The sequence below is a fragment of the Flavobacterium sp. GNP008 genome (assembly GCF_056428965.1).
On record NZ_JBWJVL010000002.1, the window covers coordinates 461,374 to 519,044 of the forward strand.

Sequence of the window (57,671 nt, forward strand, 5' to 3'; positions counted from 1 at the left end):
TAAAAAAAACAATGCTGTTTAATTTTTTTAAAACATTTATTTTTTCTTGTTTTCATAGATTACAGATACTGTTTAATGAATTTTTGAAAGTGATTCCCTTAATAATTTGAAAAATATGGAATTATTCAATAATTTAACATAAAAAAAATTAACCTGTTTTTTTTTTCTTTATTATTGTAAGGTTATAATAAATTAAGGATAATCAATAATTTTAATAATTAACAGATGAATAGAAGAGAAGCACTAAAAAGCGTTGCGTTTTTGATGGGAAGCGCAATCTCAGCAACGACTATGGGCGTTTTATTTGAAAGTTTTACTTTACCAGAAAAGGAAAAAAATCGAGTATCTTTTTCGGCTACTGACGAAGAAATTTTAGCTGAATTTGCGGATATCATTATACCAACAACTGCATCTTCTCCAGGAGCAAAAGCAGCAGGACTTGGTGCTTTTATTCCAATGATGATTAAAGATTGTTATCCTGCAAAAATGCAAGAAATTTTTGCTTCTGGACTGAAAGCAATGCAATATAAATGTTCGAAAGATTTCAACAAAGACTTTTTGTCTATGTCAGTTATAGAACGTCAGCAATTAATGACTTCTTTGAGGGATGAGACAATTGCTGCAGATAAGGCACCTTCTTTCTTTTTGATTGCTAGAGATTTGACAATTCTAGGTTATTTTTCTTCAGAAATAGGATGTACTCAAGCCCGTGAATACCTTCCCGTTCCGGGTAGATTTGATGGAAGCGCACCATATACTCCCGGTCAAAAAGCTTGGGCAACATAACTTATTTGAACTTCTGGAATTAAAATTATCTTTAAAAAATAAAAATACAACACGTGAATATAAATACCAATTTAAAAGAGGAAAACACATATGATGCTATTGTAATAGGATCAGGAATCAGTGGTGGTTGGGCAGCAAAAGAACTTACGGAGAAAGGTTTGAAAGTTTTGATGCTGGAACGAGGTATGAACATTGAACATATTACAGATTACGAATCAGCAATGAAGGCTCCTTGGGAGTTTGAACATGCAGGTAAACTCACAGAAGAACAAAAAAGAACACATCCGGTTCAAACACGGGATTATCCATACAATGAAGCTACTGAAAAATGGTGGGTAGATGATTTAGAATGCCCCTATACTGAAGACAAACGTTTTGACTGGTACAGAGGATTTCATGTTGGAGGAAAGTCTTTGATGTGGGGTCGTCAAAGTTACCGATTTAGTGATCACAATTTTGAAGATAACGCTAAAGATGGTTATGGTAATGACTGGCCTATCCGTTATAAAGACCTTACCAAATGGTATGATTATGTAGAAAAATTTGCTGGAATTAGTGGTCAAGCTGAAAACTGGCCTCTTTTACCAGACGGAAAATTCTTGCCTCCAATGGATTTGAACTGTGTCGAAAAATCGGTCAAAGAAAGAATGGAGAAACATTACAACAGAACCCGTATTCTTACTATTGGTCGTACAGCAAACCTAACAGTGCCTCACAAAGGACGTGGCAGCTGTCAATATAGAAATTTATGCAGTCGTGGTTGTCCGTTTGGTGCTTATTTCAGTACGCAATCTTCGACTTTACCAGCTGCAATGGCAACCAATAGACTAACGGTAAGACCCTACTCTATTGTGAATCATATCATTTATGACAAAGACACCAAAAAAGCAAAAGGGGTTATGGTGATAGATGCAGAAACAAATGAAACTATGGAGTTTTATGCTAAAATTGTTTTTGTAAATGGTTCTACTTTAGGTTCTACATTTATTTTATTGAATTCAACGTCAGAAGCGCATCCAGAAGGAATGGGTAATGCCAGTGGACAATTAGGACATAATTTAATGGACCATCACTTTCGTTGTGGTGCTGAAGGAACTGCAGAAGGTTTTGAAGATAAATATACTTACGGAAGAAGAGCTAATGGTATTTATATTCCTAGATACCAAAATGTAGGTGCTGATAAAAGAGATTATTTGAGAGGTTTTGGATATCAAGGAGGCGCTAGCAGAGGATTATGGCATAAGGAAGTTGCTGAATTAGCTTTCGGTGGCGATTTTAAAGACAGCATGTCACTTCCTGCAGATTCATGGAGTATGGGATTAGGGGGCTTTGGAGAAATGTTACCATATTATGAAAATAAGGTTTATATCGATCACAACAAAAAAGATAAATGGGGACAACCTGTTTTGGCTATTGATTGTGAGTATAAAGAGAATGAAGCTAAAATGCGCGAGGACATGATGAATGATGCTGCCGAAATGTTGGAAGCATCCGGAATCAAAAATGTAAAAACCTATGATAATGACTGCTATCCTGGTATGGCTATTCACGAAATGGGAACTGCCAGAATGGGAAATGATCCTAAAAACTCCGTTTTAAATAAATGGAATCAAATGCATGAAGTAAGTAACGTATTTGTTACTGATGGTTCTTGTATGCCATCAATCGCCTGTCAAAATCCCTCATTGACATTTATGGCATTAACAGCACGTGCCTGTGATTATGCGGTCAAACAATTAAAAAAAGGAAATATATAGGTTCATCAGTATGAGAAAATTAAGAATGGGTATGGTAGGTGGTGGTCAAGATGCCTTTATAGGTGCTATTCACCGTTTAGCCGCCAATATGGATGGCCTAATTGAATTGAAATGCGGGGCATTAAGTATTAGACCCGAAATAGCTATTGCATCAGGAAAAGCATTGTTTCTTCCCGAATCAAGAACGTATTTAACGTATAATGAAATGATTAAAGCTGAAGCAGCCTTACCTGCTGACGAAAGAATCGATTTTGTCACGATTGTTACTCCAAACTTTGCTCATTTTGCACCTGCAATGATGGCTTTGGATTATGGCTTTAACGTTGTAATCGAAAAACCGATGACTTTTTCATTGGAAGAAGCAAAACTATTGAAACAAAAAGTAGAAGAAACAGGATTAATTCTTTGTTTAACTCATACTTATTCAGGTTATCCAATGGTGAAACAAGCGAAAGCAATGGTTAAAGAAGGAAAACTAGGTAAGATTAGAAAAGTTTGGGTAGAGTATCCGCAAGGGTGGTTGAGTAAACTATCCGAAAGAGAAGGTAATGCGCAAGCGGCTTGGAGAACAGATCCGACTAAATCAGGTAAAAGTTCCGTAATGGGTGACATTGGAACGCATGCAGCACATCTAGCTGAATATATTACCGGTGCTAAAATTACCGATGTTTGTGCGGAATTGAATACATTAGTTGAAGGCCGCATAATGGATGATGACGGAGCGGTGCTATTGAAGTTTGATAACGGTGCAAAAGGTGTTTTGATGGCATCACAAGTAGCCGCAGGTGAAGAAAATGCTTTGCGAATTAGAATCTACGGTGAAAAGGGAGGTATCGAATGGTTCCAACATGATCCAAACACTTTAATAGTAAGATGGTTGGATGAGCCAACTCAAATTTTGAGAGCCGGAAGTAATTACGGTGCGCATTTATCTTCATTTGCTACTCATAATTGCAGAACACCAGGAGGTCATCCAGAAGGTTATTTAGAAGCTTTTGCAAATATCTATCGAAATTTTGCCTTAACACTTGGTTGTAAATTAGAAGATAAAGAGCCAACACCTGAAATGTTAGACTTTCCTTCTGTTGAAGATGGGATTAGAGGAATGGCTTTTATTGATAACGTAGTGGCATCATCACAATCGGATGTAAAATGGACGCCATTCGTTTTATAAAAATAGCAATTCATAAAAGTTTAGACAAAATTATAATATGACTACAATACAAGGTCCCGCAGTATTTTTAGCCCAGTTCATTAGTGACAAAGCTCCTTTTAATTCCTTAGATGGGATTTGTAAGTGGGCAGTTGATTTGGGTTTTAAAGGTATTCAAATGCCAACATTAGATACCCGTTTTATAGATTTACAAAAAGCAGCAGAAAGTAAAACCTATGCGGAAGAACTTAAAGGCACAATTGCTTCTTACGGTTTAGAAATTACAGAATTATCTACTCATCTACAAGGTCAGTTAGTAGCTGTTCATCCAGCGTATGATGATTTTTTTGATGCTTTTGCTCCAGTAAACGTCCATGGAAATTCAAAAGCCAGACAAGAATGGGCTGTTCAACAATTAAAATATGCAGCTAAAGCATCCCAAAATTTAGGTTTAAATGCTCATGCCACCTTTAGTGGTTCTTTACTTTGGCAATATTTTCATCCTTGGCCTCAACGGCCACCGGGCTTAGTCGAAGATGGTTTTGCAGAGTTAGCCAAACGCTGGTTGCCAATTTTAAATGAATTTGATCAAAATGGGGTCGATCTTTGTTATGAAATACATCCCGGAGAAGATTTATTTGACGGAGAGACTTATGAAATGTTTTTGAAGGCGGTGAATAATCATTCCAGAGCGTGTTTGTTATATGACCCATCACATTTTGTATTACAACAGTTAGACTACATTCAATACATTGATTTTTATCATGAACGAATAAAAGCATTTCATGTAAAAGATGCTGAATTCAATCCAACAGGCAAACAAGGAACTTTTGGAGGGTATCAAAGCTGGATAAACCGTGCAGGTCGTTATCGTTCTCCTGGAGATGGTCAAATTGATTTTAAAACTATTTTTAGCAAACTAGCACAATATGATTATAAAGGTTGGGCCGTTATGGAATGGGAATGTTGCATTAAAAACCAAGAAGATGGCGCACGTGAAGGTGCTCAATTTATAAAAAATCATATTATAAAAGTTACTGATAAAGCATTTGATGATTTTGCTGCCGTAGAGACCAACCAAGCTTTTAATAGAAAAAACTTAGGATTATAAAACTTAAATACTGTAAAATGAAACTTAAATATTTATTTTTTGGGGTTGCATTAATTGGCTTAACCTCATTCACTAGTGATAATTTAGATACTAACTATATAAAAGCGACTAAAGTATCCAAGACCATGGAACAAATTTCCGATGGGGAAAAATTAATAGCTAAATCTGATTGTGTGGGATGTCACAAAATGGATAAGAAACTCATAGGTCCCTCCTATTTAGATATTGCAAAAAAATATCCTCTCAACGACAAAAATATTAATTATTTATCCGGTAAAATAATTAAAGGTGGGTCTGGAGTTTGGGGAGCAATTCCTATGTCTGCGCATGCATCTCTAAAAAAAGATGATGCAAAATCAATGTCAAAATATATTTTAACTTTAAAAAAATAATCTTGATGTGTGTATGTCTTTTAACGAAAGTATAAAGATACCTCCTGTATTACCCCATTTTATTCCTACTAACTAACCATATTCAAATGAAAGAAAAAGAAGAAGCAAATAAAATTACAAATAACCGTCGTGATTTTATAAAAACTACTGCGATAGCTGCAGCTGCATTTATGATTGTTCCTCGTCATGTTTTAGGAAGAGGATTTATTGCTCCCAGTGATCGTTTATCAATTGCTAGTATAGGTGTTGGTGGAAAAGGAAAGTCAGATATAGCAATGTTTGCCAGCAGTGGGAAAGCCGATATTTCATTTTTATGTGATGTTGATGTTAGAAGAGCAGCTTCTAGTGTAAATGCATTTCCTAAAGCTAAATTTTATACCGATTGGCGCGAAATGTTAGATAAAGAGCATAAAAACTTCGATGCCGTTTCTGTATCGACTCCTGATCATAACCATGCTATTCAGGCTCTAGCAGCAATGCAGTTAGGAAAGCATGTGTATGTACAAAAACCAATGGCTCATGATATTTACGAAGCTCGTATTTTGACTCAAGCTGCCAAAAAGTATAAGGTGGTAACCCAAATGGGAAACCAAGGTGCCTCAAACGATGGTACCCGAATCATGAAAGAATGGTATGAAGCGGGTTTAATAGGTGATGTTCACACTATTCATGCTTGGACAGACCGTCCAGTTTGGCCGCAAGGTATTCCTTGGTCAGCCAATAAAGCAGCTATTCCTAAAGAATTAGATTGGGATTTGTGGTTGGGAACGGCTCCTTATAAAGAATATGTAAATAAATTAGTCCCTTTTAACTGGCGCGGATGGTGGGATTACGGAACAGGTGCCTTAGGAGATATGGGTTGTCACCTACTGGAAGCTCCATTTAGTGTATTAAACCTTAAATATGCTAAAGATGTTCAGTGTAGTGTTGGTTCGGTGTATGTAGACGAATTTCAAAGAGGCTATTTTCCTGAGAGTTGTCCACCTTCAAGTCACGTAACGTTAACATTTCCAAAAACAGAAAAAACAAATGGTGATATTGCAGTACACTGGATGGATGGAGGAATTCAACCGGAAAGACCTTCTGAATTAGGGTCAAATGAAATTTTTGGAGATGGTGGAAATGGAACACTATTCACTGGTACAAAAGGGAAAATGATGTGTGATACCTATGGATTAAATCCTCGTTTGCTTCCTCTTAGCAAAAATGAAAATCTAAAAGTTGCTCAAAAATATGCCCGTGTAAAAGATGGTGCTGATGGGCATTACAAGCAATGGATTGAAGCTTCTATAGCTGGTTATGGAAAAAAAGAACTTAGCTCTCCTTTCGAAATTGCAGGTCCATTAACGGAAGCTTTGTTAATGGCAAATTTAGCAATTAGAGGATATGATATTAAGCGAGATGAGCTTGGTGAAGAGGTATATCCTGGACGCTCTGCAAAATTATTGTGGGATAATGACAAAATGAGAATTACGAATTTTGATGAAGTAAATCAATTTGTAAAACGAGAATATCGTCAAGGCTGGAAAGCGTTAACGTTATAATCCACCTTTCAATTAATAAATATTAAAAAACAAAAAAATGATTAAAAATATTTGTACTTCATTAATACTTATCATAATGACTCAAACGACTAATGCTCAAGCAGTTTTACCTAAAGGTTTTAAATCGATATTTGATGGTAAAACTACAACAGGATGGCATTCTTATGGAAAAGCGGTTGCTGGTTCAGCATGGAAAGTAGAAGAAGGTGTGTTGCATTTTGATCCTACAGCTTCAAAAGAAGGTCAAGGTGGGGATTTAGTAACCGACTTAGAATACACAAATTTTCATTTGAAATTAGAATGGAAAGTTGCTGCTAAATCAAACAGCGGAGTTATTTTCTATGTAAACGAGGATTTAACAAAATTCAAAAACACTTATGAAACCGGTCTAGAAATGCAAGTATTGGATAATGACGGTCATCCTGATGGGAAAATTGAAAAACACCGAGCAGGAGATTTATATGATTTAATCAAAAGTTCTTCAGAACCTGTAAAAGCAGTCGGGGAATGGAATTCGGTAGATATTGTATGTAAATTCGGAAAGCTAACCCTGTTATTGAATGGAGTAAAAATTGTTGAAACAACCCTTTGGGATGCTAATTTTAAAACTTTGGTTGCAGGAAGTAAATTTGCAACATGGCCAGGTTTTGCAGGTTTCAAAAAAGGCAAAATTGCATTACAAGACCATGGTGACAATGTTTGGTTTAGAAACATTATGATAAAAGAATGGAATTCGATGAATATAACCACAGGCTGCGAAAACGGAATGTAATTCAAACCACTTAGTAACTAAAATAGTAACTACCAAAATAACTAACCAAAAAAAATAATGAATACCACTATTCGAATTAAATTATCTATCATGATGTTCCTAGAATTTTTTATCTGGGGCGCATGGTTTGTAACTCTGGGTACGTTTCTGGGGAATAATCTAAAAGCATCAGGATCAGAAACTGCTGCAATTTTTTCAACACAATCATGGGGCGCAATTATTGCACCTTTTATTATAGGATTAATTGCTGACCGTTATTTTAATGCCGAAAAAATTTTAGGAATACTTCATCTTATCGGTGCATTTTTAATGTATCAAATGTATCAGTCGGAAGAGGTTGGAATGTTTTATACTTACGTTCTGAGTTATATGATTTTATACATGCCCACTTTAGCATTAGTCAATTCAGTTTCTTTCAATCAAATGAAAGATCCGGAGAAAGAATTTGCTAATATTAGAGTTTGGGGAACAATTGGCTGGATTTTAGCAGGATTGTCTATTAGCTTTATATTTCATTGGGATACTGCGGAAGCAATTTCTGAAGGATTTCTTAAAAACACATTCCTTTTAGCAGGAATAGCCGCTTTAGTTTTAGGTATATTCAGTTTTTCTTTACCAAAAACACCACCAAAAGTAAGTGACGAAAAAATAAAAATTGGAGATATTATAGGTCTTGATGCTTTAAAGTTACTGAAAGATAAAAACTTCGCCATCTTTTTTATCTCATCAATCCTTATTTGCATTCCGTTAGCTTTTTATTATCAAAATGCACATCCTTTTTTAACAGAATCAGGAGTTGAAAATCCTACAGGAAAAATGGCAATTGGTCAAATATCGGAGGCCTTATTTTTATTATTGATTCCTGTATTTTTCACTCGTTTTGGTTTCAAGAAAACCATTTTAGTTGGGATGTTAGCATGGGCAATTCGTTATGTCTTATTTGCGTATGGTAATGGAGGTGATTTAAGTTTCATGCTAATTATAGGTATTGCTTTACACGGTATTTGTTATGATTTCTTTTTTGTTTCTGGTCAAATTTACACCAATTCAAAAGCAGGAGAAAAATACAAAAGTGCTGCTCAAGGCTTAATTACTTTAGCGACTTACGGTGTTGGTATGTTGATTGGTTTTGCTGTTGCGGGTTGGATAACAGATAATTATAAAATGTTAGACGGAGCAATAAATTGGGAAATGGTTTGGATTATTCCTGCTGGAATTGCTTTGGCAGTATTCTTACTTTTTGCTCTTTTATTCAATGAAAAAAACAAAGTAGAAGAAAGATCTTCTGCAGCATAAAAATAAAAAATGAGTACGAATCTAAATAGAAGATCTGCCATAAAAGGAATATTAGCCGGAACTGCTGCTATGGGAATTCCTTCTGGATTTTCTGCTTTGGCAATGCCAAAAAATGAAACAGAAATACAATTGGGTAAATTGAAAGGTACTATAAATCACTCCGTTTCTCGGTGGTGTTTTAATGACATAGATTTAGATACTCTTTGCATCGAATCCAAAAAGATGGGGATTACCGGGATTGATCTAGTGGGTCCTAAAGATTGGCCTACGTTGAAGAAATATGATCTTGTTTCTACCATGTGCAACGGTGCAGAGATTAATTTAGTGGATGGTTTTAATGATATTAAATTCCACGAAACGCTTTTAAAAAACTACACTGATATGATTCCGCTTGTAGCAAAAGCAGGGTATAAAAATCTAATTTGTTTTAGCGGAAGCCGAAGAGGAATAACAGATGAAGAAGGTTGGAATAATTGTATTATTGGTTTGCAAAAACTAATTCCACTGGCTCAAAAGCATAATGTAATTCTAGTAATGGAATTACTAAACAGCAAGATTGATCATAAAGATTACCAATGTGATAGAACATCATGGGGAGTAGAATTGGCAAAACGCTTAAATTCTGAAAACTTTAAACTTTTGTATGATATTTACCACATGCAAATTGACGAAGGTGATGTGATTAGAAACATTAGAGACAACCATCAATATATTGCACATTTTCATACCGCGGGCGTTCCTGGCCGAAATGAAATTGATGATACTCAGGAACTAAATTATTCTGCAATAATGAAAGCAATTGCAAAAACTGGTTTTAAAGGTTATGTAGGACAAGAATTTGTACCTAAAAACCCAGACAAACTCGCTTCTTTGAAACAGGCTATTGCAATTTGTGATATTTAACTAATCTAAAAAATAACCCATGATAAAAAGAAGAGAATTTTTAATTAATGCTGGTTTAGCATTAGGCGCATTAGCTATTGCTCCTTCATTTGCTTTTGACTTAAAAAAGAGAGCCATTGGGATTCAATTATGGACACTACGGGATACATTACCTAAAGATGTTAAAGGAGTTTTAGCTCAAGTAGGAAAAGCTGGATTTACAGAAGTAGAAACTTTTGGTTATTCGGTAGACAAAGGCTTTTTTGGAACTTCAGTAAAGGATTTTAAATCAATGCTAAATGATAACGCTTTAAAAGCTACTAGCAATCATTTCGATTTTAACGCTATGATTAAAGATGGCTCAACTGATATTGTAAAATCCTATATTGAAACAGCCAATCATTTAGGAAGTGAATATGTAACAGTTCCTTATATAATTTCAGAATTGCGTGGAAAAAGTGGTGATGATTACAAAAAACTAGCTTTACAAATAAATAAAGTTGGAGAGCTTTGCAAAGCTGGAGGTTTAAAATTAGCCTATCACAATCATGATTTTGAATTCACAAAATTTGGGTCTACGAATGGTTATGAGATTTTATTAAATGAAACGGATAAAAATCTAGTTGATTTTGAAATGGATTTGTACTGGGTCGTTCGTTCTGGAAATGATCCGTTGCAATTATTCAAAAAATATCCCGGACGTTTCTCTATGTGGCATGTAAAAGATATGGATAAAGTTAATCCCGATTGGAATGCCGAAATAGGAACTGGAACAATTGATTTCAAATCGATTTTTGCACAATCTGAACTTGCAGGAATGAAACGTTTCTTTTTGGAACACGAATCCAACTATAAACCAAATCCAATAGAATCGGCCGTAACCAGTCTTAACTACATTAAGAAAAACTTAATCTAAATATTTTTAAATAAAAAAAAAGGGATATTAAAGTATCCCTTTTTTATTACTACTCTTCTATAATTTGAAAGTAACATTTTATTTTTTAAAAAAAATGAAAATATTTATGAAATTAGGAATTATATTGTTGTTAGTACTCCGTAATATTAAAACTGGCTACATAAAAGTTTTTGTCTACTTGTAATTTTAAATTTTCAGTATTTGATGGAGTATTCTTCCATTCCGTTTCTGGTTGTAGCAATTCTTCTTTTCCATTCAGCGTTACTTTTACTGGCATATTAAAACCAGTTACACAATTTGTCCAGCGATAACCCACTTGATTGTCCTTGAAAAAATATTCTAATGTTGGAATTCTGGTATCTCTTAAATACTGATTAAAAACTGTTGATAAATCGATTCCAACTTGATGACTTAAATAATCTTCAATTTGTTTTGTAGTAACAGTTTGGTGATAAAATGTACTGTTTAAACCTCTTAATATATCTCTCCATTTTTCATCATTATTAACAATTTGGCGTAAAGTATGCAACATATTACCTCCTTTTGGATACATATCTCCTGAACCTTCGCTGTTTACCCCATAGTTCCCTATAATCGGCTTATCATTGTTTATTCCCTTTCTGGTCCCTCGGATATATTCAAATCCAGCATCTTTCCCATAATAATATTCTACAAATAGACTTTCTGAATAGTTTGTAAAACTCTCGTGAATCCACATATCGGCAATATCTTTATAGGTGATGTTGTTGGCAAACCACTCATGCCCTGATTCATGAATAATAATAAAATCAAATTTTAATCCCCAACCCGTTCCACTCAAATCCCTTCCTTTATAGCCGTTTTGAAAACCATTTCCGTAGGTTACGCTACTTTGATGTTCCATTCCTAAATACGGCGCTTCAACCAATTTATAACTGTCTTCATAAAATGGATACGGTCCAAACCAATGTTCGAAAGCTTTTAGCATCCTTGGAACATCTTGAAAATGTTTTTTTGCTTTAGCCAAATTGTCTCTCAAAACATAATAACTACAATCTAAATTTCCTTTTTCTCCTTTATATTTTTCTGAAAACGAAACATAATCTCCTATGTTTATATTTACACCATAGTTATTGATAGGATTTGACACATACCAATTATAGGTTTTTGTCCCGTCTTTGAGCTGTTTAATACTTAACAAACGACCATTGGAAACATCCGTCAAATTTTTTGGAACATTTACACTGATGAGCATATTATCCACTTCGTCATACATATGATCTTTGTTTGGCCACCAGACACTGGCTCCTAAACCTTGACAGGAAGAAGCAATAAAAGGATTCCCATTATTGTCTTTTTTCCAAGTGATTCCTCCATCCCAAGGTGGATTTACTGCAATTTTTGGTTTTCCTCCATAAAAAACCGTTAACTCTTTTATCGCTCCTTTTGATTGAGGGGCAATTAATTCAATAAAGAAAGCATTTCCTTCTCTTCCGTATTTTAAAACTGTACCATCCTGAATGACTTTATAAATTTCCATAGGATTTTGTAAGTCAATTTGCATACTGTTGTAGTCTTGCAGCACTTGATATTTTATGGTATTTGAACCTATAATTGTACTGTCAGCGGGATTAACTTTTATATCAAGATGATAATTTTTTACATCCCACCATGCTCTTTCTTTAGTAATACTACCTCGTAAAGTATCTTGTCGGGTAAATATTTCCTCTTTTTTATCCATTAGACCTTGGGCATTACTCCCATTAAATATGATAAGCGATATAAAAATAATACGTAACTGTTTTTTCATGACAAATTCCTTTTGAACAAATATAACGTCTAAATTTATTTTCCAGGATAGATTTGTATAAATTCTTGCAGTAATTTATTTTCTTTTCCTCTTATTTCCATTATCACTTTATTGTTTTTAAAATCAAATTTTAATATACCAAAATTTATATCTTTGATAACTTCTCCTTTTACATAAGGATTTTCTTCGCCAGAAAATGAAGTGTAGGTGTGCGTCAATCCACTCGAGGTAAAATCTACTAACGGATAGGATAAACCCGTAACATTTTTTGAAGAAAAAGTGGCTATATGGCGGTCTCCAGAAAGTATAAAAGTACCTTTTGCTTTAGTGGAAACAATCAATTTTTCCAGTTTGTCCACTTCATGTGGATAATTTCCCCAAGTTTCAAAACCATGTTTATTTGATAAGAATTGAATGCTACTGATAATCACATTAAACTGGGCTTCAGAATTTTCAAGTTCTTTTTGTAACCATTCCCACTGGGCTTGGCCTAAAATAGTTCCTTCTCCATATTTATTAGGTTGAAAACGTTTTTTTGAATCGGTGGCTTTAGTCAATGCTGTTCTAAAAAAACGGGAATCCAATACAATAACTTTTATTTTATTCCCATTTACAACAATAGTTTTAGTATTGTAAACGCCATCTCTCGTTCGCTCAGGAGCATATTTTGAAGTATCTAAAAAATCCAATAGCAACTGTTGACTTTGTCTTTTAAAAGGATATTCTTGACCGCCATCATTAGCACCATAATCATGATCATCCCATGTTCCTAATACGATTTTGTCTTCAATGAACTTGAGATAATCAGCATCTTGTTTTTGAATTTCATAATTTCTTTTTAGAAAACTCATATCCTCGGTATCAGAATATACATTATCACCTCCCCAAATCCAAACTGACGGATTATTGTAATCTATGGCGGTCCACAGTTCATTTTTAATTTTTTGATTGTCACAAGAACCAAAAGCAATGGTATAATATTCATTTTCTATGTTTTTTTGGGATTGAATTAAATTTGTAGTGTCGTAAGTTTTACAACTAAAAAATCCTAAAAAACTAAAAATAAGGAATGTCTTTTTCATGGGAAGTGGAGATAGAAATTATTATTTATATCGAATATTTTAGCGAAGGTATAACAAGCTAAAAAATCTTAAGTTTAAGAAACCATTAAAAAAGCGATTATCTCTATTGAAATAATCGCTTTTTTTAACCTCTAATATTGTGTTTTAATGAAGATTGGTTACTTTTATTTGCTCTGCAACAGCAGTAAAATCAGTAGTAAACCGATTTCCATAATCTTCTAATAAGTCTAAAATTCGGTCCTGCTTATCTGATTTTAAAATTAGCCCCGCGTGATATTCCAAGGGTACTTTGAAACACACTTCCGGATCTGAAAACGAAGATAAATTAGGATGCTGGAATTTTGATAAAGTTAAAACAATGCCGGCATATCCTTTTTTAACCTTTGGCAAAATATATTTAGTCCCTTTAACCAATGCGTCTTCAATGGTCGCCCATTCTTTCCATAAGTTAATATTAGATGCTTCAGCCACCATTTCTGCTAGATGGGCACCGCCTACTCTTGATGATGTTTCTAAAAAATATATTTTGCCATCTTCATTGCTTTTTATGAATTCAGTATGTGCTGCTCCATGTTTTAATCCAAAGCCTTTCATCACCTGTTCATTTAGTTTTCTTATTGCTTTGTCTTCTTCTGAATTGTATTTTATGGTAGCCGATCGGAAAACGCCACCACCTTGAGAAATTTCCAATGGTGTCGCTAAATATTTTGAAGTCAAACTAAATATCACTTTACTATCGGTTAGTAAACTATCACAATGATATACAGCACCAGGTTTAAATTGTTCTAATAAATATTTGAATCTATTATTCCCCATTTCGTTGATATGGATCCATAAACTCTCTTTATCATAAACCTTTATAATTCCTGTTGCCGAAGCTTCGGATCGTGGTTTCAATACCCATGGGGCATCAATTGTATTTGCAAAAGTATTGATGTCATGATCATTAAATAGCGAACAAAAGGCAGGAATAGGTATGCCACAACTTTTGGCTCTCATGCGCATCGCTAATTTATCTCTAAAATAACGCCCGGTAGTTTGTCCCATTCCGTCAATACGCAGGTTCTCTCTTAGATAAGTAGCCTTTTCTACATCATAATCATCAAGAGCAATAATTGCATCAATTTTAGTAGATTTCATAAAATTTCCAACACCCAATAACAAATGTTCTAAGTTCCAATCGACATCCTGCCCTTCCATATAAAAAATTTCATCAATATATTGATGTGGCCATGGCTTATCTCTAAGTTTTTCACTTGTCACTAAATAAACTTTGTTGCCTAATTTTTTTAAATTAATTAAAAAATCGGCACCCTTGAAATAATTTGAAATACAAAGAAAGGTTTTAGAGTTTTCCATAGGTTATAAATTTTCAATGAATTTAGTTAATAAATGAACGCCGTAAGCTGTTGCGTGTTTACTTTTAGCAAATTCGTCATCTCCAAATGCTACTCCTGCAATATCAAGATGCGCCCAAGCTTTGTGATCTTGAGTGAAATATTCTAAAAACTTAGCAGCACTTATAGCTCCTGCAACTGGTTTTCCACTGTAATTTTTAACATCCGCTATATCGCTTTCAATATCTTGCTTGTACACCTCCCAAAGTGGCAAAGGCCACAAGCGTTCTCCAATTGCATCTCCAGCTGCTTGTAATTTTTTAGCCATTTCGTCATTATTGGTAAACAAAGCACCACATTCATAACCAAAAGTTCCAACGCTGCTCCCTGTAAGTGTAGCAATATCAACTATGTATTTTGGGTTAAAATTCTTAATCAGATACGATAATCCATCTGCTAATACAAGCCTGCCTTCAGCATCAGTATCTATAATTTCAATTGAATGCCCGCTATAACTATGAATAACATCACTTGGTAAAAATGATTTAGCATCAACTGAATTTTCGGCACAAGGAACAATGGCTGTTACTTTTACAGGTAATTGCAAATCGGCTATAAGTTGCATGGCTCCAAGTACCGCAGCCGCGCCAGCCATATCACATTTCATGTGAACCATTCCTGCAGTTTTTATATTAAGACCGCCAGTGTCAAAGGTGATTCCTTTTCCTACTAACCCAACATGTTTTAAGTCTTTTACCTCTAATTTAGGAGAATAATTCAGTATAATAAATTGTGGTTCATTTTCACTTCCTTTTCCTACTGCTAAAAAGGCCCCAAGCCCTATAATTTTGGAGGCTTCGTAGCCCAAAATCTCAACATCAAATCCATACGTATCACCAGCGTCCTTAGCCCAGTTTGCCAAATATTTTGGAGTAACAGTATTGGGTGGAAGGTCAACTAAATTATACGTTCCTAATTGTGCTTTTGCTATCTTTATTCCTTTTTTGGCTGTAGCCAAATAATCTTTTTCAGAAACTAAACTTAAGCTAAAAGTAGGTTCTAAAAAGGGGTGTAAGTGTTTATCTGATTTAAAATGTCCTAAATCATAAGTTCCCAGAAGTAATCCGGAAACAACAGCTTCCATTTGATCCTCAGTAAATTGGTCTGGTATAACTAAAGCCACATTTGAATTAAAACTGTCCTTTTGTTTAGATGAAATACGACGAAAAATAGTTTTCAATGATTTATAATCTATTGTTTTTCCTAAACCAATAAACACATAAGTAGTGTTACTTTTTTCGGCTAGATAATGAGTGTCTTTTTTTCCATAAAAAACTTTAGCATCAATCTCTACTCCATCATAGGCAATAGGAACAATACTTTTTGAATACGTTTCAAAAGCCGGAATCAAAATTGTTCCTGAGAAATTAGTTAGGTTTTGTAATGTATTTACTTTCATTTGCTCATTTATTTTTACTTATTGTTCAAAGATACCATATAGCGTTTGTTAAGTATTTTTCGTGTTAAAAAATAACCATTCTATTGCTTTAGGAAACTCATCACTCCAATAGGTTTCACTATGCTTCCCTTGCCTGTTAATGCTTAAATTAAGCATTGATTGGTCTTTTATAAACTCGCTTGAAATCAAATTATTTTGAAATTTTTTTAGATCCGCAATCATTGTTTGACTTTCCTTTTCACCTGCATACAAATAAATTTTAGTGTCGGTTATTTTTGGGTTTTTTGAATTAATTTTTAATTCCGGAACTACCCAAAGAGAGGGGGAAAAAATCATTAATTTTCCATACACATCTGGGTTCCTCAATCCACTAAATATGCTAACAAGTCCGCCCATTGAGCTTCCTCCTATTCCGGTAAATTCCCTTTCTTTTTTAGTTCTAAAATTACTATCCACAAATGGTTTTAGCGTATCGGTTACAAATCGGATGTATTTCTTTCCTTGCCCTTTACCTAATACTGTTTTACCTACATTGTATTCTTTAATGCGGTCTTCTTCGGCGTGTTCTATTGCAATAATAATAATTTTTCCTATTTTATATTCAGACATCACCGCCAGTTTTTTATCAATTTCCCAATTGCCAAATTCGGCTGATTCATTGAATAGATTTTGAGCATCTTGCAGATAAAGTACTGGATAACTTTCACTGGAATTATCATAATCATGAGGTAATAAAGCCCAAATTTTTCTTGTCTTATTGAGTTGAGGAATTTCAAATTCATCTGAAATCAATAAAACTTGAGGTAAATAAGATGGCTTAAATGGTAACCAGTTTTTCCTCCATCTGGCAACGTGTTCTTTTTGAATACCTGTGTATATATTTGTTGAACGATTTTCTGTACGATTGCCAAGGCTGTCAATTTCTACATCACTCCAATCTCCTTTAGTAAATTTATACAAAAGAGTAGCAGGATAATCAAAATCATGTGGGAATTTATAATGGTACGAACTTCGATTAATTTTCTCCATAATAAATTCTTTGTCCTGAGTACGCCAATTATTGAAATTTCCTGATATATATACCGGTCGGGCATCGTGTTCATCAGTAGTCAGGATTATATGTAAACCGGTATTAATTATTGGACTATTTAGTTCTTTAATAATTGTGGTATTGTCTGAATTCATCACTTGCATTATTGTACTTCTAATTTAAAAATAAATAGTAAATATAGTGGATTGTGCTTTGAAATAAAAGAAAAAAAGAAAACCCAATAGAAAATGAATGACTATTGGGTTTTATGTATGAAAAGTAGGTGAACTAATTTTTCTTTTGGCGGCTTTTTAAAACAGTTACCACATCATCTAATTTAAACCCTTTGGCTTGCAGTAATATAAGATAATGAAAAAGTAAATCGGCGCTTTCACTCAAAAACAAATCGTCATTATTATCTTTGGCTTCAATTACCACTTCGATCGCTTCCTCTCCTACTTTCTGGGCAATTTTGTTCATCCCTAGTTTAAATAAAGAAGCAACATAACTTTTTTCAGAATCAGCATTCTCTTTTCGAACTTGAATCGTATCTTCTAGTGTTGTTAGAAAACCATAATCCACTTTATTTATACCACTCCAACAGGTATCTGTCCCTTTGTGACAGGTAGGACCCTCGGGTTTTACTTGAATCAATAAAGTGTCATTATCACAGTCATTTTTGATGTCTATCAGATTCAAAAAGTGGCCACTTTCCTCCCCTTTAGTCCACAGCCTTTGTTTAGTTCTGCTAAAAAAAGTTACCTTTTTGGTATCGATTGTTTTTTGATACGCCTCAGCATTCATAAAGCCAAGCATTAGCACTGTTTTAGTTTCACTGTCTTGTATTATAGCAGGAATTAAACCGTCAGTATTTTTTGAAAAATCTATATTCATTTTTTTAATTTTAAAGATTGAAAATTAGAGATTGAAAGACTATCTAATCCGATTTTCTTTTCTCTTTATTTAGTATCTATTTCTATAATCTAACTTCGATATTATTCTTTTTTAGGGCTGATTTCAATGTTTTGATTTCAATTTCTTTAAAATGAAAGACACTTGCAGCCAATGCTGCATCAGCTTTTCCTATTTGAAAGGTGTCCACAAAGTGTTGAATATTTCCCGCTCCTCCCGAAGCTATTATAGGGATATTAACTAAACTCGCAAGTTTTGCCAAAGCTTCGTTTGCAAAGCCATTTTTAGTTCCATCATTATCCATTGAGGTAAATAAAATTTCTCCTGCACCTCTTTGCTCTACTTCTTTGGCCCAAGCAAATAAATTCCATTCAGTAGGCACTTTTCCTCCTACTAGATGAACAATCCATTCTCCATCAATCTGTTTAGCATCAATTGCAACCACAACACATTGGCTGCCGAACTTCTGAGCCAAATCATTAACCAACTGCGGATTTTTTACCGCCGAAGAATTAATAGAAACCTTGTCCGCTCCGTTTTGCAATAAGACTTCTACATCATTAACTGATGAAATTCCTCCACCAACGGTAAACGGAATGTTTATTGTGGCAGCGACTTTACGTACCAAATCAATTAAGGTTTTTCTTCTTTCCTCGGTTGCTGAAATATCTAGAAATACCAATTCGTCAGCACCCTCATCTGAATATATTTTAGCCAATTCTACTGGATCTCCAGCGTCACGCAAGTCTACAAAATTAATGCCTTTTACGGTTCTTCCGTTTTTTATATCGAGACAGGGTATAATTCTTTTTGTAAGCATTTCTGTTTGTTGTTAAAAGTATTATTTATTCAAATACTGGGCGCAAAAAAGTTCGTTCATAGCTCAATATACATTTAGTGTCTGTTGCTATTTTGAAAGCTTCTATACACTCTTTGTCGTCTAAAATTAGTGTTCTATAATTCTCATATTCAGATAAGCTCGGAAATGAAAACAGTGCAAATGCAATATTATTTGCACCTTCAGATGGTAAAAAGTAACCATGATGGTTCCCTCCAAAACGGTTGACTAATTTAATCCATCTTTTACTATAATCCTCAAAAATAGCCACTTGAAAAGGGTCTATTGTGTATTTTAAATAACAAGTTATCATACTTTATATCTTAAATTGAACTATTTACTAATTATGTAGTGCTCTAATTGTTTCAACGAAATTCTTCCTTCATAAATTGCCTTACCAATAATTGTTCCTTCACAACCCATTTCAGCTAATTTTGGTAATTCATCAAAGGTAGAAATTCCTCCTGAAGCAATTAATTTTATGCCGTTGGCTTGCGCCAAAATTTTAGCGTATAAATCAAAGGATGGCCCTTCAAGCATGCCGTCTTTGGCAATATCGGTACAAATCACGTACTGAATCCCTTTAACTTGATACTCTTGGATAAATGGAATCAAATCTTCATTAGAATCTTCTAACCAACCAGAAACTGCTACTTTTTCGTTGTTGGCATCTGCTCCCAAAATAATTTTATCAGCACCATATTCTGCAATCCATTTTTCGAATAATTCTCTGTTTTTAACGGCAATACTTCCACCGGTAATTTGATTGGCACCACTTTCAAAAGCAATTTTCAAATCGGAATCCGATTTTAATCCACCACCAAAATCAATTTTCAATTTTGTTTGTGTCGCAATTTGTTCCAGTATTTTGTAATTGACAATTTGACTTGATTTTGCTCCGTCTAAATCAACCAAATGTAAGTATTCGATTCCGTGTGCTTCAAATGATTTCGCTACTTCAAGCGGATTCTCATTGTAAATAATTTTGGTATTATAATCACCTTTTGATAAGCGAACACATTTTCCATCAATGATATCTATTGCGGGTATTATTCTCATTATAAATAATTTAGAGTTTTAAAAAATTAGATAGAATTTGTTCTCCAATATCACCACTTTTTTCTGGGTGAAATTGTGTTCCATAAAAGTTATTTTGCTGTAATGCGGATGCATATTCTACCTCATAATTGGTTGTTGCAATGGACTCATCACAAGTAGGAACATAAAAACTGTGTACTAAGTACATGTATTCATTCTCTTTTATTCCCTGAAACAAAGCCGATTTTAAATTATAGATTGTATTCCAGCCCATTTGGGGTACTTTCACTTTTGGTGTGAATTTAATCACATTAACATCAAAAATTTCTAATCCTTTTGTATTGCCTTCTTCCGATGATTTACACATCAATTGCATCCCAAGACAAATTCCTAGCACAGGCTGTTTCAATGTCGGAATTAATACATCTAAACCACTGTCTATTAGCATTCTCATGGCAAAACTGGCTTCGCCTACACCAGGAAAAATAACTTTGTCAGCAGCTTTAATTTCTTTCCAATCGTTACTCAAAACAGCATTGTATCCCAATCTTTCAATGGCAAACTTGATACTTTGAATATTCCCTACTCCATAATTTATAATAACTATTTTCATCTATTTAATCTTATTGTTGTAAAGTCAAAAGGCATAAAATCAATTTTGATTTTCGCCTTTAGGGTTTTGACTTAATTAAAGCATTCCTTTAGTTGAAGGTAAAATCATCTTTTCAGTATCTCGTTTTACGGCTACTTTTATTGCTTTGGCAAAAGCCTTAAAAATGGCTTCTATCTTGTGATGCTCATTTGTTCCTTCGGCTTTAATATTGATATTGGCTTTCGCACCGTCCGAAAAGGATTTAAAAAAATGATAGAACATCTCCGTTGGCATTTTTCCGACCATCTCACGCTTGAATTCGGTTTCCCAAATCAACCAGTTTCTACCTCCAAAATCAATCGCCACTTGCGCTAAACAATCATCCATTGGTAAACAAAAACCATAGCGTTCAATCCCTAATTTATTGCCTAAAGCTTTTGCAAAAACTTCACCTAGAGCAATCGCTGTATCTTCAATCGTGTGATGTTCATCTACTTCCAAATCTCCTTTTACTAAAACCTCTAAATCCATTTGTCCATGACGCGCAATTTGGTCGAGCATGTGGTCAAAAAAAGCAATTCCAGTTTCGATTTTACTTTTCCCGGTTCCGTCTAAATTCAAATTGATATAAATATCCGTTTCGTTTGTCTTTCTTTCTATGGAAGCGGAACGTTCTTCTAATTTCAAAAACTCATAAATATCTTTCCAATTCGTGGTTTGTAAAGCAATAACATCTTCTAATTCGTGTCTTTTCGAAGATATTTCATCACTTCCCAAACTTTCGTCAGTATTGATAAAAATCGCTTTTGAGCCTAGATTTTTAGCCAATTCCACGTCAGTTATCCTGTCTCCAATTACGAATGAATTTTCTAAATCATACTCAGGATTATCAATATATTTTGTCAACAAACCTAATGCAGGTTTGCGAGTTGGTGCATTTTCGTGTGGAAATGTTTTGTCAATTAATACTGCTGCGAAAACAACCCCTTCATTTTTAAACGCTTTCAGGATCAAATTGTGGACAGGCCAAAAATTAATCTCCGGATGAGAATCAGTTCCCAAACCATCTTGATTAGTTACCATTACGAATTCGAAATCCAATTCCTTAGCTATTTTAGCTAGGTATTGAAAAGCATTTGGATAAAATTCTAATTTTTCAAAACTATCCAATTGATAATCACTTGGCTCCAAAACCATTGTTCCATCACGATCTATAAAAAGTATTTTTTTCATTAAAAAAAGTTTAGATTTTAAGGTTTAAAGTTGTTTTAACACCTCAATTAATTTCATATTTTCTATTTCGGTTCCAACAGTCAAACGCAAACAATTTTCGCATAAAGGTTGGGTTGTTCTGTTTCGAATTACAATCCCCTTAGCAATCAATTCAGCATATCTTTTATTGGCATCATCTACTTTGATTAAAATAAAATTAGCTTCTGTTGGGTAGATTTTTTGTACAAAATTGACGTTAAGTAATACTTTAAGTAATTCTTCTCTTTGTATTATTATAGAATTAATTTCTTCATTTATAATATTTAAATCATCTAATCGATTTAAAGCTCTTTTTTGAGTCAACTCATTCACATTGTAAGGCGGTTTTATTTTATTCAAAACCGAAATTACTTCAGCAGATGCATAGCATACTCCTAATCTTATTCCAGCTAAACCATACGCTTTAGATAGTGTTTGGGTAATGACTAAATTGGGGTATTCGTCTAGTTCATTAATCCAACTTTCCTTTTTTGAAAAGTCAATATATGCTTCATCAATCACTACTAACCCTTTAAAATTTTGTAAAAGGTACGCCACACTTTCATCAGAAAATGAATTTCCTGTTGGGTTATTAGGCGAACATAAAAAAATAATTTTAGTTTTTACATCAACAGCTTCAATAATTTTCTCGATTTTGGGTTGAAAATCGGATGAAAGCAAGACTTCTCTATTTTCTACTGCATTGATATTGGCCAAAACACCATACATTCCGTATGTTGGCGGCATAGTGATTACGTTGTCTGTTTTTGGTTCGCAAAAAGCTCTGAATAATAAATCCAATACTTCATCACTTCCGTTTCCCAATAAAATTTGATTAGTTTTGACATTTTTTTGTTTTGCCAAAATTCCTTTAACACTCATTTGTTGGGGATCTGGATACCTGTTAACCCCATTTTCAAAAGGATTTTCATTGGCATCCAAAAAAATCATATTCACAGTATCAAAACCCTCAAACTCATCTCTAGCCGAAGAATAAGGCTTTAATTGCTTTACGTTTTCTCTAACTAAACTATTTATATCGAAATTATTTTCCATTTTCAATTGCATTTAATCGTAGTGTAACAGCATTTTTGTGTGCGTGTAATCCTTCGGCTTCTGCCATAATTTCTATGGCTTTTCCAATATTTTGTATTCCTTTTTGGGATATTTTTTGAAAAGTCATTGCTTTAGTAAAACTATCCAGATTTACACCACTATAATTCTTTGCGTAGCCGTTAGTAGGTAACGTATGATTTGTTCCTGAGGCATAATCCCCCGCACTTTCAGGAGTATAATTCCCAATAAAAACAGAACCGGCATTATATACGCCGTTGCTGTAAAAATCATCAAATTCAGAACAAATTATAAAGTGTTCCGGTCCGTACTCATTGATTAGTTCTAAAGCAATTGTATCATTTTCTACAAAAATTAATTTTGAATTAGTAATCGATTTTTCAGCAATTGCTCTTCTTGGTAAAACCTCCAGTTGGATTTGGATTTCATTTTCAACGGCATCAATTAATTTTTTAGAAGTAGAAACTAAAATAACCTGACTGTCTGCACCATGTTCTGCTTGTGATAATAAATCAGATGCTACAAATGCAGGAACTGCAGTATCATCTGCCACAATTAATAATTCAGATGGTCCTGCCGGCATATCGATTGCTACGCCAAATTGAGTTGCCAATTGCTTAGCAACAGTTACAAATTGGTTTCCAGGGCCAAAAATTTTGTACACTTTTGGAACCGATTGGGTACCAAAGGTCATTGCTGCAATTGCTTGAATACCTCCAACTTTTAATATTTTTGTTACCCCGCATAAATTTGCAGCATATAAAATAGCAGGATTTATAATTCCATTTTTATCTGGAGGGGAACATAATACTATTTCGTTGCAACCTGCAATTTCTGCCGGGACTGCTAACATTAAAACCGTTGAAAATAAAGGTGCAGTTCCGCCCGGAATATACAAACCAATTTTTTGAATGGGTCTTTTTTCTTGCCAACACTTTACACCTTCGATCGTTTCTACTTCTATTCGCTCCGTTTTTTGGGCAATATGAAATTTTGTAATGTTTGATTTCGCAAGTGATATAGCCTCTTTCAGTTCTATGGAAACAGATGCTATAGCTAAAGCAATTTCGGCTTTGCTAACTTCAATTGTCTCGATTTTTACTCCATCAAAAAGAGAGGTATATTTTGCAACAGCAGTATCGCCTTTTTTCTGTACTTCGTTGAATATTTCTTTGACTGTTGCTTCGATATCATCAACAGTTTTTGTTGGTCTTTCTAAAATGGAAGTCCAAGTATCCGATTTTGGATTGTATATTTTATTCATTTTAATTGTATTCAAAGATTAGATGATTCCTAAATTAAAATAAGTGTTTTTTAATTTATTAAATGTTATTTGAAACTTTAAAGGACCATTTTTTCTATTGGACAAACCAAAATTCCTTCGGCACCAGCTTCTTTCAATAAATCAATCACGTCCCAGAAACTGTCCTTGTCTATTACAGAGTGTACGCTACTCCACCCTGGTTGCGCTAATGGCAACACGGTAAGGCTTCGTAAAACGGGTAGTATTTTTCCAATAGCTTCAATTTTTTCATTGGGAACATTCATCAAAATGTATTTTGATTTTCGAGCTCTCAGAACAGATTCTATTCTGAATTGTAGAATATCGATTAGCTTTTGAACTTCTGGCGTGACCTTTGGGGAAACCGCTAAAACAGCTTCACTGTTCAAAATTACTTCTACTTCTTTTAGATTATTTTTAAACAAAGTACTTCCACTGGACACAATATCTACAATAGCGTCCGCTAAACCAATATTAGGCGCAATTTCTACCGATCCTGAGATTTGGTGGATATCAACTTTTAATCCAAATGAATCAAAATATTCGTTTACCGTATTAGGATAAGAGGTGGCAATACGCATACCGTCAAGATCCTTGATGGAATTGTATTCAAAAGTTTTAGGAACTGCAACAGAAACTTTACATTTAGAAAAACCCAGTTTTTGAGCGATTATAATATTTTTTCCTTTTTCTACCAAAAGGTTATCGCCAACAATAGCAGCATCAACAACTCCATCTAATAAATATTGGGGAATATCTGAATTTCTAAGGAATAATACTTCTAACGGAAAATTCGTTGCTTCCGCTTTTAATTGGTCATTCCCATTATTGATGGAAATGCCACAATCTTTTAAGATTTGTATGCTGTCCTCATTTAAACGTCCTGATTTTTGAATTGCAATCTTTAATGTACTCATTTTTTAATTTTTTTTGTTTAAAATATTTTGATTGAGTACAAATAAGGGTAATAAAAAAACCCGTTTGATGTACTCAAACGGGTTTTAGAATATGTTGATTTACACACATATCATTAACACATCGCTTGAGAGCAATAATGTAAATGATGATGATGGAATTGATTTGTAAACATTGAATTTATTTTCTTTTTAATTCTTCTGCAAATATAGGAGATATATTTATTTAAAAGCAATTTTTATTTTAACTTATAGTTATGAATTTGTTAAAATTATTTTTCTTTCATCTGAATATCTAATTTTTCTGGAGATAAACTATCTTTATTAATCAATGGATTCAAGTCTTTTTCTCTAATTTCAGTGTGTCGAATCTCACCTCCTGTTGTACCTACATTAATGGAAATAATTCCTGATAGTAAAGCCAAAATCAAAGTGATAAATGAAAATATCTTTGCTAATCGAAACTTTTTGATAGAAGCTACTATTGAAATTAACGCAAAGAATCCAGTGACATAAAGTAGTAAAGCAAATTTTTCGGCTATTTCTTCATGTTCATGAATAATGGCTTTGCCAATTCCTGGAAAATCTTCCACTATCTCTTCGGCCCCTTCTCCAGTGCTCATGCTCAATATACCAAAAACGGTAGCAATAATTAATACAATATAGGCTGTGTTTTTTACGGAATCATTGTTTAAAAGCAATCCTGTTATCAATATTCCGATTCCAAAAATAGTTCCGATAATTGGAAAATGGTTTACCACCATATGCAAGTGCGCATCATTCATATTCGTTTTTTTTAGATATAAGTTTGTTAAGTGTTCTAAATTTAATAATTATAAACCAATGTATGAGCCATTCAGATAGGATTTAGGAGTACCCCTAAAGGATTACTTCAGGTTTACTTTAGAGAAACTCAATATAACAGTTGTGCCTATATTTTCTTCACTTGTAATTGTGATATCAATATTAAGTAGTAAACATAACCTTTTTACAATTGACAAGCCTAGTCCACTGCCTTTTATTTCAGGATGTTCATTCGATTTTGAACGGTAGAATTGATGGAAAATTCTATTTAAGTCTTCTTTAGGGATTCCTATTCCTGTATCAATTATTTGACATTCAATTTTAGAATGAGTTTCTTTTATGTTGACCGTTAAATTTCCATTTTCATTGGAATACTTTAACGCATTAGAAATCAAGTTACTAATAACAATTGAAAACAAATAACTATCCGTTTGCAGATAATAATCGCTAGGAAAATTAGTATAAATATTAATATTTTTGAACTTAATGAGGGGAGAATTCCGGGCTATAATATCTAAAAACACAGCATTTAAATAGACTTTTTCTATTTTTAAACTCTGATTTTGATTTTCAAATCGCGCCAATAAAAGCAATTGGTCTACTAAATGGTTCAATCGATTGACTTCTGCAATACAAAAATTTATTTTTTCCTCATATTCGCCCTGATTTCGAGGTTTCCTAATTAAAACTTCTAAGGTTCCTTTAATAACCGTTAACGGGGTTCTTAATTCATGTGATGCATCCGAAGTAAATTGTTTTTCTCTTTCAATGGCTGTTTCAATTCTATCCAATAAATTATTTATGGTTTGTGATAAAATATACAATTCGTCACGGTTTTGAGGCAAAGGAATTCTGGAAATTAGATTGTCTTTTGTAATTATATTAGAGGTCCTTATAATAGAACTAATGGGTTTGATACTTCTACCAGCAAAAAATCGAGCAATAAAAAAAAGTAGCACCAGAATCAAAGGATAAACAATAATCAGTACTTCGGATAAATTATTAAGTACCATTGTAGCATCTTCTAAAGACATAGCAATAAGGATGTAACCAATCACTTTTGTTTTTTGATATATCGGAACTTGAATTTGTCGAATCGAATTATCGGCTAATTTTGTGTCAAAAAGTTTATTTGATGGATTTTCTTTATTGAATGTTAATGTCGCTTTTTTAAGATTAGGAGATTTCTCAATAACATTTTTATTATGATCAACAAACTGAATGAATACTGGATTTACATCTAGTGTATTGTGTTCGCGTTCTTTCCATTCTTCCTGATCAATTAAATTAAATGTGTTGCCCAGAATTTCAATTTCAGATAAATGTTTCTCTATTTCCGTATTTATATCATTATTCACATGGCTGTAAACGCTAAATTCTACAATAGAATAAATAATAAAGAAAACTGCAAAAATCAATAAAGCTGTAGTTATAATATAATAAGAAGCGATTCTATTTTTAAAGGAAAGTTGTTGCATAATTATTTAGTCAATTGCAATATAGCCAACACCACGAACGGTTTTTATATAGTCTTGCTCAATTTTTAAATTCAATTTTTTACGAATTGCATTCATGAAAACATCAATAACACCCGTGTCATATTCAAAATGTATGTCCCAAACGTCCTCAATAATTTGAGTTCTAGTGCAGACTTTACCTTTGTTTTTTACTAAATATTTTAATAGATCAAATTCGCGTTGGGTTAAATTTACTTCATTTTCATTTACTAGAACACGATGTTTCGCACTATCAATTTCAATTGTTCCAAGTTTAAGGATGTGATTTTCATTTTGATTTCGGAAATGAATCTTAATTCGTTCTACTAATTCGTCAAAACTAAATGGTTTTTTTATATAATCGTTTGCACCAGCTTTTAAACCCTCGATAGTTTCTTGCACGGTATCTTTTGCAGTCAAAAAGAGGATTGGAGTGTGACTGTTTTTCAATCGAATGGCCCTACAGAGTTCCAATCCAGTCATTTTGGGTAACATCCAGTCTAGTAAAATTAAATCAAAGTTGTGTTTTAATGTTAACTCAAATCCCTTTAAACCGTCTGAAGCACTGCTTATTGTATACCCTTCTTCTTCTAATCCTTGTTTAAGGAATTGAATAATACCAGCTTCATCTTCGACAATCAATATGTGCATATTTTTACTACTTTAAATTTTATTGCATTATAAACTTAAACGCTATGGTGGCAATGTTAGCCTTTAGAGTATCACTTCTTTGATAATGATTGAATCTAAAATCAATGTTTTTTAGACCAAATTTCCAAATTTTTGAAGCCGTAAAAATATCGGTATAATTAATCCCAAAACCATATTGATTGGCATCAAATGTAGCTAAATCAGCATCGGAGGAATAATATCTTTGCGTTGATAGATGAGTTTCATAAGGGGCATAATATTTTGAAGCTATTTGTGTGTAATACCGATACATTGGAAAAACCGTGAATTTATCTGATACTTTTATAGGAAGTTCAATAGTTGCTGTATGGGATTGAATGTCCCAGTTATCAGAATAGAAGCGATAATAGGTTCTCACTATAAATCGTTCATTAATATAATAATTTAATCGTGCTCCTAATGGTATTTTAGATCTGGAGTCCGGTAATCGCTCTATGTCATCTGCCAGTTTATAAACACCCGTATTTGTTGTGCTTTCATAATTATTTATATATTGAGCTTGACCTATGTAATAATTAGCTTTATCAGCAAAATAAATTCGGTGATACGGAGAGGACAACAAACCTTGTTGCTGTAAAATATCAAAGAAAATGGAGAACTGTAACTTTTTAGTTACTACTTGAGAAAATCCAAAAGAAGCAGAATAGGAATTTCTATTTACTGCGGTAATGGTTTGAAATGCAGAAGGTAAATAACTCGTAGAGCCTTGTCCGTTTTGATCTAGAACAGTTACACCGTTAAAATAGCCTTGTCTCATAAAATTAGCACCATATAAGGAGTATTCATGAAGTTCAGTAGGATAAATAGGCCTCCATTGATCAAGGTACACATTAGCTTTAAAGCTTAATTCTGTATTTTTTTGATTAAAAAGAGTTGCAATTCCTCCGCCAAAACCGATTGAAGTATAATCGTACTCATTCGAAAAAGAAACATCCGAATTCCAAATAAAATTTCTAGAATCGCTACTATGACTATAATTAGCTCCAACTGCTACTAATTGATCACTTCTTGAAGCACCCGAGGATGCCTGCCATGGAGTTCCATTAGGTCCGCTCCCATTGGGACTGCCTGAACTGGAAGCTCCAGTTGAATTAAACGGGTTGATATTACTTGATGATGCTGATGAATAGGCTGATATCCCTAAATCAATTGTTAGAACATCATCTTCATTTAATGGCATTGCCACCACGATATTTGATGCTACATCCGTTAATTTTTCAGAACCAATTCCTCCAGAAACGGCTGATTTTGATCCGTCTTGGAGGTAATAACTGGCTAAAAAATCAACCTCAGTATTTTCTAACACTCTTTTTTTAAATACTGGAACCGTGCTTTTATCTTGCGAAAATACAGTGCCACTGATTAATAGTATTAAAAGTAAAAAATTTATTTTCATTGTGTAAAAATTACAATTTATATTTTTTTGCGCATTAGTTACAACCACAACCGCCTCCTGATTTACCCCCGTTTGCTCCTGCTGCCGCTTCTCGATATACTTGAAAAGAGGTTTCATATCGCTCCGCTGTTCTTGCAGTGAGTTTCATATCGGGATCATTAATTTTTTCTTTTTCATATTCTTTTACGGTGCTACACGATTGTAGAATCAGTACTGTGAAAAATAAAACCGCTATCGTTTTTACCATTTTAAATGTCGTTAATTAATTATATTTTTTGATGTCAATTCCTTTTGATGAAAAAATCTTTCCTTTATCATCAACAATAATGCACTCTACTCCCTTAAGTTGATTTACTAAATCAATACCAACCTCTACTCCAAGCACAAAAATTCCTGTGGCTAAAGCGTCAGCAATTTCAGTTTGCTTTGCAAAGACAGATACGCTTACCACGCCAGTTGCCGGATAACCTGTTCTTGGATCTATAATATGTGAATAGCGCGTTCCATTAAAAATCACATACTTTTCATAACTCCCTGAAGTTTCAACGGCACTATCTTCTAAAGGAAATGTAGCGAAAATTTTATTTTTATTCAAAGGGTTTACAATGCCCACATTCCAAAGTTTTCCATCGGGTTGTTTTCCCCAGGCATTGATATCTCCCGAAACATTTACAATACCGGATTTGCATCCTTTAGAAAGCAACAAATCCTTAACTTTATCAGCAATATAGCCTTGGCCAATGCCGCCCAAACCCAATTTCATTCCTTCTGATTTAAGAAAAATAGTCTGATTTTTTTTGTCTAGAATAATATTTTTATAGCCAATTTTCGCCACAGATTTTTTTATCGCTTCTTCCGTTGGCATTACTTTCATTGAACCATCAAACTTCCATATTTTGTCCATAGAGGCATACGAAATATCAAATGCACCAGCAGTAATTTGAGAAATTTTAATCGCTCTTTCTACTAAATCAAAAACCTCGGCATTTACTTTTACAGGTTGAATACCTGCATTTTTATTGACTAGTGAGATCTGTGTAGTAGGAATCCAATCAGAAATTAAGTACTCAATGCGTTTGACTTCGACTATAGCCAAATCAATGTACTCATTTGCTTTAATCGTATCGTTTGCCACAGCCGTAACTTCAAAAGGACTTCCCAACATAGACAACTTCCTTTTATGGGCAATCTGACCAAAAGAAACAATCGATGTCAACAATAAACAGAGTAGAATTGATTTTTGCATTATCTCTCAAATGAATGGATTAGTTCAATATATTCTGTAGGAGAAGTGTTTTTGAATCCTGTAATTCCTAATACACTACCTGTTTTATCTAAAAGTAAAACCAATGGAAAATTTCCCGACTTATTGTATTGTTCCGCTAGTTTTTTATTACTTTCTGACAATTCAGATGCTAACTGATTTACTTTTTTCTTTGGAAAATCAGCTTTGTAAATGACCCATTTTTGATCCGCTTCTTTTTGAAATTCTTCTGATTTCCAAATAGTATTTTCTAATTTTATACAGGGTGCGCACCAATCTGATCCTGAAAAAACAAGAAGAATGTTTTTATTTTCCTGAAGCGCTTTACTACTTGCCTCTTCAAAATTTGTTGTCCAGTTTTGGGAATATCCAAGTGTTCCTAAAAAGAGAAAAAAAATAAGCACGTGTTTTTTCATTAGAGATCTATTTTAGTGGTGTAAAAGTATTTAATTCTTCTGTAGGAATGCTTTCAAATGGTTAAAATTAAGTAAGAATTAATTATGTATAAAAGTATTAATTAATATTTATTTTCAATTTAATTCCCCCTTTAAAAGACACCAATTCATACTAACAACACATTTTAATTAAACATAAACGGTCAAAGTTGTTCCTGCTAATGTAGTTTTATACTCTTTCAAATTAGAAGAAGCTGGCCCGCTTGTAACAACCCCTTTACTTGTAAATTGGGAATTATGCCTTGGACAAACAAATTTATTGCCTCCTTCATCATAATTGACAATTACTCCTTCGTGTGGACATGCCGCTGAAACTGCTAAAAATTCACCTGCACTAGTTCGTGCAATAATTATTCCTTTGGTCACTAGAAACCCGCCGTTTGTAGCTAAAGTCCCCATGCTTACATCAACTGTAAAATTCGAATTAGCTGATGGCGCTGGAGTACCAGCGTTAGTGCCTGATCCTGTATTGGTGTCATCTGAACTACAGCTTGTGGCCATGCCTGCAAGGCAAGCCGGTAACAAAACTGTTGCAGCTCCAAATCCTACTCTTGCAAAAAATTCTTTTCTAGTCATAATTCTTTTATGTATTGGGTTAGTATATATAAATGTATACGAAAAAAATACAGCTGTAGTTTTCATTTAACTAAAAAATAAAATAAAAGTTACTCATAGCTTTAAAACATTAAGCAATTCTTAAAAATTAGTACTAAAGTTTATGTTTACTTTTACATTTAAATTTATTATCATGCAACTGTTTCAAAAAACTGCACCATTCTATTATTTACTACTATTCTACACGACTGTAAGTTTCATTTCTAGAATAATTCTTTTATTCCATCCTATTACCCAAGCCTCATTTACTGCTATTGATACCCTATCACTATTCGTATTTGGTTTCCTTTCTGATTTTTTTATTTTTATATTGATCAGTGCCTTTTTATGGATATACCTTATTTTCATATCCAATTCTAAATATTTTAAACCCTACGGTTACATCATTTTTGGTTTATTTGTAGGATTGTTGATTTATGTTTCATTTGGAAATACTATTCTCAATGAGTATGGTGGTGCTTTGCCTAAAATTGGTATCATTTTTATAGCAATTAAAACAGTCCTATTTGGATTGCTACTTTTTTTGCCTACATATCGAAACCAAATACGATTCTGGCTGTTTTCTTTTGTCATTTTTCTTTATGTTGTTCTAATTTTACAAAACGGAATTAGTGAGTACTTTTTTTGGAATGAATTTGGGGTAAAATATAATTTTATTGCAGTAAATTATTTGGTTTACACCAATGAGGTAATAGGAAATATTATAGAGTCATATCCTGTTATTCCATTGTTTACTGTACTTTTTATTGTTGCAGGAAGTGTAACCTATTTAATTGTAAAAAAATCAAAAAAGTACATTCAGAGCCTCCCAGGATTTGTAGAAAAAATAAAACTGTCAGGAATTTATTTTTCGCTTTTTGGTCTTTCATTACTGGCCATTCCATTTTTATCTTCAAAAGAAAACTCACATAATGTTTTTGCAAATGAGCTGCAGGCAAATGGTATTTATAAATTCTATCTGGCATTTGTGCGCAGTGAACTGGATTATTTCAAATTTTATAAAACAGTTCCCAATAGAGAAGCCTTTGCGCAATTAAAGAAACAAATTCCTTCCATTTCAGGAGAAACAACTTTGAGACAAATAAAAAATGAAGCTACTGAAAATCATAAAAATGTAGTACTAATAACTATTGAAAGTTACAGTGCCGAATTCATGAAAATGTATGGTAACGACAAAAATATCACTCCTTTCTTAGACAGTCTGGCCAGCAAAAGTTTAGTTTTTACAAACCTCTATGCTGTTGGAAACAGAACAGTTCGTGGACTTGAGGCAGTTACTTTGTGTTTTCCTCCTACAGCAGGGGAAAGTGTGGTAAAAAGAAAAGACAATAAAAACAAGTTCTCAACCGGAACTGTCTTTAAACAAAAAGGGTACACTGTAAAGTTTATGTATGGTGGCGATGCTTTTTTTGATAATATGGAAGATTTTTTTGTGGGAAATGGATACGAAATTGTAGATAAAAAAACGTTCACTCCAAAAGAAATCACTTTCGATAATATTTGGGGAGTTTGCGATGAAGATATGTACAACAAGGCCATCACGATTATGAATACTGAGGCAAAGGCAAATAAGCCGTTCTTTAATCATATAATGACCGTAAGCAATCACAGACCATTCACTTATCCTAATGGAAAAATAGACATTCCAGGCGATGCAAAATCTCGTGACGGTGGAGTTAAGTATACTGACTTTGCAATCAAAAAATTCTTTGAAATGGCTAAAAAACAACCTTGGTTTACCAATACTGTTTTTGTTATTTTAGCAGATCATTGTGCTTCAAGCGCAGGAAAAATAGAGCTGCCGGTAGACAAATATAGAATTCCAGCCCTGATTTATAGTCCTGATTTTATAGCACCTAAAAAATATACCAAGCTAATGTCACAGATTGACATAATGCCTACAGTATTTGGATTATTAAACTTTAATTATCAAAGTAAATTTTATGGTCAGGACGTGCTAAAATCTGATTATAAGCCCAGAGCTTTGATCGCAACGTATCAAGATTTAGGATTAATAAAGGATGGTATTGTAACAATAATATCACCCAAACAAAAAGCCAAACAATTTCAATTGACCTTAAAACCAAAGCAAAAAGTAGGTTTTGATTTTCAAATTTTTTACAATCAGACACCCTTGATAAAAGAAAGACCCAATTTAATAAAAGAAACGATTTCCTATTATCAAACAGCCTCTGATATATTAAACAAAAAAAACTATCAAAAAATTAATTAGCAAAAAAAAACGGGTGAAATTAAAGTTTCACCCGTTTTAAATTATATTTTTTTTTGTTATTCTTTTTCATTTATTAAACCAAAAAGAGTGCCTTTTTCAAAAGTTTTTAAATCCTTTTTCAATCCTTTACTATTGCGTTTTGTGAGTTCAGCTGCATCAAGATTGCTTAAATCGGGTTTTCCTGCATTTACCCACGCTGTATACCAAAAACTCGCAGTTGCAGTAATTGCTTTTTTCATTTGTTTTTCAACCATACCGTTTAACTCCGTATGAAATTTGCTTGCATATTCATCCGAATATTGCATACCTCCATATTTGTTTTTAACTACATTTCCTGCGGCATCCGTTACATACATTTTGTTTTCAGCGGTTGTTGATCTTAGTTTTTTATCCGCTGCTAATAAAGGATCTACTAAACTGTGAGTATCAAAAATAATATTCCAAGTTGCTTTATCTACATTTTCTAAATATATAGCTTCCGGAACATTTAACTTATAATCTTTGACAAACAATTCAGGCAAACGACTTTCCCATAAAGAATGAATTCCTTTTTGATTCGTATTTTGGCCATCATGATTATCAGAAGTATGCAAAGGCATGTGTGCATCTGCAATGTAATGCCCTAAATCACCCGCAATAAATAATATTTCGTTTTTTCTTTTTTCTTTAAAAGCCTTAGTCAACTTGACCATCATATCCTGAATGTACCAAGGTAAAATTCCATTTTTAGTCAAGAATTTCTCCTCATATTTTAGTTTTGCCTCTTCCATAGTTTTGGGAAAAGTTTCTACATCACCAAAATTCTCCATGTCAAAATAATGACGAGGGGCTTCAGCTTTGTCGTTTAATACATTTCTTCTTAAATCTGGGACCGTAGATTCTTGCGTGATAAAATCAATATGATTATAAAAAAAAATTTGTAATGGTTTTGGCAGTGCCATTACAGCTGCTCTGTTGATTCGCTCATGACCGATAATTCCCCATGACATAAGAAAAAAAGCAACTCCAATAGTAGATAAAACAATAAGTGTAGGTCTGATTTTAAATTTTTTCATTAAATTTATTTTTTTTGAGATACAAATATATTTCTTTAAATCGTTATTAAGAAAATTTGGGTTTAAGATTCTGTTAATAAAAAAGAAAACAACAACTATGTTTCGACATCAAGGAAAAAACAGAACTTTTGTTCATAATCTTCGTTTAGCTACTTTGTTGTCTTTTGTAGCCGGAATAGTAAATGTTACGGGAGTATTATCTATAAATACATTGACTACAAATGTAACTGGTCATTTTGCTTATTTTGCCGAAGAAATAATGAAGCAGAATTATCTGGCTGCATTAACTTTTTTAGTTTTTACCCTTTTCTTTTTGTTAGGTGCTTTTACGTCTAATTTTTTAGCAGAATTGATTTCTAAAAAACATCCTAATTTATCTCATGTTATTCCAATTTCACTGGAAATGATTGTTTTAATAAGTGTTGGTTTTTTTGGAACGCAATCTGGCTTAACTAGTTTTGAAGGAAATTCGATCGCTTTTTCAATGCTTTTTGCTATGGGAATACAAAACTCATTAGTTACTAAAATTTCTCAATCAACAGTACGAACTACCCATTTAACAGGACTTTTTACAGATTTAGGAATAGAATTGTCTCAATTATTTTTCTATAAAAAAACCGAAGAAAACAAAATATTAAAAACTAGTATTTTTTTAAGAGTATCCATTATTATTTTCTTTTTCATTGGTTGTTTTTTAGGAGGCTTTCTTTATGTTTTTTTAAAAATGAAAACCCTCTTTATTGCAGCAACTTTTTTATTAATCGCACTTTTGTATGATTATTTGCGATTAAAATTTCATATAATCAAACGGAAAAACGTTCTACGTAAAATTATTTTAAATAAACAACCAAGATTAAAGTAGCTAAAGCTATCGATATCCATAACAAAATTCCCTGCGTAAGTGGTTTCCATCCCACCGATTTAAAAACAGTTTTATTTAATCCGGCTCCAATTAAAAATAAAGTTACCGTCAAACCTATTTTGGAAACTGAAACTAGGTGCGGCGCTACACTCGCCATTTGTGGCAGATAGGTATTGGCAGTCATCGCCAAAATAAACAATCCAATAAAATAAGGAATTTTTATTTTGCCCGATTTATTTTTAAAAATTAATGCCGTAATCAATGCTACTGGAACAATCCATAAAGCACGGGCTAATTTTACCGTAGTTGCTATTTGTAAGGCTTCAGGTCCATATCTACTCGCAGCTCCTACCACAGAGCTTGTGTCATGAATAGCAATGGCGCACCATAATCCAAATTCTTTTTGTGATAAATCCAACCAGTCACCTACAGCAGGAAATAAAAACAACGCAATTGAATTAAGAATAAAAATTACACCCAAAGCCACTGACGTTTGCTTTTCATTTGATTCGATTACTGGTGCAATAGCAGCTATAGCACTACCTCCACAAATTGCAGTACCACACGAAATTAGATGAGAGGTTTTCTTGTCGGTTTTAAACCATTTTCCAAGTAAAGTTCCTAAAACTAAAGTAGCAGCAATAGAAATTACAGTAAACAAAAAACCTTCTTTCCCAGCTGATACTGCGTTGTGAACATTCATCCCAAATCCTAAACCAACAACTGAAAATTGCAATAAATAATTAGTGGCTTTATGATTTAATTCTAAGAAAGGATGTCCAAAAAGATTGGCGACAATCAAACCCAATACTAAAGCAATTGGCGGAGAAACAAAAATTGTAGTACAAAACAATAACAAGGCAACAAAAATGAGTTGCTGCAATGTGGAGTTTACTTTTAAAAAAATAAAAGATTCTTTTTGAATTACTTTTTGATGCGTTTCCAATGTAAAGCTGTTGAATTATTACAATACAAAGATGGAGCGATAAATCTATTTACACCAATCGAAAATTATAATCTATCATAACTTTAAATTATAATGATTGGAAATATTCTGGATAAACAAATCGGACAGTGAATCGGTTTTTCCTTGTAACGTAATAACATAAAAAAAGCGTTCTATAATCAGGTCTTTAATGTCTAATATAGCCAGTTCATTGTTTATAAGTTCTTTTCTTATTGCATGAATGGATATAAAAGCCACACAATCAGAGTTCATTAAATAGGACTTTATACTTTCGGTGCTGCCTAATTGCATTTCAATTTGTAGTTCTGATAGTTTGATCTCAAATGGTTTAAATGCATGTTCAATAACTTCAAGTGTTCCTGAACCTTGTTCACGCATTAAGAAATGCATACTCTTAAGATCCTCTTTGGTCACTTCATCACGATTTACTAATGGATTGGAACTCTTGCAGACTAAAACTAATTCGTCTTTTAAAAACTCGGTGTATTTAATGGACTTATTTTTTGATTGTCCTTCTACAATTCCTATTTCAATTTCCTGTTTTAATAAGGCATTTTCTATTTGTTCCGTATTTCCATTTAGCAAACTCACTTTTACATCCTGCAATTTTTGATGGAAACGGGCTAAAAGTGGCGGAATTATATACTGAGAAATTGTAGTACTGGCTCCTAAACGCAACAATCCGGAGCGTTGATTTATCAGCGTACTCATATCAAAATCTATCTCACGGTATACTTCAAAAATGTTTTTAGTATGTTTTAATAATACTTCACCGGCAGTTGTCAGCGCGATTTTAGAACCATTTCTATCAAATAATTTAATTTTATACTGCTCCTCTAATTCCTGAATATGTTTTGAAATGGCAGGTTGCGTAATAAACAATTCTGTTGCAGCTTTTGTAAAACTCAAACGGTTGGCAACGGTATAAAATACTTTCAGTCTAAAATCCATGATGTTAAATTGTATTACAATAATCCGTTGTATTTTCGAACAAACCATTCGGTTGCCAGCAAAATTGAAATTAAAGCCAATAACCAAATCCAATCAATTAAAGGCGTTTTGGTAACACTATTCTTTTGTATCGTCTTATATTCCTCATTTTCCAAAAGCGTTTTAAGCAACAGATCTACTTGATCCGGAAAAAATGCTTTTCCTTGTGTTTGTGTTGCTAATTGTGTTAATTTTTCGACATCGGGATTGACAAATTGCTTTTCGATATCAAAATCAAGAATTTTAAAATTGCTAGAATAGTCCGTTTTTGAATTTAATTCTTTTACTGTAAAAGTATAAGAACCCGCTTTAAGTCCGTCAAGATTGACTTTATAAGAATTATTTCCTTTTAATAAATCGTAATTTTTAGTTTGCTTAGTTTTAATATCTGTCACTGCAATAGTCAAACGAGCCTTTTCATCAAACTCATAATTTTTATTGAAAAATTGTGCTGTTATTTCAATGGCTTTACCAGAATTATAAAAACTTTCATGTTCAACTACTAGTGATTTTTTAGAATTATTAGAAGCCAAAAACTGAATTATCTTATCCATGAAAATATCATATTTTTCAAAAGATTGATTGTTGATATGCGTTTGCAAACGCCATTTCCAACTGTTTTCTCCCAAAAGATAAGCGGTTCGTTTGCCTTGATTTTCCGTAAAAGCCAATAAAGGTGAATTGGTATTAATTGTTCTAATTTTTGATGAAAGCAAAACTGACACCGCCCCTTTTGTAGTTACGGTTCCAAAAGCATTTTGCAAAGGCGGTAAATTTTCAAAACCGATATTTTCAGCTGCAAACAAATTAAACTGCGCATTAAAAACCGACAAATAATCTTCTTTCTGTACGCTCATTTTAAAGCTCAAATTATTCTGTTGCTGATTTAAAAAATTAAAATCGGTGTTGTTTCCAGTAATAATAAACGTATTGATTCCGGCTCCTTTATTATTCTCAAAAATAGTTTTGAATTCGCTTGTTGGTTGGTATAAAATAAAAACATTAAAATTTTGTAATGTTTTGATTTCATTTGGCTTAACAATAGTTACTTTACGTTGTACATTGGACTCGATGGCTCTTTTTAGCGCACCTAAATCGGGATGGTTTATAGCTGATATTATGGCTATACTTGTTTTTTGATCTATAACTTCAACCGCAAAATTCTTGGTGTTATTATACGTGTTTTTTTCCTTTTCTTTCGATTCAATAGTAGCTTTAAAAACCTGTAATCCTATTTTATCAGCCGGTAAAAGTACGCTTATTGTTGCCGTTTTTTTGGAGGGTGAAAAGGCAATAGATTGTTTACTGAATACCGAATTTCCTTGTGAAATGATAAAATCTGCTGTTACACTTTTAGTTCCTGAATAGTGCAAAAATGCTTCAATAGGAAATTTATTTTTGTGAAAAGCATATTTATTAACATTCAATTGACTGATTTTAAAATCTAACAAAGTTGTAGTGTCACCTACAATTATTGGATATACTTTATTCACAGCATCAAAGCTATAGACATAATCATTACCAGAAGTTTGATTTCCATCCGTAATTAAAACCGTTGGGTAGTTTGTGTTTCTATAAATGCTTTTTAGATTTTTAGCTACAACATCAATATTCGTTTGGGTTCCTTTAAAATTAAATAGTGCTGTTGGTTCAAAATCGTCTGAAAACTGATACGATTGCACATCAAATTTCTTTTTTAAATCTGAGTTTGATTGTATTTTTTTATGCAATTCCAATGCTTTTATATTAGCATTCAAAAAAGAAATGGAACTGGAATTATCAATTACAATAGGTAAAGGTGTTTTTACAGTTTCAAGCGTATTTTTTGTTAGTATAGGATTAATCAATAATAATAAAATTCCGAAAATAGACATAAAACGCAAAAAAGCCAAAAACCAACCGACTTTCGATTTGTTTTTGGCTTTGTAGATGTATTGATAAAATGACAAACCACCAGCTATTAGTAAAGAAAGAAGTAATAATAGTATAGTGTTTGTTGTCATTTATTCATCATTAAAAGATTAAAAAATTAATTGCGTAGTTCAAAAACCTTTAAATCTTTGAATTTTAGAATCTTTTAATTAAATTTAGGTAAGCATTCCTCCACAAACATTCATTACTTGTCCCGTTACATACGCGCTCATATCTGAAGCAAAGAAAAGACATGCATTAGCCACGTCTTCGGTAGTTCCGCCACGTTTCAACGGGATTCCGTCTCTCCATCCTTTTACCACATCTTCGTTTAATTTAGCAGTCATTTCTGTTTCTATAAAACCCGGAGCAATTACATTACAACGAATGTTACGAGATCCTAATTCTAATGCAACAGATTTAGAAAAACCAATAACGCCGGCTTTAGAGGCAGCATAATTTGTTTGTCCTGCATTTCCTTTAACTCCCACTACAGAACTCATATTGATTATAGAACCAGAACGTTGTTTCAAGAAAGTACGTTGAATGGCTTTGGTCATATTAAAAACCGATTTCAAATTAACATCGATTACATGATCGAAATCTCCTTCAGACATGCGCATCAATAGGTTGTCTTTAGTAATTCCAGCATTATTTATTAGAATATCAACCGTTCCAAATTCAGCCAAAACTGCGTCTACAAGTGTTTGCGCTTCATTAAAATCGGCTGCGTTAGATTGATATCCCTTAGCTTTAATTCCTAAAGCATTCAATTCATTTTCAAGAGCCAAAGCTGATTCCACTGACGAACTGTATGTAAATGCAACATTTGCACCATGTTTTGCAAAAACTTCTGCAATTCCTTTACCAATTCCGCGGCTTGCGCCTGTAATTATAGCAACTTTTCCTTCTAGTAATTTCATATTATAATGATAAGTATGTTTATTATTTTGATGTACAAATATAGATTATTTAAGCGTTTTATGAAATTTGTAGTATAAAAAAAGCCTTACAGAGGTAAAGCTTTTAAATAGTAATTTTTATAATTTTTGAAATTGACTAAAAAGCTACATTCCATTTTGGCAGTCTTCCATTTTCGTCAAGGAAGTTTTGTAAAACTTGTCCTTCTACAAATGTTGGAATCACTTTTGTCTTATCATTAAATGTTTCATACCAAACCACTTCAAGCGTGCTGATATCCTCGATTTTCATTTGTGCTGGCCAAGAATATTTTCTTCCAGTTTTTGCAAATTGGTGTCCTTCTACAATTTTATCTTTCAAGCCACCATTTTTAATTTTCAAAGTTCCGTTATTTTGAACAGTTCCAGTAGAACCAACCATAATTAACTCTTTTTCATCTCCTACGGAATACACTAAAAACACTCCAGATCCTTCTGACGCATTACAAACTTCTGCTAAACTATCATCAGCAGTAAATGAAAACTGATTGGTAACTTTGAATTTTTTTAACTCTTTGTACATATTATTTTATTTTTATTTAAACTGGCTTTTACAAAAAAATACCCCACAAAATCGTGAGGTCCATTAGAAACCATTCGTTTATGTTTGTTTTTATTAGGATTACATCTGAAAAAACAGATCAATTTAATAAAGTGCAAAGATATTTCTTTAATTCAATTTATAATAAAAAAGCCCCACAAATTGTGAGGCTTTTAAAAATATTTAATTAAAGTTTAGATTAACCTAAAACTTCTTTTACTTTTTTACCAATTTCAGCTGGAGAATCTACTACGTGAATTCCACATTCTCTCATGATTTGTTTTTTAGCTTCAGCAGTATCGTCAGATCCACCCACGATTGCACCTGCATGTCCCATTGTACGTCCTGGAGGAGCAGTAACTCCTGCAATGAATCCTACAACTGGTTTACGGTTACCATCTGCTTTAATCCAATGCGCTGCATCGGCTTCTAATTGTCCGCCTATTTCACCTATCATTACGATACATTCTGTTTCTGGATCGTTCATCAATAATTCAACTGCTTCTTTTGTAGTTGTTCCAATGATTGGATCTCCACCAATACCAATTGCAGTAGTGATTCCTAATCCTTGTTTTACTACTTGGTCAGCTGCTTCGTACGTTAATGTTCCAGATTTAGAAACAATACCAACAGTTCCTTTTTTGAAAACAAAACCTGGCATAATTCCAACTTTAGCTTCGCCTGGAGTAATTATTCCTGGACAGTTAGGTCCTATTAGACGAGCATTTCTTTCTTTAACATAACTATTTGCTTTTATCATGTCAGCAACTGGTATTCCTTCTGTAATTGCAATAATTACTTTAATTCCGGCATCTGCAGCTTCCATAATTGCATCTGCAGCAAAAGCTGGCGGAACAAAAATGATAGTCGTATCAGCTCCTGCTTGTTCTACAGCATCTTTTACAGTATTGAAAACTGGTCTGTCTAAGTGAGTTGTTCCCCCTTTTCCCGGAGTTACACCACCAACAACGTTAGTACCGTACTCAATCATTTGAGAAGCATGGAAAGTTCCTTCGCTTCCTGTAAAACCTTGAACAATTATTTTGGAATCTTTATTAACTAAAACACTCATGATATATTTTTTATGTAGTTTTTAAAATCGTTATGCAAAAGTATAAAATAGTAAGCACTAATCAATATTCAGCATTCAGTTTTTTGATACTATATTAGGATAATTGGCTCATTTGGTAGCCTCGAAATAATTTATTGTCTTTTATTTGCCAAATAACTATAAAATGGGCTAGTAACATCTCCTCTCTTGGGTTCTCAATCGTTTTTACAAAATGAGAATACCGTACCGAAATCATATCGTTTTCACCAATAATATGGCTTATACGAACCTTGGAACGTACATAAGCTTTGCTCAAATCATTAGATAAATTTAATAAAGAATCATAATTCAGCTCTACAAATCCTGTACTACTATTCCATTCGACAATCACCTCTGGATGTAAAAAATCTTTTATGACTTCACTATCAATGAGAGCATCAGATTTGTAAAATTTCTGAACGATTTCTTTAGCAGACATATTATTTTAGTTTAGTAAGAATTTCTGGTATCTTCTTGATATTAGCTAGCTGTTTCAATTTTTCTCTTGATTCTTCAATTGGTGTTCCAAAATATGATTTGCCTCCTTCTACTGATTTAGTCACTCCAGTTTGTCCAAGAATAACTGCCTTAGCGCCAATTGTTATTCCGCTAGTGGTGCCTACTTGTCCCCAAATGGTAACTTCGTCTTCAATAATTACACAGCCAGCTATGCCGGTTTGAGAAGCAATTAAACATTTTTTTCCAATCACAGTATCGTGACCTACATGCACCTGATTGTCAATTTTTGTTCCTTCCCCAATTGTTGTATCGCCTGTCACTCCTTTGTCAATGGTACAAAGCGCTCCAATTCCCACATTGTCTTTGATAACAACTCTTCCACCTGAAAGTAATGGATCATAACCTTCGGGACGTTTTTTATAATAAAACGCATCGGCTCCAAGAACTGTTCCAGCATGAATAATTACATTATCCCCAATTACAGTGTAATCGTAAATAGATACATTGGAATGGATTAAACAATTTTTACCAATAATAACATGATTCCCAATAAATGTATTTGGCTGAATTATAGTGTTTTCCCCTATTGAAGCTGAAGTAGCTATTGAAACATTCGAAAATTGAAAAGGCCTAAAATAATGTGTTAATTTATTAAAATCTCTAAAAGGATCTTCTGAAATCAACAAGGCTTTCCCTTCTGGACACGCTACATTTTTATTAATTAAAACTATTGTTGCTGCTGAGTTTAAAGCTTTATCATAATACTTAGGATGGTCTACAAAAACGATATCACCAGATTCCACTACATGAATTTCATTCATCCCTGTAACCGGAAAGGTAGCATCACCAACATATTTACAATTGATGATGTTGGCAATTTCTTCTAAAGTATAAACTTTTTGGAATTTCATAAATTTAGTATTCAGTTTCTATATTCAGTATTCAGCTAGCATGTGAGCTGAATACTGAGTAGTGTACTCTATTCCTTTACACGTTCCATATAAGAACCTGAGGTCGTATCAATTTTTATTTTATCACCTTCATTAATAAATAAAGGAACATTTACTGTGGCACCCGTTTCAACAGTTGCTGATTTTGTAGCATTTGTAGCTGTATTTCCTTTAATTCCTGGTTCAGCATAAGTTACTTCTAGTATTACAGATGCTGGCATGTCAACAGAAAGGGGTAAATCAGTCTCTGTATTAATACTTACCATTACATTTTCGCCTTCTTTCAATAAATCTGGCGAATCTAAAATGTTTTTATTTAAAGTAATTTGTTCAAAAGTTTCTGTATTCATAAAATGAAAATCATCACCTTCAGGATATAAAAATTGAAATTTATGGTTTTCTACTCTTACTTCTTCGATTTTATGACCAGCCGAAAAAGTATTATCCAATACTTTTCCATTTGTTAAACTTCTCAATTTAGTTCTAACAAAAGCAGGACCTTTTCCTGGTTTTACGTGAAGAAATTCAATGATTTTATAAATATCATTGTTGTATTTAATACACAATCCGTTTTTAATATCTGATGTAGATGCCATTATTTTTGTTTATTTGTTTTTCTACTCAGGTCTTTCTCCCGTAGGATAGGAAACTGGTTGAAATTATTGTTACTTAATTATTTTATATATGTACTTACTTTCTCTAATCCTTCAAAGACGGTTGGAAATTAATAATTTCCGGAATATCCTTTCATTACTCCTCTAGATGAATTTCTGATAAAATCAATAATTTCATCTCGTTCTGGAGTTGCTTCCATTTCAGCTTCAATAATACCCAATGCCTGAGTAGTATTGTAATTTTTCTGATAAAGAATTCTGTAAATATCCTGAATTTCTCTTATTTTTTCAGTTGTAAAACCGCGTCTTCTTAATCCAACAGAATTAATCCCAACATACGACAACGGCTCTTTTGCTGCTTTTGTGTAAGGAGGAACATCTTTTCTTACCAAAGATCCCCCAGATATCATGGCATGATCCCCAATTTGAATAAATTGATGAATTGCAGCCAATCCTCCAATAACGGCATATTTTCCAACAGTAACGTGACCTGCCAAAGCGACCCCGTTTACAATAATGGCATTATCGCCTATATGACAATCGTGCGCAATATGTGCTGTTGCCATTACCAAACAATTATTTCCTAAAGTAGTTTGTCCAGATGCTATCGTTCCTCTGTTAATGGTTACACATTCTCTAATGGTACAATTGTCTCCAATTATTGCCAAAGAATCCTCTCCTCCAAATTTTAAATCTTGAGGAACCGCTGAGATTACTGCGCCCGGGAATATATTACAATTTTTTCCAATTCTTGCCCCTTCCATTATTGTAACATTAGAACCAATCCAAGTACCATCTCCAATAATCACATTATTATGAATGGTGGTAAAAGGCTCGATGACAACGTTTTTGGCTATTTTTGCGCCTGGATGAACATAGGCTAGTGGTTGATTCATCAGCTATTATTTATTTTTATATTTATCAGACTAAAAGACTTCAATTGATATTTTTAGATTCAATTGAAACGTTTTTGATCCAAATCTATTGTTTTTTTGCAATTTGCGCCATTAATTCCGCTTCAGCAACAAGTTTCCCATTCGCATATGCATTGGCTTGCATGTGGCAAATTCCTCTTCTGATAGGTGTTATTAAGTCACATTTAAAAATTAAAGTATCCCCTGGCAATACTTTATGCTTGAATTTGACATTGTCTATCTTCATAAAATAAGTCAAATAATTTTCTGGATCCGGAACGGTACTCAATACCAAAATCCCTCCAGTTTGCGCCATGGCTTCTACAATTAAAACACCGGGCATAACCGGAGCTTCAGGAAAATGACCAACAAAGAAATTTTCATTCATGGTAACATTTTTCATCCCTACAACATGGCTTTCAGACATTTCAATAATTCTATCAATCAATAAAAATGGAGGTCTATGAGGAAGAACGGCCATAATTTTATGAATATCCATTAATGGCTCTTGGTGTAAATCAAAAACTGGAACATAATTTCTTTGTTCTATCTTTATGATTTTTGCCATTTTTTTTGCAAATTGAGTATTTACAAAATGACCGGGCTTGTTGGCAATTACTTTACCTTGTATTTTAGTTCCAATTAAAGCTAAATCTCCCACTACATCTAGTAATTTATGTCTTGCAGCTTCATTTGGATAATGCAACGTAAGATTGTCTAAAATCCCATTTGGTTTAACCGTAATTTCATCTTTTCCAAAAGCAACTTTTAAATTCTCCATCGTTGCAGCAGAAATTTCTTTATCTACATAAACAATAGCATTATTTAAATCGCCACCTTTTATCAAACCATTTTCTAGAAGAGATTCTAACTCGTGTAAAAAACTAAAAGTTCTGGACTCTGATATCTCCGTTTTGAAATCAGCAATGCTTTTCATGTTTGCATTTTGTGTACCTAAAATTTTAGTTCCAAAATCAACCATTGCTGTTACACAATAATGATCACTTGGCATTACTAAGATTTCACTACCTGATGCTTCGTCAATAAAAGAAATAACTTCTTTGACTACATATACATTTCTTTTTGCATTCTGCTCTTCAAATTCTGCTTTTTCAAGTGCCTCCACAAAATACTTAGAAGAACCATCCATAATTGGAAGCTCTGAAGCATTCAACTCGATAATGACATTATCTAAATCACACCCAACTAACGCAGCAAGAACATGTTCTGGAGTTTGAATTTTTACCCCAAGCTTTTCTAAATTAGTTCCTCTTTGTGTGTTGACAACATAATTAGCATCTGCTTCAATGATAGGATGTCCTTCCAGATCTATTCGAACAAAAGTAAAACCATTATTCACTGGAGCAGGTTTAAAAGTCATTTTCACTTCTTTACCGGTGTGTAGTCCAACTCCAGTTAGCGAGATTTCTGTTTTGATGGTCTTCTGTTTAACCATTGTTTCCATTTTTTTGGTTTAATATTTGTTTTTTTAATTCTTCTATTTCTGCTACAATTTTAGGTAAATTCTTAAAATGAACATACGATTTACTAAAATCATTGTATCCAAACGCAGGACTTCCTTGTAAAATTTCATTGTCTTTTATATTTCGGCCCACACCAGCTTGCGCCTGAATCCGAACATTATTTCCTATAGTCAAATGTCCCGAAATCCCAACTTGACCGCCAATCATTCCGTTTTTTCCAATTTTTGTAGAACCTGCTACGCCTGTTTGAGCAGCAATAACAGTATTTTCCCCTATTTCTACATTATGGGCAATTTGAATTTGATTGTCCAGCTTTACTCCTTTTCTAATAATTGTTGAACCCATTGTGGCTCTGTCAATTGTAGTACAGGAACCAATATCGACATTATCCTCAATAATCACATTTCCTATTTGCGGAATCTTAGTATACGTTCCATCTGAATTTGGTGCAAAACCAAAACCATCAGCGCCTATTATAGCTCCAGAATGAATGGTACAATTATTCCCGATTACAGTCTCGGAATAAATTTTTGCTCCAGCAAATAATAACACATTATCACCTATAATCACATTGTCTCCAATGAAACAATTGGGATATATTTTTACGTTTTCTCCTAAAACTACATTTTGACCTACATAACTAAAACTACCAAGATATAAATTATCTCCGTATTTTACACTTTGCGAAAGGAATGAGGGTTGTTCGATACCACTTTTATTTGACTTTACCTGATTGTAAAATTCCAATAATTTAGAAAATGCTGCATAGGCATCTTGTACTTTTATCAGTGTGGTTGTCAAAATCGATTCTGCAACAAAAGTATCATTAACTATAGTCACTGATGCTTTTGTCGAATAAATGAAGTTAAGATATTTAGGATTGGACAAAAAAGTAAGTGACCCTTCAGCGCCTTCCTCAATTTTTGACAATCTAAAAACTTCTGCCATGGGATTCCCTACAACTTCACCTTCTAAAATCCCCGCTATTTGTTCTGCTGTAAATTTCATTGCGACAAAAATATAAAAAATAGATTTTAAATGGTGTTTTTATAGTAGTTGTTTTGGGAAACAGATGTAATACTTAGTTACCAATTTAGATAATGATTTTAAATTCAGCTGATCAGAAGATTCAATTACGTCCTCAATTGTACAGTCTTTTTTCAAAATCCGTATGGGTTCTGCCTCTTTACTGTAAGCCTGATTCTTTATTTTGCCTTTAAATATAAAATAATTAGTCTCTGATAGCGAAATATTATTCTCTATAGCAAAGCGCTCCTTTAATGGCTGTAATTCTTCAATCGCTACTTTTTCACTTGTTAATTTTATTTTTAATAAATCTCGGTTTACTATCATTTTACTCAAAGACGACAATATGAAATCTTCTTGTTTTTGCCACGATTTTAAAGCGCCTATAATATCAAAATCATCCAATTGAGCAAATAAATCTAAGGTCTCAGTATCAAAGGTATCTTTGGTAACCTTGTTTTGCATGAAAAACAATAGCGGTTCACTACAAGGCAATAATATTCCCTTTAAGGTTAATTCTTTGGCGCGTTTTAAGATTTTCATCAAAATTAACTCTGCGACTAAACTCGTTTTATGTAAATATGCCTGCCAGTACATTAAACGTCGAGACATCAAAAATTTCTCTACGGAATAAATTCCTTTTTCTTCAATTACCAAATAATCATCGACTACATTCATCATTTGAATCAATCGCTCCGAATTGACATTCCCTTCTGCTACTCCTGAGTAAAAACTGTCACGTTTCAGATAATCCATACGGTCCATATCCAGCTGACTCGAAATTAGTTGCAACATAAATTTTCTAGAGTATTCCCCTTTAAAAATTTGAATAGCCAAACGCAACTTGCCGTTGAATTCTACATCCAATTGGTTCATGAATAATAATGAAATTTCTTCATGATGTACATCTTCAACAATACTTTTTTCCATGGCGTGCGAAAATGGACCATGCCCTATATCATGTAATAAAATAGCAATGTACAATGCATTTTCCTCCTCAGGAGAAATTAAAACACCTTTGAAACGCAACACTTCAACTGCTTTTTGCATCAAATGCATGCAGCCTAAAGCGTGATGAAAACGGGTATGATTTGCTCCTGGATATACTAAATAAGACAACCCCATCTGAGAGATGCGACGCAAGCGCTGAAAATAAGGATGCTGAATTAAATCGTAAATTAAGGCATTTGGGATGGTAATGAATCCATAAATTGGATCATTAAATATTTTAAGCTTATTGATTTGACTCACTATTAAATTTGTTTTAAGGTCAACAAATATAAGTAAATTAGACTTCAAAACAGAAACGTTCCTTATTGTGATTTGGAGCCAAAAAAAACGGAGCGTTTGAAGCGCTCCGTTGTTATATTTTTTTAAAGTTTTCTAATCCAAATATTTCTAAATTGATTTTTAGAATCATGGTCCTGAAGTGAAATAACATCCTCGCCATGAGACGAAGGATAATTATGTAAACCGATGTAAAGTGTTAAACCGTTTATGGTCGTGTTGTTTTGTACTAAAACACCATTTAATAACACCGTAATTCTTGCAGGAGCATCAATTCTTCCATCTGCTTTGAATCGGGGGGCCGTATAAATTACATCATAAGCATTCCATTCTAACGGAGTTTTTACCACATTTACTAATGGAGAGTGGTCTTTATATATACTTCCTGCCTGACCATTGTTGTACGTTCTATTGTTATAGGAATCTAATATTTGTAATTCGTATCTGTTTTGAAAAAATACGCCGCTGTTTCCTCTCGCTTGTCCGCCATCTAAAACAACATCTGGCGCACTCCATTCTAAGTGCAACTGACAATCTCCAAAAGCCATTTTGGTTTGAATAGCTCCGGAACCCGGAACAACTTCCAGATAGTCTTTGTCAACAATTTTCCATCCAGCAGGCTTACTAATATCTTTTTGACTTACCCACTGCTCTAAGTTTTTCCCGTCAAACAATATAATCGCATCCGATGGTGCGTTCCCAAGCGTTTTAGCTGGCGTGATAACTTTCACTTCTGGTTCCCAAATTTCAGTCATTTCTGGTTTCATGGTCATTGGCGAAACCTCCGGTGGCGTATTCACATATTTGTGTTGTGCGATACTTATAGTTGCAGAAAATAAGGCAATTATTAAAAAAGAGCTTTTGAAGTTTTTAGATGTCATAGTATAATTCATTTGGTTTAATAAAATGGTAAGATGGATATTGTTCTCTTTTCAATATTAAGCATTTTTTTTTCACCAACTAACTTTTAATTTAAATATAACTAATTGAGGTCTAAACTTTAGATTTTCACATGAAAGTTACAACTCCAATAAATACAGTTTGTTAAAAATTAACACAAATTTAAGTTCGTTTAGTTCGGTAAACTATGAACTAACTGTAGTTTTGTAAAAAAAATTATGGATACTTCACAAAAAGACAGAGAAGAACTAATCGAGATGTTTGGAATTCATTTTGAGTTAATGTATAATTTACCACCACTGGGTTCCAGAATTCTTGGGTTACTGATAGTTGATGGTTGTAAAACCGGATTAACTTTTGAAACTATAGTTGAAAAACTAGGTGCTAGTAAAAGTTCCATATCTACAAACTTAAATCTGCTTTTAAAAATGGATAAAATAAATTATTACACTTTATCCGGTGACCGAAAAAAGTATTTTAAACCTTCCCCATTCAGTGAAAGATTAACTAACTACATCAAAATCCTTGATTTTGAAAAAAAAATAATAGACAAATTAATTCTATATCGAGAGAAAACTGTCTCTTGTGCAGAAGAACAATGTAATATGGAAAATGTCAAAGCCTATAAAGCCCATGTTTGTGAAGTCGAGGAACTTCTGATTAAAACTATTGAAAAATTCAAAGAAATAGAAATAAATAATAATTAAATCAATTTTAGTAAATATTCCGGTATGAAAAAGAGAACTTTTATAAGTGCAATTTTGTTATCAATAAGCTTGCTCTCCTGTAAAAAAGAAACCACTCCAACAGGTCCTCCTGTTATGCAATATAAGGTAGTCGAAATAGGAACATCAAATACCACTTTATTAGCAGAATATCCTGCGAGTTTAGAAGGAGTTACAGATATTGACATTCGTGCAAAAATAGACGGATATATTGAAAAAATATATGTGCAAGAAGGTCAGGAAGTTAAAAAAGGACAACTGCTTTTTAAATTAGAGACCCAAACTGCAACACAAGAAGCCGGAGCCGCAAAAGCAAAAGTTACTGCTGCTCAAGTGGAAGTCAATCGTTTAATCCCTTTGGTAGAACGCAACATAATCAGCGATGTACAATTAGAAACTGCTAAAGCAAATTTAGCGAGTGTTAAAAGCACTTATCAAAGTATCCTTGCAAGAATTAATTATGCTACTATAAAAAGTCCGGTTAACGGGATTGTAGGAACTTTGCCTTTAAGACTGGGTAGTTATGTGAGCAGTCAAACTGTAGAACCATTAACTCGTATTTCAGATGTGAGCATCATTTATGCTAATTTTTCAATAAATGAAAAAGAACAGTTGGATATCATGATAAATGCTGAAGGAAAGTCATTTCAAGAAAAAATAAACAAAATGGAAGCTGTAAATTTGGTTTTGAGCAATGGGATGCATTTTGAACAAAATGGTAAAATTGAGACCTTTAGCGGACAAGCCAATGCACAAACTGGCTCCTTTAATGTAAGAGCACGTTTTGCAAATGGAAATAAATTATTGCGCTCCGGAGGAAGTGGAACAATACAAATACCAACTGACTTAAAAGATGTTATTATTATCCCACAAAAGGCTTCATTAGAATTACAAGATAAGCGTATCGCTCTTGTTGTGGGTAAAGATAACAAAGTGAAAACGGTTCCAATTGAAGTGCGCGCAATTCCTGGTGGTAAATTTTTTGTAGTGGATAGCGGGTTAAATCTAAAAGATAAAATACTTATAGAAGGCGTTGGGATAGTAACTGAAGGTACACTTATTAAGCCTGAACTTGTTGATTTTAAAACTATAATCAATCCAACAAAAAAATAATTGACAAACTAACTATTGAATAAATAACAAAATATGTTTTCAAAATTCATTGACAGACCGGTATTGTCAACGGTGATCTCTATTATCATCGTAATTTTGGGGGTTTTAGGGTTAATCTCGCTTCCAGTTTCACAATATCCAGAAATAGCGCCACCTACGGTAACTGTATCAGCAAATTATCAAGGCGCCAGTGCCGAAGTTGTAATGAACTCGGTAGTAATTCCATTAGAAGAACAAATCAATGGTGTAGAAGACATGACTTATATGACTTCTACATCCAATAATGATGGTTCGGCAGCCATTAATATTTATTTTAAATTAGGTACGAATCCAGATTTAGCTGCTGTGAATGTACAAAATCGGGTATCACGTGCTGCGCCTTTATTACCTCAAGAAGTAACAAGAGCAGGTGTTACTACCTCAAAGAGACAAAGTGATAATATTTTGATTTTATCACTTTACAGTGAAAACCCTGATTATGATGATACTTTTCTTCAAAATTATGCTAACATCAATATTTTACCTAAAATAAAACGTGTAACGGGGGTTGGAGAAGCAATGATTTTTGGTCAAAAAGACTACTCCATGCGTATTTGGCTTAAGCCAGATGTGATGGGGGCTTATGGACTAGTTCCCGCGGATATTACCGCTTTATTGGCAGAGCAGAATATTGAAGCAGCCCCAGGACAATTAGGGGAAAGTAGCGACCAATCTTTTCAATATGCTCTGAAATATAAAGGGCGTTTACAAAATGCAAAAGAGTTTGAAGAAATTATTGTTCGTTCCACCGAAAACGGAGAAATACTCAAATTAGGTGATGTAGCAAAAATTGAATTAGGTGCTGTTAATTATGCTAGTAATACATTTACAAACGGAAATAAATCTATTGCAATTGCAATTGCTCAAACGGCAGGCTCTAATGCACAAGAAGTAATTGAAGGGTCCTTAAAAGTATTAGATCAAGCGGAAATAAATTTTCCTAAAGGGGTAAAATATGCTACATTAATTAATGCCAATGACTTTTTAGAAGAATCAATCACAAAAGTAATTCATACCTTAATTGAAGCCTTTTTATTGGTTTTTATTGTGGTTTTTATCTTCTTACAAGATTGGAGATCAACGCTTATACCTGCGATTTCCGTGCCTGTCGCTATTTTAGGAACTTTCTTTTTTCTAAGTTTATTTGGCTTTACCATCAACTTACTAACGCTTTTTGCCTTAGTACTGGCTGTGGGAATTGTGGTCGATGATGCTATTGTAGTGGTCGAAGCTGTCCATGCCAAAATGGAAGCTGGTGAACACGATCCCAAAAAAGCAGCTCATAGTGCCATGCAAGATATTAGTAGTGCAATTATTTCCATTACGCTTGTTATGTCGGCAGTATTTATTCCAGTTTCGTTTATTAGTGGATCGGCAGGAGTTTTTTACAAACAGTTTGGAATAACTTTAGCTGTTTCTATTGTTTTATCCGCTATTAACGCACTAACCCTTTCCCCTGCTTTATGTGCCATTTTCTTAAAAGAACACGATAAAAATGCCAAGAAAAAAGGTTTTGCAGAACGTTTTTATACTGCATTTAATGTTGGATTTGACATAACAACTGCTAAGTATAAAAGGTCAGTTGAATTTTTTATAAAACGCAAGTGGTTGGCTTTTTTGGGAATTGCAATTTTTGCAGGAATTTTTATCTTATTATTAAATATTACTCCAAAGGCTTTTGTTCCGGGTGAAGATACAGGAGCAATTCTTTCAGATGTTTCGCTCCCGCCAGGTACTTCATTAGAAAGAACTGAGGAGGTATTATTACAAATTGAAAACAAAGTAAAAGACATTCCGGAAATAAAAGAAGTGCTTCGTATTTCAGGTCGTAGTTTAATAAGTGGTACTGGTAGTAACTACGGAATGGTCATTGTAAAACTGAAAACCTGGGCAGAACGTAAAGATGCTAATCAGGAAATAACAGCTGTTGTAGCAGAATTATTTAAACGGACAGCCTCCGTTAAAGATGCAAAAGTACTGTATTTTGCGCGTCCTACACTTGTTGGTTTTGGTTTTACTAATGGTTTTGAATTTCAATTACAAGATCAAAAAGGAGGAAGTATTCAGGAATTAAACGAAGTCAATAATAAATTTTTGGAAGCTTTAAACAGTCGTCCCGAAATCAAATATGCAGCCACCTCTTTTTCGCCAAATTACCCCCAGTATCGAATTGATTTGAATGTTGCTGCTATAAAAAAATCAGGTTTAACGGTTACGGATGTTTTAGGAACTATGCAGGGATATTATGGTGGGGTTTACGCCTCTAATTTTAACAAATTTGGTAAACAATACCGAGTAGTTTACCAATCTGATCCAGAGTTTAGAAGTAATCCTGAATCATTAAATAAGGTATTGGTTAGAAATAATAATGGTCAGATGGCTCCTATTTCAGAATTTGTGAGTTTAGTAAAAGTATTTGGCCCTCAAGCAATAGAACGTTTCAATTTGTTTACTTCTGTAAAAATCACAGGGGCTCCAAATGAAGGTTTCAGTTCTGGAGATGCCATTAAAGCAGTAGAAGAAGTGGCTAGTCAAACCTTACCTATTGGATATAGTTATGAGTTTTCAGGAATGACTCGTGAAGAAATTAGTGCAGGCGGTCAAACCTTGTATATTTTCTTACTGTGTTTGGTCTTTGTCTATTTCTTATTAGCTGCTCAATATGAAAGTTATATGCTGCCTTTTGCTGTATTAATTTCATTACCAATTGGTTTAGCGGGAGCGTACCTATTTGCTTATTTATTTAATGTAAGTGATAATATTTATTTACAAATTACTTTAATTATGCTTATTGGATTGCTTGCTAAAAATGCCATTTTAATAGTTGAATTTTCTGTCGATTCTAGAAAAAAAGGGATGAGTATTACGCAAGCTGCTATTCATGGTGCTGTTGCTCGTTTACGTCCTATCTTAATGACATCATTTGCATTTATCTTCGGATTATTGCCTTTAATGTTGGCTAAAGGAGCTGGAGCTGTTGGAAACAATGCTATTGGAACCGGAGCAATTGGCGGTATGTTGATCGGAACCATTTTTGGAGTATTTGTTATACCCGTATTGTTTATCGTTTTCCAAACGCTACAGGAAAAAATTTCTACAAAACCACTTCCTGTAGAAAATCACGAATCAGATGTTGCACTTTTAAATGATAAAAATGAAGACTAAGTTAAATAGAATAGCTGTACTTGTTATAACCGCAACGGTACTGCAATCGTGTTTTGTTGCCAAAGAATACGACAGACCAGAATTAAAAACGGAAAATTTATACCGAAACGAAATCGTTTCAACCGATACCGTTTCTCTTGCAAATGTTGCTTGGGATAAGGTTTTTACAGATCCGATTTTACAGGAATATATTAAAAAGGGATTAAACAATAATCTTGATATCAAAATTGCTATGCAAAATATCGTGGCGGCACAAGCCACCATGAAACAAGGAAAAGCAGGCTACTTCCCTACTCTTTCTGTTGGTGCCGATTGGACACATCAAGAACTTTCCAGAAACAGTCAGTTGGGTGCCTTAATCAGTGGTGGTGGTGGGGCTACTAACGTGGACCAATATCAGTTTACAGGAAATTTATCCTGGGAAGCCGATATTTGGGGTAAAATAAGAAGCAACAAGCGCGCTACTAATGCTCTCTATCTTCAAACTACAGCAGCTAATCAAGCCGTAAAAACGCAACTGATCGCTAACATTGCAACAACATATTATCAATTACTTTCTGTAGATTCACAAATAAAATTAGCGGAGAAAACGTTGTTAAACAGAAACCAAAGTATCTTAACTATTATTGCCTTAAAAGATGCGGGAAATGTAACAGAGGTGGGCGTTAAGCAAACTGAAGCTCAAAAATATGCAACCGAAATTATAATAGCTGACCTTAAAAATACTGTCATTATTCTTGAAAACACCTTGAGTATATTGATGGGTGAAGGTTCTGCTAAAATTGAGCGAAATACTTTTGAAATGCAAACTATGCAACCTTCAATTACACTTGGGGTTCCCGCAACCTTACTTAGAAATCGACCTGACGTGATTGCGGCGGAATATAATTTTATTTCAAATTTTGAGCAGACTAATATCGCTAAAAGTAATTTTTATCCAACATTAAAACTTACAGCAACCGGAGGTCTTCAAAGTATTGATTTGAAAGAATGGTTCAGTGCCAATTCACTTTTTGCAAACGTGATTACAGGGTTGACTCAACCTCTTTTTAATCAAAGGCAAATTAAAACAAGGTTTGAAATTGCCAAAGCCAATCAAGAAAAAGCCTATCTCCTGTTTGAGCAGTCGTTACTAACTGCAGGAAAAGAAGTTTCAGATGCCTTAGCACTATACAATAATGAAACGTATAAACTCACCGTTCGAACAAAACAAGTCGATGCTTTAAATAAAGCCACGGATTATTCAGATGAATTATTGACCTATGGTTTAGCTAATTATCTAGAAGTTCTGACCGTAAAAAACAATGCGTTAAATGCGGAATTAAGCTTGATAGACAACAAATTCCAACAATATAAAGCGATAATTCAATTGTACAGAGCCCTTGGTGGGGGCTGGCAATAATCAGATTGCTTGACTACTTATTGATTCCTGTTTCTTCAAAACCACTGCTTATTTTACCGGCAGTGGTTTTGTCTTTTATACCATTTGTCTTTTTAAGAATTAATTTAATCTTTTATTTCAGTTGGATTGGAATCCAAATTTCCTCTTCGGAACTGAGTTCGTTATTCTGGTACTTTTCTCCTAATAATTCAAAATGCACTCTGTCATCCAAAACATATTCAGAGTTGGGCAACCAAGTTCTAAAAATATACTCAAAGGTTTTTGAAGCAGTCCTTACATCACATTTGTGAATAAAAACCGCATACAATCCTCCATCCAAAATAATCGGTTCCATTGCTTTTGGAACTTCATTGAAATCAGTTACTGCAACAGCGGCCCATTTTTCGAATTCAGTATTTGGATTAAAAGTATTAAAATATGATGCATCATATTTTTGTAAAGAATACAAATCGCTACCAATAGTATTCTGGATTTCCTTTCTTCTTGACATAAAATTTTTCCAAAGTTCCGCAGTTTTATTATTGGATAACGAAAGTGTAATTCGTATACCAATCAATTTTAATTCTAATAGCGTTTCAATTCTTGGATGCATATAAAATTACTTTTTTAGATGAAATAAAAGATTAATCAGTCGCTAATATAGCGTATCCGTAATTATCGGACCAGCCAGATGACAACGGCAACAATTTTCGGGTGTGGGCTTCTCTTATCATGCCGTTTTTTTGTAAAACGCTAATAGAACCAATGTTTCCCACCGCACAACCCGCTTCAATCCGATGCAGATTCAGATCATCAAATCCAAAACGGATAATTTTTTTTAAAGATTCCGTAGCGTATCCTTTGTTCCAATGCTCTTTGTGAAATTTAAACCAAACTTCCGCATTTTTATATTTTACTTTTCCCAAATTAATTCCAATTAAACCTATAATTTGGTTTCCGGAATTTAATTCGACCGCAAAAGTAAAATGAGTTGTAAGTGCTTTATTATTTTCAAAAACCCACTTTTCTAAAAGGAGTTTTGTTTCTTCAATAGCTGCCGGAATTCCTAATGTATTGAA

The 57,671-nt window shown here is 33.4% G+C and carries 55 protein-coding genes (1 of these 55 running past the window's edge); 16 read left to right on the top strand and 39 right to left on the bottom strand.

Going from position 1 to position 57,671, the window contains the following annotated elements; all coding sequences use genetic code 11:
• Nucleotides 1-225 precede the first annotated feature (225 nt).
• From AC0608_RS08360 to AC0608_RS08405, 10 genes are all read left to right on the top strand, one after another.
• Nucleotides 226-786 carry a gluconate 2-dehydrogenase subunit 3 family protein gene (locus tag AC0608_RS08360; RefSeq protein WP_417960030.1) on the top strand — a complete coding sequence of 187 codons (561 nt, stop codon included), beginning with the start codon at nt 226-228 and terminating at the stop codon, nt 784-786.
• A 53-nt stretch (nt 787-839) separates the two neighbouring features.
• On the top strand, nt 840-2,543 hold the full coding sequence (locus AC0608_RS08365) for a GMC oxidoreductase (RefSeq protein ID WP_417960031.1): 1,704 nt from the start codon (nt 840-842) through the stop codon (nt 2,541-2,543).
• Nucleotides 2,544-2,553: 10 nt separating this feature from the next.
• The gene (locus AC0608_RS08370; protein ID WP_478288750.1) at nt 2,554-3,717 is read left to right on the top strand and encodes a Gfo/Idh/MocA family protein; all 1,164 of its coding nucleotides are present in this window, start codon (nt 2,554-2,556) and stop codon (nt 3,715-3,717) included.
• A 37-nt stretch (nt 3,718-3,754) separates the two neighbouring features.
• Nucleotides 3,755-4,807, top strand: a complete 1,053-nt coding sequence (locus AC0608_RS08375; protein WP_417960033.1) for a sugar phosphate isomerase/epimerase family protein — start codon at nt 3,755-3,757, stop codon at nt 4,805-4,807.
• 17 nt (nt 4,808-4,824) lie between these two features.
• A complete protein-coding gene (locus AC0608_RS08380; RefSeq protein WP_417960034.1) occupies nt 4,825-5,199 on the top strand; it encodes a c-type cytochrome in 375 nt (124 codons plus the stop codon).
• 86 nt (nt 5,200-5,285) lie between these two features.
• Nucleotides 5,286-6,743, top strand: coding sequence for a Gfo/Idh/MocA family protein (locus AC0608_RS08385; RefSeq protein ID WP_478288751.1), 1,458 nt, complete (start codon nt 5,286-5,288; stop codon nt 6,741-6,743).
• A gap of 37 nt (nt 6,744-6,780) precedes the next feature.
• A complete protein-coding gene (locus tag AC0608_RS08390) occupies nt 6,781-7,515 on the top strand; it encodes a 3-keto-disaccharide hydrolase (protein ID WP_478288752.1) in 735 nt (244 codons plus the stop codon).
• A 57-nt stretch (nt 7,516-7,572) separates the two neighbouring features.
• The gene (locus AC0608_RS08395; protein WP_478288753.1) at nt 7,573-8,811 is read left to right on the top strand and encodes a nucleoside permease; all 1,239 of its coding nucleotides are present in this window, start codon (nt 7,573-7,575) and stop codon (nt 8,809-8,811) included.
• Nucleotides 8,812-8,820: 9 nt separating this feature from the next.
• Entirely contained in the window at nt 8,821-9,714 is an 894-nt protein-coding gene (locus tag AC0608_RS08400) for a hydroxypyruvate isomerase family protein (protein ID WP_478288754.1), read from the top strand.
• A 19-nt stretch (nt 9,715-9,733) separates the two neighbouring features.
• A complete protein-coding gene (locus AC0608_RS08405) occupies nt 9,734-10,609 on the top strand; it encodes a sugar phosphate isomerase/epimerase family protein (RefSeq protein ID WP_417960039.1) in 876 nt (291 codons plus the stop codon).
• Between the two features lie 130 nt (nt 10,610-10,739).
• Here the strand turns inward: AC0608_RS08405 and AC0608_RS08410 are convergent, their stop codons facing one another.
• From AC0608_RS08410 to AC0608_RS08515, 22 genes are all read right to left on the bottom strand, one after another.
• The gene (locus AC0608_RS08410) at nt 10,740-12,398 is read right to left on the bottom strand and encodes a M1 family metallopeptidase (RefSeq protein WP_478288755.1); all 1,659 of its coding nucleotides are present in this window, start codon (nt 12,396-12,398) and stop codon (nt 10,740-10,742) included.
• 35 nt (nt 12,399-12,433) lie between these two features.
• Nucleotides 12,434-13,480, bottom strand: coding sequence for an alkaline phosphatase D family protein (locus tag AC0608_RS08415; RefSeq protein WP_478288756.1), 1,047 nt, complete (start codon nt 13,478-13,480; stop codon nt 12,434-12,436).
• Nucleotides 13,481-13,624: 144 nt separating this feature from the next.
• Nucleotides 13,625-14,839: an ATP-grasp domain-containing protein gene (locus tag AC0608_RS08420; protein WP_478288757.1), complete on the bottom strand. Its 1,215-nt coding sequence runs from the start codon at nt 14,837-14,839 to the stop codon at nt 13,625-13,627.
• 3 nt (nt 14,840-14,842) lie between these two features.
• The gene (locus AC0608_RS08425) at nt 14,843-16,276 is read right to left on the bottom strand and encodes a leucyl aminopeptidase family protein (RefSeq protein ID WP_478288758.1); all 1,434 of its coding nucleotides are present in this window, start codon (nt 16,274-16,276) and stop codon (nt 14,843-14,845) included.
• A gap of 48 nt (nt 16,277-16,324) precedes the next feature.
• A complete protein-coding gene (locus AC0608_RS08430; protein WP_478288759.1) occupies nt 16,325-17,461 on the bottom strand; it encodes an alpha/beta hydrolase in 1,137 nt (378 codons plus the stop codon).
• Between the two features lie 133 nt (nt 17,462-17,594).
• Complete coding sequence (gene hisIE / locus AC0608_RS08435; protein WP_417960045.1) at nt 17,595-18,200, bottom strand: bifunctional phosphoribosyl-AMP cyclohydrolase/phosphoribosyl-ATP diphosphatase HisIE; 606 nt, start codon at nt 18,198-18,200, stop codon at nt 17,595-17,597.
• An 82-nt stretch (nt 18,201-18,282) separates the two neighbouring features.
• On the bottom strand, nt 18,283-19,038 hold the full coding sequence (gene hisF / locus AC0608_RS08440) for an imidazole glycerol phosphate synthase subunit HisF (RefSeq protein ID WP_478288760.1): 756 nt from the start codon (nt 19,036-19,038) through the stop codon (nt 18,283-18,285).
• A 25-nt stretch (nt 19,039-19,063) separates the two neighbouring features.
• Nucleotides 19,064-19,369 carry an NIPSNAP family protein gene (locus tag AC0608_RS08445; protein ID WP_417989990.1) on the bottom strand — a complete coding sequence of 102 codons (306 nt, stop codon included), beginning with the start codon at nt 19,367-19,369 and terminating at the stop codon, nt 19,064-19,066.
• A 20-nt stretch (nt 19,370-19,389) separates the two neighbouring features.
• Nucleotides 19,390-20,115 carry a 1-(5-phosphoribosyl)-5-[(5-phosphoribosylamino)methylideneamino]imidazole-4-carboxamide isomerase gene (gene hisA, locus AC0608_RS08450; RefSeq protein WP_478288761.1) on the bottom strand — a complete coding sequence of 242 codons (726 nt, stop codon included), beginning with the start codon at nt 20,113-20,115 and terminating at the stop codon, nt 19,390-19,392.
• Nucleotides 20,116-20,125: 10 nt separating this feature from the next.
• The gene (hisH, locus tag AC0608_RS08455; protein WP_417989989.1) at nt 20,126-20,707 is read right to left on the bottom strand and encodes an imidazole glycerol phosphate synthase subunit HisH; all 582 of its coding nucleotides are present in this window, start codon (nt 20,705-20,707) and stop codon (nt 20,126-20,128) included.
• Between the two features lie 75 nt (nt 20,708-20,782).
• On the bottom strand, nt 20,783-21,919 hold the full coding sequence (gene hisB / locus AC0608_RS08460) for a bifunctional histidinol-phosphatase/imidazoleglycerol-phosphate dehydratase HisB (protein WP_417960050.1): 1,137 nt from the start codon (nt 21,917-21,919) through the stop codon (nt 20,783-20,785).
• 24 nt (nt 21,920-21,943) lie between these two features.
• On the bottom strand, nt 21,944-22,993 hold the full coding sequence (hisC, locus tag AC0608_RS08465; protein ID WP_478288762.1) for a histidinol-phosphate transaminase: 1,050 nt from the start codon (nt 22,991-22,993) through the stop codon (nt 21,944-21,946).
• On the bottom strand, nt 22,983-24,275 hold the full coding sequence (gene hisD / locus AC0608_RS08470; protein ID WP_478288763.1) for a histidinol dehydrogenase: 1,293 nt from the start codon (nt 24,273-24,275) through the stop codon (nt 22,983-22,985). Before hisD ends, hisC begins: the two co-directional genes overlap by 11 nt.
• Before the next feature lie 77 nt (nt 24,276-24,352).
• Entirely contained in the window at nt 24,353-25,210 is an 858-nt protein-coding gene (hisG, locus tag AC0608_RS08475) for an ATP phosphoribosyltransferase (RefSeq protein ID WP_417960053.1), read from the bottom strand.
• Between the two features lie 269 nt (nt 25,211-25,479).
• Nucleotides 25,480-25,992 carry a hypothetical protein gene (locus tag AC0608_RS08480; protein ID WP_417960054.1) on the bottom strand — a complete coding sequence of 171 codons (513 nt, stop codon included), beginning with the start codon at nt 25,990-25,992 and terminating at the stop codon, nt 25,480-25,482.
• A gap of 102 nt (nt 25,993-26,094) precedes the next feature.
• Nucleotides 26,095-27,489 carry a sensor histidine kinase gene (locus AC0608_RS08485; protein WP_478288764.1) on the bottom strand — a complete coding sequence of 465 codons (1,395 nt, stop codon included), beginning with the start codon at nt 27,487-27,489 and terminating at the stop codon, nt 26,095-26,097.
• Between the two features lie 6 nt (nt 27,490-27,495).
• The gene (locus tag AC0608_RS08490) at nt 27,496-28,158 is read right to left on the bottom strand and encodes a response regulator transcription factor (RefSeq protein WP_478288765.1); all 663 of its coding nucleotides are present in this window, start codon (nt 28,156-28,158) and stop codon (nt 27,496-27,498) included.
• Nucleotides 28,159-28,177: 19 nt separating this feature from the next.
• The gene (locus tag AC0608_RS08495; RefSeq protein ID WP_478288766.1) at nt 28,178-29,593 is read right to left on the bottom strand and encodes a DUF3570 domain-containing protein; all 1,416 of its coding nucleotides are present in this window, start codon (nt 29,591-29,593) and stop codon (nt 28,178-28,180) included.
• A gap of 34 nt (nt 29,594-29,627) precedes the next feature.
• Nucleotides 29,628-29,840, bottom strand: a complete 213-nt coding sequence (locus AC0608_RS08500; protein WP_478288767.1) for a DUF4266 domain-containing protein — start codon at nt 29,838-29,840, stop codon at nt 29,628-29,630.
• Nucleotides 29,841-29,855: 15 nt separating this feature from the next.
• Nucleotides 29,856-30,839, bottom strand: a complete 984-nt coding sequence (locus tag AC0608_RS08505) for an FAD:protein FMN transferase (protein WP_478288768.1) — start codon at nt 30,837-30,839, stop codon at nt 29,856-29,858.
• Entirely contained in the window at nt 30,839-31,273 is a 435-nt protein-coding gene (locus AC0608_RS08510) for a thioredoxin family protein (RefSeq protein ID WP_478288769.1), read from the bottom strand. Before AC0608_RS08510 ends, AC0608_RS08505 begins: the two co-directional genes overlap by 1 nt.
• A gap of 168 nt (nt 31,274-31,441) precedes the next feature.
• Nucleotides 31,442-31,888 carry a QcrA and Rieske domain-containing protein gene (locus tag AC0608_RS08515; RefSeq protein WP_417960061.1) on the bottom strand — a complete coding sequence of 149 codons (447 nt, stop codon included), beginning with the start codon at nt 31,886-31,888 and terminating at the stop codon, nt 31,442-31,444.
• Nucleotides 31,889-32,060: 172 nt separating this feature from the next.
• Between AC0608_RS08515 and AC0608_RS08520 the strand changes: the two genes are divergently transcribed.
• Complete coding sequence (locus tag AC0608_RS08520) at nt 32,061-34,160, top strand: LTA synthase family protein (protein WP_478288770.1); 2,100 nt, start codon at nt 32,061-32,063, stop codon at nt 34,158-34,160.
• 56 nt (nt 34,161-34,216) lie between these two features.
• Here AC0608_RS08520 and AC0608_RS08525 read toward each other — a convergent pair whose 3' ends face one another.
• Entirely contained in the window at nt 34,217-35,215 is a 999-nt protein-coding gene (locus AC0608_RS08525; RefSeq protein WP_417960063.1) for a zinc dependent phospholipase C family protein, read from the bottom strand.
• A 97-nt stretch (nt 35,216-35,312) separates the two neighbouring features.
• Here AC0608_RS08525 and AC0608_RS08530 point away from each other — a divergent pair, with 97 nt between their 5' ends.
• A complete protein-coding gene (locus AC0608_RS08530) occupies nt 35,313-36,077 on the top strand; it encodes a YoaK family protein (RefSeq protein WP_478288771.1) in 765 nt (254 codons plus the stop codon).
• Here AC0608_RS08530 and AC0608_RS08535 read toward each other — a convergent pair.
• The 14 genes from AC0608_RS08535 to AC0608_RS08600 form a co-directional block, all read right to left on the bottom strand.
• Complete coding sequence (locus AC0608_RS08535; RefSeq protein ID WP_478288772.1) at nt 36,046-37,023, bottom strand: YeiH family protein; 978 nt, start codon at nt 37,021-37,023, stop codon at nt 36,046-36,048. The two genes, AC0608_RS08530 and AC0608_RS08535, sit on opposite strands and share 32 nt — an antisense overlap.
• Before the next feature lie 75 nt (nt 37,024-37,098).
• Nucleotides 37,099-37,995, bottom strand: coding sequence for a LysR family transcriptional regulator (locus AC0608_RS08540; RefSeq protein WP_478288773.1), 897 nt, complete (start codon nt 37,993-37,995; stop codon nt 37,099-37,101).
• 14 nt (nt 37,996-38,009) lie between these two features.
• The gene (locus AC0608_RS08545) at nt 38,010-40,037 is read right to left on the bottom strand and encodes a hypothetical protein (RefSeq protein ID WP_478288774.1); all 2,028 of its coding nucleotides are present in this window, start codon (nt 40,035-40,037) and stop codon (nt 38,010-38,012) included.
• Nucleotides 40,038-40,121: 84 nt separating this feature from the next.
• Nucleotides 40,122-40,868: a 3-oxoacyl-[acyl-carrier-protein] reductase gene (fabG, locus tag AC0608_RS08550; RefSeq protein WP_417960068.1), complete on the bottom strand. Its 747-nt coding sequence runs from the start codon at nt 40,866-40,868 to the stop codon at nt 40,122-40,124.
• 136 nt (nt 40,869-41,004) lie between these two features.
• The gene (locus AC0608_RS08555; RefSeq protein WP_417998687.1) at nt 41,005-41,427 is read right to left on the bottom strand and encodes a hypothetical protein; all 423 of its coding nucleotides are present in this window, start codon (nt 41,425-41,427) and stop codon (nt 41,005-41,007) included.
• 217 nt (nt 41,428-41,644) lie between these two features.
• A complete protein-coding gene (sucD, locus tag AC0608_RS08560) occupies nt 41,645-42,517 on the bottom strand; it encodes a succinate--CoA ligase subunit alpha (protein WP_035672307.1) in 873 nt (290 codons plus the stop codon).
• A gap of 94 nt (nt 42,518-42,611) precedes the next feature.
• Complete coding sequence (locus AC0608_RS08565; RefSeq protein ID WP_417960070.1) at nt 42,612-42,974, bottom strand: nuclear transport factor 2 family protein; 363 nt, start codon at nt 42,972-42,974, stop codon at nt 42,612-42,614.
• Between the two features lies 1 nt (nt 42,975).
• A complete protein-coding gene (locus AC0608_RS08570; protein WP_478288775.1) occupies nt 42,976-43,905 on the bottom strand; it encodes a UDP-3-O-(3-hydroxymyristoyl)glucosamine N-acyltransferase in 930 nt (309 codons plus the stop codon).
• A gap of 68 nt (nt 43,906-43,973) precedes the next feature.
• Entirely contained in the window at nt 43,974-44,540 is a 567-nt protein-coding gene (gene efp / locus AC0608_RS08575) for an elongation factor P (protein ID WP_039108160.1), read from the bottom strand.
• A 128-nt stretch (nt 44,541-44,668) separates the two neighbouring features.
• On the bottom strand, nt 44,669-45,454 hold the full coding sequence (gene lpxA / locus AC0608_RS08580; RefSeq protein ID WP_417960072.1) for an acyl-ACP--UDP-N-acetylglucosamine O-acyltransferase: 786 nt from the start codon (nt 45,452-45,454) through the stop codon (nt 44,669-44,671).
• An 85-nt stretch (nt 45,455-45,539) separates the two neighbouring features.
• On the bottom strand, nt 45,540-46,928 hold the full coding sequence (locus tag AC0608_RS08585) for a bifunctional UDP-3-O-[3-hydroxymyristoyl] N-acetylglucosamine deacetylase/3-hydroxyacyl-ACP dehydratase (protein WP_417960414.1): 1,389 nt from the start codon (nt 46,926-46,928) through the stop codon (nt 45,540-45,542).
• Entirely contained in the window at nt 46,921-47,964 is a 1,044-nt protein-coding gene (lpxD, locus tag AC0608_RS08590) for a UDP-3-O-(3-hydroxymyristoyl)glucosamine N-acyltransferase (RefSeq protein WP_478288776.1), read from the bottom strand. The genes AC0608_RS08585 and lpxD overlap by 8 nt, the downstream gene beginning before the upstream one ends.
• 39 nt (nt 47,965-48,003) lie before the next feature.
• Nucleotides 48,004-49,233, bottom strand: a complete 1,230-nt coding sequence (locus AC0608_RS08595; protein WP_478288777.1) for an HD domain-containing protein — start codon at nt 49,231-49,233, stop codon at nt 48,004-48,006.
• Nucleotides 49,234-49,355: 122 nt separating this feature from the next.
• Nucleotides 49,356-50,150, bottom strand: a complete 795-nt coding sequence (locus AC0608_RS08600; RefSeq protein WP_478288778.1) for a 3-keto-disaccharide hydrolase — start codon at nt 50,148-50,150, stop codon at nt 49,356-49,358.
• Nucleotides 50,151-50,387: 237 nt separating this feature from the next.
• On the opposite strand from AC0608_RS08600, the gene AC0608_RS08605 reads away from it, so the two are divergent.
• Genes AC0608_RS08605 through AC0608_RS08620 form a run of 4 tightly spaced genes read left to right on the top strand, consistent with a single transcriptional unit; the run spans nt 50,388 to nt 56,613 of the window.
• The gene (locus AC0608_RS08605; RefSeq protein ID WP_417960076.1) at nt 50,388-50,876 is read left to right on the top strand and encodes a GbsR/MarR family transcriptional regulator; all 489 of its coding nucleotides are present in this window, start codon (nt 50,388-50,390) and stop codon (nt 50,874-50,876) included.
• Between the two features lie 24 nt (nt 50,877-50,900).
• Entirely contained in the window at nt 50,901-52,007 is a 1,107-nt protein-coding gene (locus tag AC0608_RS08610) for an efflux RND transporter periplasmic adaptor subunit (protein WP_417960077.1), read from the top strand.
• A gap of 33 nt (nt 52,008-52,040) precedes the next feature.
• Complete coding sequence (locus AC0608_RS08615; protein WP_417960078.1) at nt 52,041-55,211, top strand: efflux RND transporter permease subunit; 3,171 nt, start codon at nt 52,041-52,043, stop codon at nt 55,209-55,211.
• Nucleotides 55,201-56,613 carry an efflux transporter outer membrane subunit gene (locus AC0608_RS08620; protein ID WP_478288779.1) on the top strand — a complete coding sequence of 471 codons (1,413 nt, stop codon included), beginning with the start codon at nt 55,201-55,203 and terminating at the stop codon, nt 56,611-56,613. Before AC0608_RS08615 ends, AC0608_RS08620 begins: the two co-directional genes overlap by 11 nt.
• Before the next feature lie 112 nt (nt 56,614-56,725).
• Here AC0608_RS08620 and AC0608_RS08625 read toward each other — a convergent pair whose 3' ends face one another.
• Nucleotides 56,726-57,205, bottom strand: coding sequence for a GyrI-like domain-containing protein (locus AC0608_RS08625; protein ID WP_478288780.1), 480 nt, complete (start codon nt 57,203-57,205; stop codon nt 56,726-56,728).
• A 31-nt stretch (nt 57,206-57,236) separates the two neighbouring features.
• Nucleotides 57,237-57,671 carry the 3' portion of a GNAT family N-acetyltransferase gene (locus AC0608_RS08630; RefSeq protein WP_417989982.1) on the bottom strand. 105 nt of this gene lie beyond the right edge of the window, so the window shows 435 of its 540 coding nt (coding positions 106-540); its start codon lies beyond the right edge, outside the window — the gene reads right to left on this strand; it ends in the stop codon at nt 57,237-57,239.

Excerpts from the sequence above, each read along its gene's own strand:
- AC0608_RS08525 (WP_417960063.1), bottom strand. The coding sequence starts at position 35,215 with ATGAAAAAATTTAAAATCAGACCTACACTTATTGTTTTATCTACTATT.
- AC0608_RS08495 (WP_478288766.1), bottom strand. The coding sequence starts at position 29,593 with ATGAAAATAAATTTTTTACTTTTAATACTATTAATCAGTGGCACTGTA.
- AC0608_RS08540 (WP_478288773.1), bottom strand. The coding sequence starts at position 37,995 with ATGGATTTTAGACTGAAAGTATTTTATACCGTTGCCAACCGTTTGAGT.
- fabG (WP_417960068.1), bottom strand. The coding sequence starts at position 40,868 with ATGAAATTACTAGAAGGAAAAGTTGCTATAATTACAGGCGCAAGCCGC.
- AC0608_RS08565 (WP_417960070.1), bottom strand. The coding sequence starts at position 42,974 with ATGTCTGCTAAAGAAATCGTTCAGAAATTTTACAAATCTGATGCTCTC.
- hisB (WP_417960050.1), bottom strand. The coding sequence starts at position 21,919 with ATGAAAAAAATACTTTTTATAGATCGTGATGGAACAATGGTTTTGGAG.
- AC0608_RS08395 (WP_478288753.1), top strand. The coding sequence starts at position 7,573 with ATGAATACCACTATTCGAATTAAATTATCTATCATGATGTTCCTAGAA.
- AC0608_RS08520 (WP_478288770.1), top strand. The coding sequence starts at position 32,061 with ATGCAACTGTTTCAAAAAACTGCACCATTCTATTATTTACTACTATTC.
- AC0608_RS08610 (WP_417960077.1), top strand. The coding sequence starts at position 50,901 with ATGAAAAAGAGAACTTTTATAAGTGCAATTTTGTTATCAATAAGCTTG.
- AC0608_RS08625 (WP_478288780.1), bottom strand. The coding sequence starts at position 57,205 with ATGCATCCAAGAATTGAAACGCTATTAGAATTAAAATTGATTGGTATA.
- hisD (WP_478288763.1), bottom strand. The coding sequence starts at position 24,275 with ATGAATAAAATATACAATCCAAAATCGGATACTTGGACTTCCATTTTA.
- AC0608_RS08545 (WP_478288774.1), bottom strand. The coding sequence starts at position 40,037 with ATGACAACAAACACTATACTATTATTACTTCTTTCTTTACTAATAGCT.
- AC0608_RS08485 (WP_478288764.1), bottom strand. The coding sequence starts at position 27,489 with ATGCAACAACTTTCCTTTAAAAATAGAATCGCTTCTTATTATATTATA.
- lpxA (WP_417960072.1), bottom strand. The coding sequence starts at position 45,454 with ATGAATCAACCACTAGCCTATGTTCATCCAGGCGCAAAAATAGCCAAA.
- hisA (WP_478288761.1), bottom strand. The coding sequence starts at position 20,115 with ATGAGAATAATACCCGCAATAGATATCATTGATGGAAAATGTGTTCGC.
- AC0608_RS08390 (WP_478288752.1), top strand. The coding sequence starts at position 6,781 with ATGATTAAAAATATTTGTACTTCATTAATACTTATCATAATGACTCAA.
- AC0608_RS08405 (WP_417960039.1), top strand. The coding sequence starts at position 9,734 with ATGATAAAAAGAAGAGAATTTTTAATTAATGCTGGTTTAGCATTAGGC.
- AC0608_RS08370 (WP_478288750.1), top strand. The coding sequence starts at position 2,554 with ATGAGAAAATTAAGAATGGGTATGGTAGGTGGTGGTCAAGATGCCTTT.
- AC0608_RS08385 (WP_478288751.1), top strand. The coding sequence starts at position 5,286 with ATGAAAGAAAAAGAAGAAGCAAATAAAATTACAAATAACCGTCGTGAT.
- hisIE (WP_417960045.1), bottom strand. The coding sequence starts at position 18,200 with ATGAATATAGATTTTTCAAAAAATACTGACGGTTTAATTCCTGCTATA.
- AC0608_RS08410 (WP_478288755.1), bottom strand. The coding sequence starts at position 12,398 with ATGAAAAAACAGTTACGTATTATTTTTATATCGCTTATCATATTTAAT.
- AC0608_RS08510 (WP_478288769.1), bottom strand. The coding sequence starts at position 31,273 with ATGAAAAAACACGTGCTTATTTTTTTTCTCTTTTTAGGAACACTTGGA.
- AC0608_RS08555 (WP_417998687.1), bottom strand. The coding sequence starts at position 41,427 with ATGTACAAAGAGTTAAAAAAATTCAAAGTTACCAATCAGTTTTCATTT.
- hisG (WP_417960053.1), bottom strand. The coding sequence starts at position 25,210 with ATGAGTACATTAAAGATTGCAATTCAAAAATCAGGACGTTTAAATGAG.
- AC0608_RS08615 (WP_417960078.1), top strand. The coding sequence starts at position 52,041 with ATGTTTTCAAAATTCATTGACAGACCGGTATTGTCAACGGTGATCTCT.
- efp (WP_039108160.1), bottom strand. The coding sequence starts at position 44,540 with ATGGCATCTACATCAGATATTAAAAACGGATTGTGTATTAAATACAAC.
- AC0608_RS08500 (WP_478288767.1), bottom strand. The coding sequence starts at position 29,840 with ATGGTAAAAACGATAGCGGTTTTATTTTTCACAGTACTGATTCTACAA.
- AC0608_RS08360 (WP_417960030.1), top strand. The coding sequence starts at position 226 with ATGAATAGAAGAGAAGCACTAAAAAGCGTTGCGTTTTTGATGGGAAGC.
- AC0608_RS08380 (WP_417960034.1), top strand. The coding sequence starts at position 4,825 with ATGAAACTTAAATATTTATTTTTTGGGGTTGCATTAATTGGCTTAACC.
- AC0608_RS08425 (WP_478288758.1), bottom strand. The coding sequence starts at position 16,276 with ATGAAAGTAAATACATTACAAAACCTAACTAATTTCTCAGGAACAATT.
- AC0608_RS08430 (WP_478288759.1), bottom strand. The coding sequence starts at position 17,461 with ATGAATTCAGACAATACCACAATTATTAAAGAACTAAATAGTCCAATA.
- lpxD (WP_478288776.1), bottom strand. The coding sequence starts at position 47,964 with ATGAAATTTACAGCAGAACAAATAGCGGGGATTTTAGAAGGTGAAGTT.
- sucD (WP_035672307.1), bottom strand. The coding sequence starts at position 42,517 with ATGAGTGTTTTAGTTAATAAAGATTCCAAAATAATTGTTCAAGGTTTT.
- AC0608_RS08375 (WP_417960033.1), top strand. The coding sequence starts at position 3,755 with ATGACTACAATACAAGGTCCCGCAGTATTTTTAGCCCAGTTCATTAGT.
- AC0608_RS08480 (WP_417960054.1), bottom strand. The coding sequence starts at position 25,992 with ATGAATGATGCGCACTTGCATATGGTGGTAAACCATTTTCCAATTATC.
- AC0608_RS08605 (WP_417960076.1), top strand. The coding sequence starts at position 50,388 with ATGGATACTTCACAAAAAGACAGAGAAGAACTAATCGAGATGTTTGGA.
- hisF (WP_478288760.1), bottom strand. The coding sequence starts at position 19,038 with ATGCTTACAAAAAGAATTATACCCTGTCTCGATATAAAAAACGGAAGA.
- AC0608_RS08515 (WP_417960061.1), bottom strand. The coding sequence starts at position 31,888 with ATGACTAGAAAAGAATTTTTTGCAAGAGTAGGATTTGGAGCTGCAACA.
- AC0608_RS08420 (WP_478288757.1), bottom strand. The coding sequence starts at position 14,839 with ATGGAAAACTCTAAAACCTTTCTTTGTATTTCAAATTATTTCAAGGGT.
- AC0608_RS08530 (WP_478288771.1), top strand. The coding sequence starts at position 35,313 with ATGTTTCGACATCAAGGAAAAAACAGAACTTTTGTTCATAATCTTCGT.
- AC0608_RS08620 (WP_478288779.1), top strand. The coding sequence starts at position 55,201 with ATGAAGACTAAGTTAAATAGAATAGCTGTACTTGTTATAACCGCAACG.
- hisH (WP_417989989.1), bottom strand. The coding sequence starts at position 20,707 with ATGAAAATAGTTATTATAAATTATGGAGTAGGGAATATTCAAAGTATC.
- AC0608_RS08600 (WP_478288778.1), bottom strand. The coding sequence starts at position 50,150 with ATGACATCTAAAAACTTCAAAAGCTCTTTTTTAATAATTGCCTTATTT.
- AC0608_RS08445 (WP_417989990.1), bottom strand. The coding sequence starts at position 19,369 with ATGATAACTTGTTATTTAAAATACACAATAGACCCTTTTCAAGTGGCT.
- AC0608_RS08570 (WP_478288775.1), bottom strand. The coding sequence starts at position 43,905 with ATGAAATTCCAAAAAGTTTATACTTTAGAAGAAATTGCCAACATCATC.
- AC0608_RS08415 (WP_478288756.1), bottom strand. The coding sequence starts at position 13,480 with ATGAAAAAGACATTCCTTATTTTTAGTTTTTTAGGATTTTTTAGTTGT.
- AC0608_RS08400 (WP_478288754.1), top strand. The coding sequence starts at position 8,821 with ATGAGTACGAATCTAAATAGAAGATCTGCCATAAAAGGAATATTAGCC.
- AC0608_RS08505 (WP_478288768.1), bottom strand. The coding sequence starts at position 30,839 with ATGCAAAAATCAATTCTACTCTGTTTATTGTTGACATCGATTGTTTCT.
- hisC (WP_478288762.1), bottom strand. The coding sequence starts at position 22,993 with ATGGAAAATAATTTCGATATAAATAGTTTAGTTAGAGAAAACGTAAAG.
- AC0608_RS08490 (WP_478288765.1), bottom strand. The coding sequence starts at position 28,158 with ATGCACATATTGATTGTCGAAGATGAAGCTGGTATTATTCAATTCCTT.
- AC0608_RS08585 (WP_417960414.1), bottom strand. The coding sequence starts at position 46,928 with ATGGTTAAACAGAAGACCATCAAAACAGAAATCTCGCTAACTGGAGTT.